The sequence below is a fragment of the Porticoccus sp. genome, assembly GCF_965660005.1.
Lineage (GTDB): Bacteria > Pseudomonadota > Gammaproteobacteria > Pseudomonadales > Porticoccaceae > Porticoccus.
Map to the genome: position 1 here is coordinate 1 of NZ_CBFHYF010000011.1, position 52,842 is coordinate 52,842.

Genomic DNA, 52,842 nt, shown 5'->3' on the forward strand with positions numbered 1-52,842 from the left:
GTGGCGATTCATAGCCTGTAGCTGAGACTTTTTCAGATCAAAGGAAAACCAGCTCAGTGTAAAAGTAATAATAACCTTTCTCCCTCAATTCAAGCCGGACAGCCAATGAGAATTACTCTCAGTTGTCACCGACCCCTTTTAGCTTTTCCTTTTAATACTGGTGTATTTCCATTGGTCATATAAACAGTGCTAGTCTCACATCAGGTTTTAAGGCGACTGTTGGATGTGTTTTGAAGTGGTGACAGTTTTTTGACCGGCCAATTGAATTGACAAAGGGGCTTTCCATGCTCGAATCCATCCAGCAACAAATTCTGGATACTTTAACCGCGGTGGTCGTGCATATCCCCAATCTGGTGGGGGGCTTATTGCTGTTGCTGGCCGGTTGGCTGCTAGCCCGGTTTTTACATCTGCTGGTTACCCGCTTTATCCGCACCCTCAATCATTTGCTGGACCGTCAGTTCCGCAATCTGAACCTTCACTTTGTCCGTATCCCGGCGGTCACAGAAAAGCTGATTGGCTTCGTGGTGTTCTGGGCCACTATTCTGGTATTTGCCATTGTCGCCATTCGGGTAGTGGGCGTGGCCGGTGCCACTGTCTGGCTCGACCGTTTAATGGTGTATCTGCCGTCCCTGATGGCGGGCGGCCTGATTATTCTCAGCGGTTATATTCTAGGTAGTGTGGTGCGCCATCTGGTCACCCATGCAGCGGCTTCAGCCGATATTGCTCAGGCGGTTCTGCTGGGCCAGATTGCACAGATTTCCTTCTTTATTGTCGGCGTGGTCATGGGGCTTGGCCAGGTAGGTGTCGATGTCAGTTTCCTGGTGATTCTGTTTGGTATTGCTTTTGCGGCCGTTTTAACAGGATTTTCCCTGGCCTTTGGTCTGGGTGCCAGATCGCTGGTGGAAAACCTGATTGCAGCGCGTCATCTCAAGGAGTTTGTCAGGCCGGGCCAGCTTGTCGAGACTGGAAATGACCGGGGCAGGGTGCTGGAATTCACTGCCACCGGGATGGTGGTGGAAACGGATGATGGCCGAAAACTGATTCCGGCCCGGCTTTGTATGGAGCAGTCTTTCAGTGTCGTCACCCGGGAACTGACAGATGACAAGCTCTAATCCCCTGAGCCTGGATTTTCTAACGAAGAAACCCGAGGCTGCCGCCCAGGTATTGCAGTCGCTGGAGGATCAACAGGCGGCATTTTACCTGCAAGATGTGCCGGTTCGAATTGTTGCACCCGTGCTTCGGGAAATGCAGATGTGGCCTGCATCGCGCATTCTCGATCGGTTATCGCTGGAGCAGAACGCCGCAATTTTTGCGCAGCTTGGGTATCAGACGGTGGCTGCATTGTTGCGCCTGCAGCAGCAGGCACGGCGCGCGGCGTTACTGGAGGTGTTGCCCGCCAGACTTGCCCGGTCGTTGAGTGTGTCACTGATTTATCAGGAAAATACGCTGGGTGCCTGGATGGATATGTCCACGCCAGGTTTTTATCCTGAGCTCACGGTGGGTGAGTGTCTGGCGTTACTGAAAAAGTCTGCAGATCCGTTTGGTACCAGTCTGGTGGTTATCAACCAGGCGCATCACGTCATTGGTATGGTCGGTCTGGACAGGTTTCTGGCCAGTGCCGATGAACAAATTCTGGGTCAGTTGATGGACTCGGAACAGCAACCGCTGGCCGCAGAAATGAGTCTCCATATGGCTGCCAATCTTCCTGATTGGCATCGCTATCCTTCGTTGCCGGTACGCAATGCGGGTGGTGTATACCTCGGGACAATAAGTCGAATTTATTGCGCTCGGTATTGGATAAGGCACCTTCGAATGCATCCCCGTTTGATGATTCACTGTTGTCTCATCTTGCCAGAGCCATGATTGTCACTGCGACCGGTATGATCCAGCTTGCCCCTGACAGTCAGGCGCGTGGCTGGTCTGAAAAAAGAGGGTCAAGTCATGACGACTAATGTCTCCCCGGATCCTCATCTGGTAGATATGGCGCTGACCCGAAAATTTTTACTGGACTACCCCAGAGAAGCCGTCCTGAAAATCGAGTCTATGGGGCCCCGGGATGTGGCCCCAGTGCTCGGCCAGCAACCCGTGCACGTGCTTTTGTCCCTGTGGCGGTATCTGATGCCCAATGTCGCTGCAGAACTGCTCGCTTTTCTGCCCGCTGAACAGGTTCGACAGCTGTTAACCGAGCTGCCCCCCCAGGATGCGGTGCGGACAGTCAGTCAGATGGAGGCTGAATCAAGGGATACTCTGCTGAGAACTCTGCATGAACCTGTTCGGAGAGAGCTGGCTACACTGATGAGCTACCCGGAGAACAGTGCCGGTCGTCTGATGGATACCCGTGCGCTGACATTCCGGGACAATATGACCATTTCAGAAACGCTGCATATTCTCCGCAAGCGACAGTTAAAGACGGCACGGAGTATTTTTCTGGTCGATGCCGAGGGTCGCCTCAGTGCCAAGGTTCATGTGCAGGATATCGCTATTTCAAACCCCGGTATGGCTCTGGGGGAGCTCGCCAAACCGGTTACGGCGGCGGTTACCGGCACCGCAGGTAAAGACGAGATTTCCGAGCTGTTCGAAAAATATCAATTGCTCGATTTGCCAGTGGTCGATGTCGATCAGCGCCTGTTGGGTATCATCAACCACAGCAGTCTGGTTCAGGTTTCCCAGGAGGATATGTCATCTGATGTGCTGGCGATGGTCGGTGCCAGCCGTGAAGAACGTGCCCTGTCAAAGCCATTGTTTGCGGTAAAAAAGCGTATGCCCTGGTTGCAGGTCAATTTGCTCACCGCTTTTCTGGCCGCCTCGATGGTGGGAATATTTGAAAGTACGATTGCCAGTTTTACTGCTCTCGCAGTGTTGCTGCCGGTGGTGGCTGGTCAATCGGGCAATGCCGGAGCCCAGGCCCTGGCGGTGACCATGCGCGGTCTGGCGCTGCGTGAAATCACGGTTCGTCACTGGTTCAGAGTGATGTTCAAGGAAGTGCGGGTGGGATTGATAAACGGTATCGGGATTGCCGTCACCTGTGGTATCGGTGTGTTTGTATGGAGTCAGTCGATCGGGCTGGTCATGGTGATCTGTTCGGCTATGGTGCTGGCGATGATCGCGGCGGGTTTTGCCGGGGCCGTGGTGCCGATTGTGCTGGTGCGGCTGGGCCAGGATCCTGCCCAGGCATCTTCGATTATCCTTACCACGGTCACTGATATTGTCGGCTTTTTTGCCTTTCTGGGCATTGCGGCACTATTGTCGGGATTTCTGTAGCATTTTTCGGCAAACCCGGTATGCAGGTGGGGAGGCTGTTGCAAGCCGAGGTAGATTTTGTGATCCCGACGCCTGTAAAGGCCGGGCTACTGCGGCATAATGGCTGACGTTTGACTCAATCCGGTGTTTCGCGAATGTGCGGCACTTTTAATGACCCAAAAAATGGATTTCCCCCGATATGACTTCAACTGTACGCAAAGCTGTTATTCCTGTGGCCGGGCTGGGGACCCGTATGTTGCCGGCCACCAAGGCTATTCCAAAAGAAATGTTGCCGGTGGTGGACAAACCGCTGATTCAATACGTTGTCAATGAGGCAATTGCGGCCGGGATTACCGAGATTGTACTGGTCACCCATGCCAGCAAGAATTCTATCGAGAACCACTTTGATACCAGTTTTGAACTGGAAGCGCAGCTTGAAAAACGGGTCAAGCGTCAGTTGCTCGATGATGTGCGCTCGATTGTGCCCCAGGAAGTGACCATCATTTCGGTAAGGCAACCCTATGCAAGGGGGTTGGGCCATGCGATCAGTTGTGCCAGGCCGGTGGTAGGCGATCAGCCATTTGCCATTCTGTTGCCGGATGTCCTCGTGGACAAATACCTTGCCGATTCGAAACAAGACAATTTGTCATCCATGGTGAAAAATTTTACCGCCACGGGGCGCAGCCAGATCATGGTAGAGGCAGTTCCCTGGGCAGAGGTAAACAAATACGGTGTCGTCGATTGTCAGGGTAGTGAGTTGATGGCCGGAGGGGTCGCCCGGATTCACAGCATGGTTGAAAAGCCGAACCCTGAAAATGCCCCATCCAACATGGCGGTAGTGGGGCGTTACGTGGTGTCCCCGACCATTTGGGAGTTGCTGGAAAAAACACCCTTTGGGGTTGGTGGTGAGATTCAGTTGACAGATGCGCTGGAAGAATTGCTTAAACAGGAAGCGGTTGAAGCCTACCGGATCGTAGGCTGCAGCCATGACTGTGGCAGTAAGCTTGGCTACATACAGGCCAATATTGCCTATGCCCTGCAGCATGATGAGATTGGTAAAGGCGTTAGAGACTATCTCAAAAATAGCGATATTGGATAAACCGCGCCAATAACCTGAACCCTTGTGGCGATCCCTGCCTGCCCAGATGGTGTGGGTGTCCATGTGATGTGAGTACTATGAAAATTACCTGTTTTAAAGCTTACGATATTCGGGGAAAGCTCGGTTCCGAGCTGTCTGTCGAGGTTGCCTACCGTATCGGACGGGCCTACGCCCAGTGGCTGAAACCTGAAACTGTGGTGGTAGGTGGGGATATCCGCACCTCGAGTCCGACGTTAAAAAGTGCCCTGGCCTCAGGGTTGCGCGATGAGGGTGTTGACGTACTGGATATCGGGCTGTGTGGCACCGAGGAAATCTACTTTGCGACGGCGCACCTGAACCTGTCCGGGGGCATCATCGTGACGGCCAGTCACAATCCCATTGATTATAATGGCATGAAAATGGTGCGCGAGGAGTCTAAGCCAATCAGTGCTGACACCGGGCTGAAGGCGATTCAGACATTAGCGGAGGAGACGGACTTTTCTCCGGTAAGTCACCGTCAACGTGGAACCTATCGTCGCATCAGTTGTTCTGACGCCTATATTGAGCATCTACTTTCTTATGTAGAACGAGGCAAACTTCGGCCACTGAAAATCGTTGTCAATGTCGGCAATGGTACAGCCGGTCCTGTGCTTGATGCGCTGGAAAGCTTTCTACCTTTTGAGCTGATCAAGGTGAACCACCACCCGGACGGTGAGTTTCCCAATGGTATTCCAAACCCGTTGTTGCCGGAGAGTCGCCATCATACCAGCGATCTGGTGAAGTCCTCTGGCGCTGATTTCGGTCTGGCCTGGGATGGGGATTTTGACCGTTGTTTCTTGTTTGATGAGCGGGGCGAATTTATTGAAGGCTACTATATTGTCGGGTTGCTGGCGAAAGCGTTTCTGCGCAAGCATCCCGGCGAAAAAATTGTCCACGACCCCCGTCTGATCTGGAATACTCAGGCGGTCTGCCAGGCATTTGGTGGCGAGGCAGTACAGAGTAAATGCGGCCATGCATTTATCAAGCAGGTCATGCGTGAGCAGGATGCTATTTATGGTGGCGAGATGAGTGCTCACCACTATTTTCGGGATTTCTTTTATTGCGACAGCGGCATGATTCCCTGGCTTTTGGTCGCCGAGCTGCTCAGTGTTACCGACCAGCCACTCTCAGAAATGATTCAGGCGATGGTGGAAAATTACCCCTGTTCCGGCGAGCTGAATCGCCGCATTGATGATCCTCGGCAGGTTATGACTATACTGCAAGAACACTATGCCGATGGCGCAGTGAGCATTGATCAGCTGGACGGGTTGAGCGTGGCCCATGCTGACTGGCGATTCAATCTGCGCAGCAGTAACACTGAGCCGGTCGTCAGGCTCAATGTGGAAGCCAATGACCGGGCTCTGATGGAGCAGAAAACCCGTGAACTGCTTAACCTGATGGGTGCTGATTGATCAGGCAGTGCTCTTCACTTTAGGGTGCGTGACACGATATTTCCCCTTCGGTATTCGGGAGTATGACATGCAGGAAAAAACCATCTTGGTGACCGGTGCCACTGGATTTATCGGCAGTCGGTTCTGTCGGGAGGCACTCGCCAGGGGTGCCAGAGTTATTGGCCTGAGCCGCAATTCACGACAAGCGCAGAAAAAACTTCCCGGTATTGAATTCATTGAGAACCTTGATGCGCTATCTCCGGAAGAATCCATCGATTATGTCGTCAATCTGGCCGGGGAACCGCTGGTAGCCGGTCGCTGGAATGACCGGCGCAAACAACTCTTCAGGGATAGCCGGATAGGAACCACCCAACGATTGTTCGAGCACTTTCAGAAAGCGTTGGTACCACCCTCGGTATTGGTCAGTGGCTCTGCCGTGGGCTATTACGGTCCGCATCAGGACGAACAGTTGGACGAGGAGAGTACTACGCGGGATTGTTTTGCCAGTCGTCTTTGTCTGGACTGGGAGCAGAGTGCTTCACAGTTTGCGACACTCGGTACCCGCATTTGCTATTTGCGCACCGGCATTGTGCTGGGACGTGATGGTGGGGCGCTGAGCCGTATGTTGCTGCCCTTTAAGTTGGGGCTCGGTGGTCGCCTGGGCACTGGCAAACAGTGGATGCCGTGGATTCATATTGACGATGAAGTGGCGATCATTTTTCATTGCCTTGAAGAGCCGGGTATTCAGGGTGGTGTTAACGCTACGGCCCCGAATCCGGTGACCAATCGTCAATTCACCACAGCACTGGGCTCTGCCGTCCAGCGTCCGGCGGTTTTCCCGATGCCGGAGGCCGTCGCCATACTGTTGTTTGGTGAAATGGCCAAGGAGCTATTGCTGACGGGGCAACGGGTGTACCCACGAAAATTGCTCGAGTCCGGCTATTCCTTTCGTTTTACCGAGCTGGATGAGGCGCTTGGCGACATAGTCGGACACTAGGGCAGAGACTCACTGTTTCAGTCAGTCGCCACAGTAGATACAGCCCGAGGTACAGGTCTCGCGAATCTCGATCTTGCTCAGCAGGGCGAGAGTGGGCTTTAGCTGTGCCCAGATCCACCGGGCGATATTTTCACTGGTGGGATTCTCCAGGCCGTCGATGTCGTTCAGGTAACGATGATCGAGCTGGTCGTAGACCGGTTTGAAGTAATCCTTGAGTTCGCCAAAATCCATCACCCAGCCGGTTTTTTCACCGACATCACCACTCAGGTAAAGCCTTACATGGTAAGAGTGCCCATGCAGTCGACCGCATTTGTGTCCCTTTTCGACATTGGGTAGAAGGTGTGCCGCTTCAAAGGTAAATTCCTTGAAAATTTCCATGGGTATACCGGTCATTTAAAAAGTTGGCCTATGGTAATTTGCAGATCTTCCCTTGTATACAAACCTGAAATTGAAATGTTTGACACCGACCGATATTTAGGTAGAATGCGCCTCTCTCTGAAGAGGGTGGTTAGCTCAGTTGGTAGAGCGACGGCCTTACAAGCCGTAGGTCACAGGTTCGACCCCTGTACCACCCACCAGTGTAAGAGCAGAGTTTTTCGGACCGGTAGTTCAGCTGGTTAGAATGCCGGCCTGTCACGCCGGAGGTCGCGGGTTCGAGTCCCGTCCGGTCCGCCATATTTAGAAACCACCCATCCGGGTGGTTTTTTTATGGGAAGAACTTTCAGGGACGAGAACCCGCGAAGCGGTTCGACCGATTGGCGCAGCCAATCAGGGCACCGGAGGAACGAGGGCAGGGTTTACCCTGAGCCTGCTTGGTGTGAGTCAGTCCGGTATGGTTCTTGTCCCTGTCCCTGTCCCTGTCCCTGTCCCTGTCCCTGTCCCTGTCCCTGTCCCTGTCCCTGTCCCTGTCCCTGTCCCTGTCCCTGTTGCTGTACCAGGTCTGGCCCGGGTAGCCAGAGTGACGGTAAGAACTGTGTGGTTTTTTATCCTGTTGCTGCTGAATCATCGTGGTACTCCTAATGCTTTTTTAAGCCCGTGTGGTTAAATGATCCCTTTCTTTTCAGCCTCTTTTGCTCTACCTTGAGGTCATTCTATCCCTTGATTTAACCTCGTTAATACGAAAAGGTATGTTCATGAAAGACCTTGATACAAAAATGGAAGAAACCACTGCGACCCCTTGGGATCAGTGGTTTGAAATGCTGTCGGCCTTTAAGGCGGAAAAGGGCCACTGTCTGGTACCCCATAATTACAAGACCCCGGAGGGTTACCCTCTTTGGTATTGGGTGCGGAAGATGTGCCGGGACAAAGCCAGGGGTGAACTTTCAGAAAATCAGATCGAACGACTGGACAGTTTGAAGTTCGTCTGGGATCTGCTTGATTGGCGCTGGGAGAAAGGGTTTGCTGCATTGCAGGCCTACAAGGCAGAGTACGGCGATTGCCTGGTTCCCGACGGTTATGTGACCAGGGATAATTACCCCCTTGGTGTATGGGCGCGGGATCAACGCTATTTTGAAGGCAATTATCCCAGAGAAAAATATTACCGGCTCGCCGACCTTGGCTTTGTCTGGGATTTGCGTGAATACGCATGGGACTGTATGTATGCCGCCCTTGCGGTCTATCAGAAAGAGCACGGTGATTGCCTTGTGCCGAAAGGTTACATGATCGAAGAGGGCGTTGATCTCAGCGTTTGGGTAACCAGGCAGCGTTCGGACTTGGCAAACAATTATCTCACACAGAAAAAGCTGTCAAAATTGAACGATCTCGGATTTTGCTGGGCGACAGGCGATGATTTACCCCATGTGCTGTTTGTGCCGGGTGAAAAAGGGACAAAAATCAATACGTCAGCCTTAATGCGTTTGATCTAATAGAATCTGGCAGGGGATGGCTGGTCTGCTGGCTGTGAGTACTATTGTTGGCCCTACACAACAATTTGCAGTCGCCAGGCTGTCCCTGGTCGGTGTTTTCCCGAAATAGTTACAGTGAATGCTGGTACGCCCGTTTATCTGCTGATTATCGTACATTTTCAGCCGTATTGTTTTTGTTGTCTCGAAGCCGGCATGCTTCCATTAGAAAGTAGTTTGACCTGAGTTTTGGCATCATGGATTTTTGTCGAGGTTCGCAGTAGGTAGCATGCTCGACAGATTGGACTGGCCCATTAACGGCTTGCTGGTTATTTCAGCAATGCAGCTTTATCACCCTTTTGGGCGAAACCGATAAGATTCCGGGTATATAATCCAACAAGATTCCTGGCAGGGCGCTTCCGGTTACTTCATGACAAACTTCAAACACATTGCACTGGTGGCCAATATCCAGTTGCCCGAGATTGTTGATTCGCTGAAACGGCTGATTACTTTTCTGACACAATCCGGCTATCAGGTGTTGCTTGAGAAAAACACAGCGAGACTGATTGGTGACAACCACCTGCCCGTATTCGACAGTGACAGGCTGGAAACCCCTGTCGATCTGATCATTGTGGTCGGGGGCGATGGCAGTATGCTGAGCGCCGTGCGCAGTCTGGTAAGATACGAGATACCGTTGCTGGGTGTAAACCGGGGGCGATTGGGCTTTCTTACGGATATTCTACCTGATCAAATGGAGTCCCAGATGAAACGGGTCCTGGCCGGTGAGTTTATTCTCTCCAGCCGCTTCCTGTTAGACGTGTCCATTGCCAGAAAAGGTGATTTAATCGGAACCGGTGCGGCACTCAATGATGTGGTTCTCCATCCGGGTAAATCCGTCCGGATGATGGAGTTTGAACTGTATATCGATGGACAGTTTGTCTACAGCCAGTGTTCCGATGGTTTGATTGTTTCCACCCCGACGGGGTCCACAGCCTATGCGCTATCGGGTGGTGGACCGATCATGCACCCCAATCTCGATGCGATTGTACTGGTGCCGATGAATCCTCATACATTGTCCAGTCGACCGATTGTAGTGGATGGCAAGAGCGATATTGAGATCCGGGTAGGATCGCGCAACGAGCTGCACCCGCTGGTCACTTGTGACGGTCAGAATGACCTCCAGTCCGAACCCGGTGATATTATCCAGATCCATAAAAAACCCCAGCAGGTAAGGTTGATTCATCCGATGGCACATAATTTTTATGAAACCTGCCGAACCAAGCTTGGCTGGGGTAGCAGGTTGGGTATTGATGAACGTACCAGTGAGCGCATCAGTCAGCCGGCCAAGTAACTGCCATGAATGAACTGGATTCAACCTGGACTCATGTGGCAGATATTCCGGCCCAGCTGGATATGACTGAACTCTATGCCCGATTGACGGGTATGGAGATTGCCTATCAACTCAGGCCCCGTGGTGAATGGGTTGAACTCTGGGTCGAGTACCCCGAGCAGTTGCCACAGGTAATGAGCCTGCTCGAAGAAGCGAAATCGGTACTCACTTCCACAGCATCCACATCTCCCACCTTCAGTTTCCAGCAACAATTAAAGAATGTACCGGTGGTCATCACTCTGCTGCTGCTCAGCATCATGGGTGCTGCACTGGTCAGCTATGCGTTTCCACTGGTGCATTGGTTCACCTTTCAGGATTACCTTCTGATCGGCGAAAATGTCCGCTACGAGTTTGCCGAGCTATCGCTGGCCCGTGGCGAATACTGGCGACTGGTTACCCCGGTATTTTTACACTTTGGTATTTTTCATGTGGCCTTTAATAGTCTTTGGCTTTGGGAGCTGGGTCGGCGGATCGAAATCCTTGCCGGCAGCCTGCACATGTTCATGATTGTGTTGTTGATGGCCATTGCCTCTAACGTGGGGCAATACCTGTGGAGCGGCCCGGCGCTATTTGGTGGAATGTCCGGTGTGGTGTATGGCCTGCTTGGCTATGTCTGGATAAGAAATCGGGTATCTCCCAGAGTAATACTTTCGCTTCCCGGAGGGCTGCTGGCCTTCATGCTGATCTGGTTGCTGGCAGGGATGAGCGGTTTTATGGAGCTGTTGATGGGGGTCAGTATTGCCAATGCCGCGCATGCGATTGGTTTGATTAGTGGCATGGTGCTGGGGGGCTGGGCGGGGTATATCGATGCCGGCGGCCGCCGCCGGTAACTGGTATAATTTTTCACAGATGTAAGTTCCGGCAGTAGTGGTCGAGAGGTATGCACTACTGTTTTTTTATTGAGGTAAACCATGGATTTTCAGCAACTGATTGACTCCATTACTCCCGACATCTACGAAAGTCTCAAGCAGTCTGTCGAACGGGGAAAATGGCCCGATGGCAGAAAGCTGACACCGGCTCAGCGTGAACACAGCATGCAGGCAATCATTGCCTATGATCTGCGCCACAAACCAGAAGATCAGCGCGTTGGTTATGTTCCTCCCAAGCAAAAGATTGCCGGGCCCTGTGATACCAGTCATCCTGATCAGAGTGATGACCAGCAGCCGCTGAAGTGGTTGCCGTAACTAATGCCGGATTATTCGGGACACCTCAAGAAAATGCAGGTACTGCTGGCGGATGGCCCGGTGCGGTACCGCTTGCCACTGGACGAGCATCAGTTGCCGTTGAACGACCTGCTTGGCCAGACTCTCCGTATTCAGTACACCGGTACAATTCACTGCACTCATTGTGGGCGGCGCAGTAACAAGAGTTTTAACCAGGGTTACTGCTACCCGTGTTTCACCAGACTGGCGCAGTGCGACAGTTGCATTGTCAGCCCGGAAAAATGCCATTATTTCGAAGGTACCTGCCGTGAGCCGGAATGGGGTGAAGAGCATTGTATGGTGGATCATATTGTCTACCTGGCCAATTCATCCGGGGTAAAAGTCGGAATTACCCGCGAGAGCCAACTGCCCACTCGCTGGATTGATCAGGGGGCTGTGCAGGCGCTGCCCATCATGCGGGTCAAGACCCGCCAGCAATCTGGTTTGGTGGAAGATGTTTTACGCCAGTACGTGGCGGACAAGACTAACTGGCGAACCATGCTGAAGGGCGAGATTGTCCCCGCCGACCTGCCGGCTATTCGGGATGCATTATTCGACCGAACTGAAAAACAGCTGACTGCCCTGGAAGACCGCTTTGGCCTTCAGGCCTTCCAGCGACTGGATGATTCGACTCCTTTGAATATTGATTATCCGGTGATGGAATACCCACTGAAAGTGGCGAGTTTCAACATGGATAAAGTGCCATTGCTAGAGGGAACCCTGCTGGGAATAAAAGGCCAGTACCTGATTTTTGACAGAGGGGTCATCAATATTCGCAAATACACCGCCTACCATGTGGAAGTGACCCATTGATTATGATGATGAGAGATGCCCAGCCGGGCAATATTTACCTTAAAGACTACACAGCCCCTCGCTACCTGATCGATAAAACCGCGTTGCGAGTGGAAATTCGCCGGGATGATACAGTTGTTATGGCCACCCTGGAAATGCGGCGCAACCCCGATGTCAGCAACCGGGAAACCAGTCTGGTGTTGGACGGCCAGGGTCTGTCGCTACAATCTCTAAGCATCGACGGAAAGCCGTTGACGTCCGAGCAGTTCAGCGCGACGGCCGATGAGCTGTTGATTCACGAGGTACCTGATCGGTTCATTCTGACATCGGAAGTAATTATTTATCCGAAGGAAAATTCGTCCCTGGAGGGGTTGTTCAAATCCCGCACCATCTACTGTACCCAGTGTGAGGCAGAGGGTTTCCGGGGTATCACCTACTATCTGGATCGTCCCGATGTGATGTCGGAATTTACCACCACGGTAGTGGCCGGCCAGGCCGAGTGTCCAGTGTTGCTGTCCAACGGTAATCTGATGGAAACCGGTGTATTGCCCGATGGTCGTCACTGGGCAACCTGGCACGACCCCTTTCTCAAGCCCGCCTACCTGTTTGCGCTGGTGGCCGGCGAATTGTCCGTGGTGGAAGACAGTTTCACCACTTGCAGTGGCCGTAATGTCGCATTGCAGCTCTATGTGGAAGCCAAGGATCTGGAGAAATGTGGCCACGCCATGACCTCGCTGAAAAATGCCATGCGCTGGGACGAAGAGGTCTACGGTCGTGAGTACGATCTCGATCTGTATATGATCGTGGCGGTGGATGACTTCAATATGGGGGCCATGGAAAACAAGGGGCTCAATATTTTCAACACCTCCTGTGTGCTGGCCCATCAGGCCACTACCACTGATGATGGTTTCAATCGGGTCGAGGCTGTGGTGGCCCACGAATACTTTCACAACTGGTCCGGCAACCGTGTTACCTGCCGGGACTGGTTTCAATTGAGCCTGAAAGAGGGCTTCACCGTATTCCGCGATTCGCAGTTTTCTGCAGACATGGGTTCCCCGGTGGTAAAACGGGTCGAAAATGTCACCATGCTCCGTACGGTGCAATTTGCCGAAGATGGCGGCCCCACAGCCCACCCGGTGCAGCCCGCTTCCTATATGGAAATCTCCAATTTCTACACGGCCACCATTTATGAGAAAGGGGCTGAGGTAGTACGGATGATCCATACACTGCTTGGGCCGGATCTGTTTCGCCGTGGTTCTGATCTCTACTTTGAGCGATACGATGGGCAGGCTGTCACCATCGAGGATTTTGTGGGTGCCATGGCTGAAGTCAGTGGCAGGGATTTCAGTCAATTCATGAACTGGTACCGTCAGGCCGGCACGCCCCGGCTAACCGTTACCAGTGATTACGATGAACAGGGCCGACAGCTAAGATTGCATTTTTCTCAGAGCTGTCCGCCTACGCCCGAGTGCCAGAACAAACAGCCTTTCCATATTCCGGTAACGGTGGGGCTGGTGACAGAAGCGGGAGATCTGCCACTGAATTCTGCGGGTGAAACCAGTCAGGTCATAGAAATTACCGAAGCCGAGCAGACGGTGGTTTTTGAGCATATCCATACTCGCCCGGTGCCATCGCTGCTGCGCAATTTCTCGGCTCCGGTGAAACTGAATTATCCCTATAGTTTTGATGACCTGGGTTTTCTGATGGCCCATGACAGTGATGGCTTCAACCGCTGGGATGCCGGTCAGCGGCTCTCCATCGCATTGATGCAGTCGCTGATGACAGATTTTCGTGCCGGTGAGCCGCTGCAGCTGGATAGCCGTTTGCCAGCGGCATTTGCCAAGGTGTTGGGCGAAACCGGGGCCGATCAGGCCATGCAGGCATTGGTGCTGACTCTACCCAGTGAGTTTCTGCTGGCAGAGTTGGCCGATGTCATTGATGTGGAAGCCATTCATCAGGTCCGTCGTTTTGTCTGCGGAGAGCTGGGAAAAACCCTGGCGTCCGCCTGGCGCAAGACCTATCTGGATAACGTGCAGCCACAATATGAGTTTTCCGGTATTGCCATGGCCCGACGGAGCCTGAAAAACCTTTCCCTGCGCTATCTGTTAAACAGCGGCGTCGAGGATTCCCTGCCACTGGCCCACGAACAGTTTATGACGGCGGACAATATGACCGACCGGTTGGCCGCATTGTCGGGCCTAGTGAATGACCCGCGGGACGCAGCAGTGACGCTGGCAGAGCAGGCGCTGGACAAGTTCTATCAGGATTGGCAACAGGAACCTCTGGTGTTGAATCAGTGGTTTCAGGTGCAGGCAGCCTGTATGCGCCCGGGTGGCCTGGAACGGGTAAAAAGCCTGATGGAGCATCCTGCGTTCGACTTTCATAATCCCAACAAGGTACGCGCGCTGGTGGGCGTATTCTGCAACAGCAACCCGGTTAACTTTCATCGGGAGGATGGTGCTGGTTACCAATTCCTGGCTGACAATGTTCTGGCTCTGGACAAGCTCAACCCACAGATCGCTTCCCGTCAACTGACGCCGCTGACCAAGTGGCGGCGCTATGGCCTGTCGGCGCAGTCACTGATGCGGGAGCAGCTTTCCCGAGTGCTGGCAGAGCCTGGTCTGTCCCGGGATACCTATGAAATCGCTTCGAAAAGTCTTTAGCTGCGGAGTCCGAAACCCATCCACTTGACACGGATCAATGACAGGGATGATGAATATGAAGGACACTGACAATGGTAGATGCGTTATAGATGTATCTCCAGTGACAGCTAACCCCTGATGGCGGGGTGTTTCATCGTTAACATTTAGGAGAGCCACTGGCTCTCCTTTTTTTGCACGCCACTCAAATGTCCCCTGAAGCTGGCTACTTGGCCGAAGATTTTTTTGTCCGCTTTTTCTCGTTGTTCAGATGTTCATGAAGTGCCAGAAATTGCCGGGTCAGTGGGTGACTGGGTGCAAAGTGAATCAACGGCTTTCCCGCCTGGTGTGATTCGCGCATTTTTACCGACTGGTTAAGATAAATGGGCAATACCGGATGTTTTTCCGCGATTAGCTCATTGATAATTTGCGTTGGTAAATTGGCTCTGGGCTGAAACTGATTGGCGATGATACCTTCTATCAGCAGATCTTCGTTGTGGTCATCCCGTATCTCGCCGATGACATGCAGAATGTTGTACAGCGCATGTCGTGAAAATGCATCGCAGTCAAACGGGATTAATACCCGATCAGCACTTACCAGTGCCGAGGTGGTGTAAAAGTTCATCGCCGGTGCCGTGTCAATAAACACTTGGTCAAACTGTGTTTCCAGTTTGTTGAGCAAGTCTTTCAGCTTGTAGATTTTATGGCGGGATTCCAGTTTTTGCTCGATTTCTTCCAACTCAGGATCTGAGGTGATGATGGACAGGTTGGCGAAAGGTGTTTCAGTGATAAATTCAGCCGGTTTCTTCGGTGAGAAATTAAAAGACAGGGTCTGGGAAAAATAATCGGCGATGGTGTTGGTCGTATCAGGGTTTTCCCCCAGTAAATACTGGGTGGAGTTGCCCTGTGGATCAAGGTCGAGCAACAGCGTTCGCTTGCCACTGTTGGCAGCGATAGCCGCCAGATTACAAGTGATGCTGGACTTGCCTACACCACCTTTTTGATTGAACACAACTCGACGCATAATCTGAATCCTTGCCTGGTATTGTAGTGGGTGGCTCTACTGCAGGGCATCCTGCATTAAAAATGCCAAATTGTCATTTTTGGTGTGCCGTGGGGATCGTGACATTGCCTTTCCGTGTCAGATAAGGATAAGCGTTGATCAGATGGTTGAAAACGACAATTTTAATTAGCGGTATATGCACAAAAAAACAGCACGTTGCAGGAGCTGATGCACTTTTTGCAGGCACCATGCATTGCGGTAGTAGCACATTGTCTGTAAATGGTTGCTGGCTACTTTCCGTACAGTGGCGCCAGTGGCGTACCTTTTTGTTGCTCGCCCACGCCTTTCTGGTTTTTTCTGAGCTGTTTTAATTGCTCATGGATGGTCGGCAGGCTGATCGCCTGCTGTGTAATGTTGCCATAAAGTGCACGGTCCAGTGCCTCCAGTGTTATAGCCAAATCACGATTATTAGCAGAGGCGGCTACATCCTGGAGAGTCAAAAATGGCCTGTTCCAGTACACTTTGGCCCAGTGCAGCAGTGCATGACAGAATGCCCGCGGGTCCTGGCCTTTTGATTGCCGCTGTAGCTCGGCAAATAACGTGGCTTCATTGGGTGTAGCCACTGTTTCCATGGGGGGGGTGGCCGGCGCCCTTTCACGACTGCTACGCCATAGTAGGAATAGCGCTGCGACGGTGACCAGTAACAGCAGATTCATACCGATCAATACCCATGTCAGCAGACTATATTCCTGTTTTAGAGCCGGCGTCATGATCGGTTCGGCTGTATCGGTTTCCTCGGTTTCTGTGATATCCGGTACCGGGCCTGCAGCAGCTTTTACTGTCAGCGTGCGTGCTTCGAGAACTGCCTGCTTCGGCTGTTGGCTGACGGTATCCCACCATTGGACTGTTAGCGGGGGCAGTGTGATGGTTCCCGCTCTGGAGGGCACAATGGCCATGGATTCTATCCGTGAACCGATCACGCCACTGCGATCCCCATTGTTATCCATCTGGGGTTGATCGGGATAGATTTTGTAACCATCACCGTCAGAGATTTGCAGTGGGGGCAGTTGGGTGGCCGTCAATTGCTGCGCGGTAAGTGTCACCGTACGGGTTATCGGTTCGCCTGCCACCAGTTCTTCGGGGGAGCGGCTCCAGCGCTCGGTAAGGCTGAGACCCTTGGCTGGAAGCCAGGCGCCATTTCCTGAATTGGCAGGGCGGGGCATAATGGTCACCTTTTGCTCCTCCGAATAGAGCAGGACACGCTTGCTCCGGTTTCCGAAAAGAGAGCCTGAGAAAGGGTCGCGGCGATCCGGAATAGCGGTATTCAGCCGAACCTGGGGAATGACCAGTTCGCCACTGGCCTCCGGGAATAACACGTATTTGATTTCATTGACCTGATACATCACACCATTTTCGCGGGTGTTGTACTGATTCTCCGCCAGCTGCAGGATCGAGGCATTGTCCACCGATAAGCCGTCACTGCTGAGACCCAACAGTGGCTCTGATGTGAAAACCCGCAAAGTCAGCAATAGCTGTTCCTGCACATAGGCAGTGGTTTTATCCAGCTCGGTTTCAACAAATATGGGCTCCTTGCCCTTTGCCGCAGGGCGACGATCTTCCACTTGCAGGGTGATGGCCTCGCTGTTAACCCCTTTAAAATCAAGTTCCGGGATAAGAATGTCACCTGTTTCCCTGGGTAGTAGCTCCAGTAGCCACTCTGTGTAGGAGACCGCTTTGCCATTGATCAGTGAAAATTGGTTTTGCTGGCGACGGGATAGGATTTCAAAATCCTCCTGCAGTACAGAAAAGTCGGGTTCGCCAGAGTCTTGGCTGTCAAATCGAACTCGCAATTCGACGGTTTCACCGCGACTGAGCTGGTTGCGATCCACCGTGGCTGTCAGTTCGTCAGCGCTGGCCCCTGTGCTGGCCAATGACAGCAGCAGTGGAACGAAAACGTAAAGTAACAGTGATCTACCCCAATCAGCGTTCATCAATTTTTACCACCTCTGTTGCTGGTCGCCGGGCGGCTTAATACCGCGGCGTTCCTGAAATTCACGCTTTCTTGACTCGTAGCGAAATTTTTCCCGCAGCAAGCCGCCGGGATCGTCCGGAATCTTTCTCAGCCACTGTTCCATGGCCTGCTTTTCTTCCTCACTCATTTCCGGTATCGGCCCCTGCTGTGGCTGCTCAGTTTCTTCCCCTTCGCCGGGGGATGGCTGTTCAGCCGGTGGTTGTTCAGGGGATTCGTCTGAGTTTTTCGATTGTGGTTGTTCATTTTTTTTCTGTTCGCCGGTATCAGGCTGCTCAGCATTATTCTGATCATTGCTCCCGGATGGATTGTCGGAGCTGTCGTTGCTGTCTCCAGTATTCTGTTCTCCGGGGGGTTGCTGCTGGTTTTGCTGATCTTCCGGATTTTTCTGGGAGTCATCCTTTGGTTGCTCCCGAGGCTTTTGCTGGTCTTTAGGTTGCTCCTGTTGCTTTTTCTGCAGCTGTTCCACCAGTTCACGATTGAACTGGGCGTCTGCCATTTCCGGCGCCAGCGCGAGCGCCTGGTTGTAACTGGCAATGGCTTCTTCAAGCTGGCCGTCTTTTGCCAGTGCATTACCTCTATTGTAGTGATCGAGGGCTGAATCTCCTTCATACAGCTTGGCGGCACTGTCGTATTGGCCATTGCGGTAAGCGGCTGTCGCTTTCCATTGTGAGTTATTGAATTTTTCCTGGGCGGTGGCTGTATCGCCTTTCTGCAAAGCCCTCGATGCCTGTTGGTCGGGGGTTAGCCATAGGTCATCCCAGCTCAGAGCCTGTGCGGGCAAGGGTAGACCAAACATTGGTATCATTGTCAGGCAGGCGAGGACGATGCCCCGGCGTGACGCCAGCACCAGTATCGGTAACAACAGCAGCGCCAGCCAATAGCCTGTGTCGTGCCAGCTATCGAAACTGCGCTCAAGCTGACGGGTAGACGAATCGGGTCCGATTTTGAAACCATTCAGCAGGTAGTTGATATCCGTATTATCTGCAGTGATGCTGCTATACCGGCCGTCGTGCCGGTTTGCCAGTTGTTTGAGACTCTTTTGATCTAGGCGGGGCACGACGATAGAGCCGCTGTTATCCTTGGCAAATCCGCCGCCGCCTATGGGTATGGGTGCCCCCTCCGCTGTTCCAATACCAAGTATGGAAAGGCGAAAGTCACCCATACCGCGAAAGATCATGCCCAGCTCATCCCTGGCTTGCCCGGCAACGCCATCGCTTATCAGCAATATATCCGCCCGGTTCGCCCCGGCATGCAGTGCCAGCTCCATGGCTTTTTGCACAGCAGATTCAACGTTACTGCCCGGCCCCGGCATAATATTGGGGTCCAGGGCGGGAACCAGTGCAACAAGGGTGTTGGCATCGTCCGTGAGCGGGCTCACCACAAATGCATCGTCAGCATAGGCGATCAATGCCGTTGTTCCTTCTTTTCGCTGCTGCAATAATTCAATCAGTTTCAGCCGTGCACGGGTCAGGCGGTTTGGTTTCTGATCCTGGGACAACATGGAGGGTGAGAGATCAAACAGTATGATCAGTGCACTTTCCTGCTTGTGGATTGGCATCGGAGTACGATCCCAGGTGGGGCCAGCCATGGCGAGTGTCGCGATGACCCAGCCAATTAGTGAAACCACTATCAGTGAGCGTCGCTTGTGAGACATTGATCCATCCATGAGCAGTGGCAGCAGTTCCGGTGCGATGACCCGGTGCCAGTTGCCTCGCCTGATCTGGGAGCGGTATAACCACCAGCTGATGAGCAACCCTGGCAGAATGGCCAGCAGCCAGGTCGGCCGGAGGAAATGAAATTCGGCGAGTGTTCCCAGCAGGCCCATCAATGGTTATCCCCGCGACTCATCAAGATTGCCATGATAAAACTGCAGATCAATGCGAGTCCCAATGGCCAGTAGAATAATGCTTTGGTGGGTCGCAGTGTTTCGGCGTCCTGGGCGATCGGTTCCATTTTGTCCAGCTGTCTGTAGATTGTTTCAAGCTCTCCCGGGTTGCGAGCGCGGAAATATTGGCCACCGGTTTTCTCGGCGATGCCAATCAGGGTCGCTTCATCGAGGTCGCTGGAAGGATTGATTCGTCGTGTGCCAAAAAAACTGCGTTCGAGCTTTACCTCCGCGCCGATGCCAATGGTATGGATTACAATGCCTTCCCTAGCTGCCATGTCGGCTGCTTCCAGAGGTTTGACCCGGCCGGCAGAGTTGGCACCATCTGTCAGCAAAATCAGCACGCGGTGATTTTTGGGGCGGGGTTGCAGGCGCTTTACCGCCAGACCGATGGCATCTCCTATAGCAGTGCGGTCGCCGGCAAAACCAATCTGGGCCTCACTGAGCAGCACATTCAGGGTTTTTCGGTCAAATGTCAGCGGGGTCTGCAGGTAGGGACGGGTGCCGAACAGAATCACTCCCATACGATCCCCCTGTCGGCGATCGACAAACTGTCCGACAACCAGCTTGACAGTACTGAGTCGATCGAGGGTATTGCCGTCTATCTGCATATCGGTCTCCTGCATACTGCCGGAGATATCCACGGCCATCAGCAGATCCCGGCCGGTGCTGGGTATCGCAATGGGGTCGCCAACCCAAGTGGGACGAGCAGTTGCCGTGAGCAGGCCAAGCCAGGTGATTGTCAGCAGAGCCAGCGCAAACCAGTGCCAGCCATCGCCGCCTCTTTGCACGGAGGGGGTTCTCGACAGCGCCGAGTAGACAGGCACCTTCAGGGCGGGTGTTGTTGCCTCGGCCCGACTGCGCAGCATTCGGTACAGTATCGGTACGGGCAACAGGATAAACAGCCAGGGCCAGTCAAAGGTCAGCATGACTTGCTCCGCGGGTGCTGTTCGAGCCATTGCCGAATAGCGGTATGTAGTGAAGCAGCCAGATAGTCAATATTTTGCGGATCAGCCTGGTAGGGCAATACATTCAATTGTTGCTGCAAGGTTTCGTCAAACAGTGTTCGCTGACAGAGGTGGTTAAGCCGCTGCAATAGTTGCGGTGTCAATTCCGATTCAAGCGCCTGTCGGGGGTAGGCTGTTTTGGCCGCGCGGCGCAAGAGTGCCAGCATGGCGTGGCAATGCTCGACAGGTTGTCCCGCCAGAGAATGCTGCATTTCGGCCAGGGAATGCAGTGCCTCCCGTCGATAACGGTTGTGCAGGTGTTGCTTTTTTAGTCGCCAGATTCCGTAAACTACAGCGCTCAAGACCAGTATTGCCAGAAGCCACCAGCCCGGGGCGGGCGGCCACCAGTCTACCGGATCGGGGAGATGAATATCACGCAACTGTGAGAGGGGATCCTGGGGATTCATGCGTGTCGACCGGATTTCTTTCTGCTGTATGCCTGTTGCAGTATCCGCATAACGGAGGCCCCTGTTTCGAAGACCATCAGTCCCATGCGCAATTGGCTGCAAAGTTGTCGGAGGTGTGCCTGGTGGCGGAGGAAATGCTGCTCAAACTCTTCGCGCAATTCCCGATTTCGGGTATTCAGGGAAAATCGCTGATTGCCGTCATTGACCTGATAGAGGGCAGGGGGCGGCAATTGTTTTTCCAGCGGATCATGGATTTGGCAAAGATTGACGTCACAATGTCTGGCCAATTCGAAAAGGTGTTGTTCGCAGTCTTTATTCAGGTCATGGAAGTCACTGATCAGAAACAGTGTTGAGCCGGGTAGGGCCACCCGTCGACAGTCCTGCATGATGTCCACCATGCGGTATTTGCCGGGCACTGAGCGGGTCAGCAGTTCACTGAAGTCCCTTAACTGATGGATCAGTTGTAAAACACTGTGAGTGCTGCGACGGGCCCGAATTTCGCGATGCTGTTCCGCACCGATAATCAGCCCCCCAACCCGGTCATTGGCGTTAAGTCCGGCCCAGCCGAGTGCTGCGGCCAGCTGGCAGGCGGTGATGGACTTGAGCATTTTTGAGCCAAAGAACATATTGGGGCGCAAATCGGTAATCACCAGAATGGGCCGCTCCCGTTCCTCCCGAAACAGCTTGGTGTGAGGTGTCAGGGTACGTGCCGTGACTCGCCAGTCGATGCTGCGGATGTCGTCGCCGGGCTGATATTGACGCACTTCCTCAAAATCCATACCCCGGCCTCGCGTTCGCGAGTGGTGTCCCCCCATCAGCGAGGTTTTAGCCATTCTTCGGGGAAAGAATTTCAGCTCGCGCGTGCCAAATCGCATGCCTACCAGCGTCGTGACATCGGCGATGGCCGGGTTGTTGAGATCGGGATCGTCCATTGATCAGGCAGAGGGTACGTTGCTGATCAGGTTGTCGATCGCCCGGTCCGGATTGATACCGCTGGCCTCAGCTTCAAAGCTCAGAATCAGGCGGTGTCGCAATACATCGTGAATCACACTGCGCACATCGTCCGGAGAGACGTAGTCGTGGCCCTTCAGCCAGGCGCAGGCTCTGGCACAGCGATCCAGCGATATGGTGGCCCTTGGGCTGGCACCAAAATCAAGCCAGCTGCCAAGTTTTTCACAATAATCGGTGGGGTTGCGGGTGGCCAGAATCAACTGGACGATATATTCCTCGACGGGTTCGGCCATATGAACGGACAGAACCTCCTTGCGGGCCTCCAGCAGTGTCTCCTCGGAGACTTCATCAATGGTGGCGATGGGTTCGTTCAGTGCTTCAAGGCGTGCCAGGCGCAAAATTTCCCGCTCGGCCTCCGCTTCGGGGTAGCCCACGTTGACATGCATCAAAAAACGGTCCATCTGGGCTTCCGGCAATGGATAGGTGCCCTCCTGCTCGATGGGGTTCTGGGTAGCCATCACCAGGAAAAGTTTGGGCAGGGGATAGGTGCTGCGGCCCACACTGATCTGCCGCTCTGCCATGGCTTCGAGTAGAGCTGACTGAACTTTGGCCGGTGCCCGGTTGATCTCGTCAGCCAATACCAGATTGTGGAAAATCGGGCCAGGTTGAAATTGAAAACTGCCATCTTCCGGGCGGTAGATATCGCTGCCGGTAATGTCAGAGGGCAGCAGATCGGGAGTGAACTGAATACGGTGAAAATCACCGCTGATGCCATCTGCCAGGGTTTTGATGGCTTTGGTTTTTGCCAGTCCGGGAGCCCCCTCCACCAACAGGTGGCCATCGGCCAGAATGGCAATAATCAGCCGGTCTATCAGGTGTGGCTGACCGACAATCTGGCTATTGAGATAATCGCGGAGCTGCAAAATTTTCTGCTGATGAGTCATGCTGATACTTACTTCTTGTTATAACGGTGGTCAGAGATTGTAATGCCTGATGGCCGCTAACCCAAACAGGGCAATCATATAAGGTTAATCTAGACTGTAGGTAGAAGGTGAAGTTCAGTAATGACTGTTTCTGTCGCGCCAACCATCGAAAATAATCAGGCGGGCACCAGTGAATAAAAAAGGAAAGGGGTAATCATGCAGCGAATTTCTGAAGGCGATTTTTTTGCCTGCCTTGAGGCGCAGTTAATCGAGAAATATCCAGCGGCTCTGGCAGAGCAGTTAGTGCCGTTTTCGAGAAAAATTTTCGACCTGTTTCCTCTACACGAGCTGGCCCACGAAAAGCTGGATGATATTCAGGGCTTTGTCTTCAGCCTGTTCAACTTTATCCGCAAGGTGATGCCAGATCAGCCGGCCGTTCGTGTGTTTAACCCGGTGCTGGAGGAAGATGGCTGGGTCAGTGATGCCACTGCGCTGTTCATCATGCAAAGGGATATGCCGTTTCTGGTAGATTCTGTGCGCATTCAACTTAACCGCGCAGGACTGAATATTCAGCTTATTAAAAGCACAGTATTTCAGGTCGTTCGCGATCAGAAAGGCGTTCTGCTCGATCTGTTTGCAAATCCGAAGACGCCCGGTTGCCGGGCTGAAGCCCTGATTTATATCGACGTGGATCTGCGCACCTCAAACGAAGAACACCAGTTGCTGGAGCGCGACATACTGGATGTATTACGTGATGTCGAGGTAGTGACCGATGATTTTCTCCCGATGGCGGAACGGCTCAACCAGGTCATCGCCGAGGTCAGGGAAAATCACGCAAACCTCCCGGCCTGTGATGCCGATGAACTGGCGGCCTTTCTCGAATGGCTGCGCGACGGTGCTTTTATCTTTCAGGGGTGTTCGGAGTTTCGGCTCATGAAGGGTCGTGGTGCCCCGGCCCTGAAGCACCTGCCTGATAAACAACTTGGTATTTTTCGCCGCCATCAGATCCGTCCTGAAAAAACGGCACTGAGTGAACTCAGTGCCGGTATCCAGGCGTTTTATGCGTGTGATGCGCCGATGGCGTTCACCAAGTCTTCCCTGCGATCACGAGTTCACCGTCAGGCCTACTCGGATTTTATTGTACTGAAACGCTATGACAAAAAGGGTGCTGTCATCGGCGAATACCTTTTTATGGGGCTTTATACCTCAGCGGTTTATAACGTCAGCCCACTAAAGATTCCTTTGATTCGCCAGCGGATTGAACAGGTACTGAAACGCACTGGTTTCAGCCCCGGTAGCCACGACTTCAAAGCCATTTCCCAGCTGATTGAGGTGCATCCAAGAGACGAGCTGTTCCATTCCTCTGCTGATGAATTGTACGACACACTGGTGGGTATCTGGCAGATCAGCGAACGGCGCATGGTGCGGCTCTTTATACGGGTTGACCCGTTCGAAAAATTCGTCAACTGTCTGGTATACATGCCTCGGGATATTTATCGCACCTCAATTCGCACGGAAATTGAACACATGCTCAAATGCGAATTTGATGCCACCGAGTGTGAATTCAATACCAGTTTCTCCGAGTCACTGCTGGCTAGAACCCAGTTTGTGCTGAGAGTCAATTCCAACCGTTACCGGGAAGTCGATCGGGATGAGCTGACCGCTCGGATAATTGAGCTGACTCTTGACTGGAATGATGAACTGGAACAGGAGGCGCTGGATCAGTGGGGTGAATCCCTCGGCAGAGATATGGCCCGTATTTATCGGGATGCTTTCTCCGCCAGCTATATGGATCACTTTGATCACCGCTCTGCGATTCATGATATTCAGTTGTTTCATGAGCTCGGCAGTGACGCGGAAATTGCCACCGGCTTTTATCAGCAGGCGGGCGCAGATCAGAATGTCATGCGCTTCAAATTATTCCATCGCCACGAGCAATTGGAGCTCTCCAGTCTGGTGCCGATGCTGGAAAATCTTGGTTTCAGGGTGCTGGGCGAACATCCCTACCAGATTACGCCGCGGCAGGGCGGTGAGATCTGGTTGCATGATTTCACGCTGCGGTTCGGGTTGGACGTGGATGTGGATGTATCACAGGTCAGGAATACCTTCCAGGACGCATTCAAGGCGGTCTGGTCCCAGCAAACGGAAAATGATCGCTTCAATCATCTTGTGGTGGGTGCCAGGCTGGACTGGCGTATGGTTTCTCTGTTCCGGCTATATGCCCGCTACATGAAGCAGCTGGGCAGCAATTTCAGTCAGGATTTCATTGCCGATACTCTGGCGGCCAACCTGGAAATCACCCGAAATCTGGTGGCATTGTTCCGCTGTCTGTTTGATCCCAAGGTTGTGACGCCGCAAAGTGAGGAATACGGTCGTGCCGAACGCCTCAATCAAAAAATTCTCGACGCGCTGGACCAGGTCAGCAATCTCAATGAAGATAAAGTACTGCGCAGTTACCAGCAACTGATCAATGCCACCAAACGCACCAATTACTTTCAGCTCACTGCCGAGGGAGAACAAAAGCCCTATATTGCCGTGAAGCTGGCACCCAGAGAAATCGTCGATGTGCCTGAGCCCCGGCCGCTCTACGAAATTTTTGTTTATTGCCCCCGCATGGAAGGTGTTCACCTGCGTACTGGCAAGGTTGCGAGAGGGGGATTGCGTTGGTCTGATCGCCTGGAAGACTATCGCACGGAGATACTGGGTCTGGTGAAAGCCCAGCAGGTGAAAAACGCGGTGATTGTGCCGACTGGCGCCAAGGGTGGTTTTGTGGCGAAGCAGGTACCCCGCAATGCGGGTCGCGATGAGCTGTTGCAGGAGGGTATTGCCTGTTATCGCTTGTTTGTTTCAGGACTTCTCGATCTTACCGATAACGTGGTGGGTGATGAAATTGTTCCGCCGCCATGTGTGGTCAGAAGGGACGATGATGATCCCTATCTGGTGGTCGCAGCAGACAAGGGAACCACCACTTTTTCCGATTATGCCAATGAGCTATCGCTGGCCTATGACCACTGGCTGGGGGATGCTTTTGCCTCCGGTGGCAGCCACGGTTATGACCATAAAAAAATGGGTATTACTGCCAGAGGCGCCTGGGTTTCGGTACAGCGCCATTTTCGTGAATTGGGTCTCAACACCCAGACAGAGGATTTTTCTGTTATTGGTATCGGTGATATGGCCGGTGACGTGTTTGGCAATGGTCTGCTGATGTCGAGACATATCAAACTGATGGCGGCATTCAACCATCAGCATATTTTTATCGATCCTGACCCCGATCCCGACACAGGTTTTTCCGAGCGGGAGCGGTTATTTCACCTCCCGCGTTCCAGTTGGGACGATTATGACAAAACCCTGATATCGCCCGGTGGAGGTGTTTTTTCCCGCAGTGCAAAAATACTGAAATTAACCCCGGAAATTCAGGCGGCGCTGGCTATCAACGAAACTGCCTTGAAGCCGAGCGAGCTGATCAACGCCCTGTTGAAAGCGCCGGTTGATTTGATCTGGAACGGTGGTATTGGCAGCTATGTCAAGGGCTCGAGCGAGAGTCACCAGGAGGTTGGCGATCGTGCCAATGATGCGGTTCGCGTCGATGGCCGGGAGTTGCGCTGCCGCGTGTTTGGCGAGGGCGGCAATCTCGGTATGACCCAGCGGGGCCGTATTGAATATGCCCTCAATGGCGGGGCCTGCAATACTGACTTTATCGACAATTCGGCTGGTGTGGATTGCTCTGATCATGAGGTCAATATCAAAATTCTGCTGAACGGGCTGGTGCAAAGTCAGGATCTCACCGTTAAACAGCGCAACCAGTTGTTGGTAGAAATGACAGAGGAGGTGTCCGAGCTGGTGTTGGCCAACAACTATCGTCAGACATTGGCCATCAGCCTTGCTCATTTTCGCTGTAAAAACAATTTTTCAGAGTACTGGCGGGCGATTACGGACTGGGAGGCCAATGGTCTGATCAACCGTCCACTGGAGTATTTGCCAGATGATGAGACACTCAAGGAGCGCGAGAAGCGACAACTCGGTCTGACGCATCCCGAACTGGCCGTTCTGGTGTCGTATGCCAAGATCCTGATCAAGGATCAGGTGCTGAAATCCAATGCGCTGGAAGATCCCTATATCGCCAAGATGATTGCCGGTGCGTTCCCCAGGAGCCTCTCGGAGAACTATCGAGACAGGCTGCTGCAACATAGTCTGAAGCGGGAAATTATTGCCAATCAACTGGTTAACGAAATGGTTAATCTGATGGGTGTACCCTATTTTCAGCGGCAGGTTGCCTCCACTGGAGCCAGTGTCGATGATGTGATGCGCGCGTTTGCTGTTGTCAGAGATTTGTTGCGTATTGATCATTTCTGGAAGCGGGTTGAGTCGCTGGATTATCTGGTGCCGGCAGAGGTGCAGTTCGAACTGTTTTATGCCCTGATGCGCATGGGGCGTAGAGCCTCCCGCTGGGTATTGCGGAATCGGCGTTCCTGCATCAACCCACAGCAGGAAGTGCAAGCGCTCAGGCCGAGACTGGTTGAGTTGCAACTCCTGCTGCCGACGCTGTTTCTCCGGGAAGAAGCCAACGAATGGCAGGAGGAAGTACAGCGTCTGGTAGAGCTGGGTGTGCAGGAAGATGTGGCGATGCTGGTATCCAGCGCCAATTTTCTGTTTTTCGGCTTTGGCATTGCCGATCTGGCTGCTGCCAGCAGGAAACCTGTCGGATTGGTATTGGAGCTTTATTTCAGATTGGGTACAGAGCTGGATATCGATTGGTTTGGCGAACAGATTATTCATCTGGAGCCAGCCAACCGCTGGCAGGATTTTGCCCGTGAATCCTATATGGATGATCTTGAGGGCCAGCGTCGTGTATTGTCCGGGGCGCTCCTGGCCGAGGTGGAAAGTCTGGCAGATATCGACGCGGCGATTCAGGCCTGGAAGGTCTCACACGCACATTTGATCGCCCGCTGGATGGATATGATGGATGAGCTCCATCGCGCACCCGGTCGGGATTTTGCGATGTTTTCCGTGGCCCTTCGGGAGTTGCTTGATCTTGTCCAGGCGACCGTAAACCATCGTGAGACAGCACCTTTCTGCCCGATTTGAACAGTATCAGGGGTGAATGCGGGGTGCGGTGAATTGGTCGGAAGCGGCGGGAGGCTGTACGCCTCCACTTGCCGCTTCCAGAGTCCGGTGAGGACTTTTCAGGGGAACAGTGCCCCTTTGATAGAAAAAGGGATTAAAATTTACAGATTGCTGACTTTTTGCTGAATGGCCTGTTCCTTGTAACCATTCCAGTTATCTTCACGACCTTCCCGCCAACCGTTGCACCAGACCTGAGCTAGTGAGGTTTCTTCTGAGTGAGGACATAGTGTCTTGTTTCGGCCATGGTAGCCTGCTTGGTAACCTTTGATAAAAGCGCGGTGGGAGGAATCTCGTTTTTGTCTTTTCATATGACATGAACTCCTGATTCTAGAGCCACTTTTTTGGTTCAAAGTGGTTTTGTGGTTTTTTATCGTACAGCCTGTCTATCTCATCAAAAGTTGTCTTCGCTGTCGAAGATTTTATTTGTCTATAAGTAGCGCTTTTTAATTCCCTTATGTAATCAATCGATTTTGTGTTTCCATTGCGTTCCTGATATGACGGCTTGACGTGCGGGTTGGAACATTTTTTATGGGTATGTGGTTTGCCAGTTGTCCGAAGGGGCTTGAATCCCTGCTAGCGAATGAACTGACTTCTCTGGGTGCGGCAAAGACCCGGGAGACGGTGGCGGGTGTGTATGCGGAGGGAACCCTGGCCTTGGCGTATCGGGCCTGTTTGTGGTCGCGCCTGGCGAATCGGGTTCTCCTGCCTCTGGAGAAGTTTGAGGTCCGCAGTGCCGATGATCTGTATCGCGGTGTCAGATCGATTCCCTGGGAAACCCACCTGACTCCCCGGCAGTCCATTGCGGTCGATTTTATTGGTGCCAACGATGCCATCAGACACACCAAATTTGGTGCGCAGCAGGTCAAGGATGCGATAGTCGACCAGCTCCAGGCGCAGTTTGGTGAACGACCGGATGTGGACCTGAAAAACCCGGATCTGAGAATCAATGTACGATTGGCGAAGGATGCTGTCACCGTCAGCCTCGACATGTCCGGTGGCAGTCTGCACAAGCGCGGCTACCGTGTGGCGATGGTACCTGCACCCCTGAAGGAAAATCTGGCAGCGGCCCTGTTGCTGCGGGCTGGCTGGCCCGAGATCGCTTCACAGGGCGGTGCGTTGATTGATCCCCTTTGCGGCAGCGGCACATTTTTGATTGAAGGGGCCATGATGGCGAGTGACATGGCTCCCGGCCTGATCCGGGACCGTTTTGGTTTCCACGGTTGGGCGCAGCATGACACCGCATTGTGGCAGGAAATCAGACAGGAGGCGTTGGTTCGCTGTGAGACAGGACTATCCCGCGAGATGCCTGAAATCCGTGGCTATGACAAGGATACCCGGGCCGTGAGTGCGGCCCAGGAGAATATTGCCTGTGCCGGGTTGGAAAAGTGGGTGCGGGTCATGGCGAAGCCCATTGATGCATTCAAAAAGCCCACACACCGTGAAACCGGGCACGGACTGATTATCTGCAATCCCCCCTACGGTGAGCGCTGGGGGGAGATGGAGGAATTGAGGCCGCTCTATCAGACACTGGGTGAGGTGGCCAAAAGGGAGTGCCCCGGCTGGCGGCTGGCAGTGATTACCGGCAATGCCGAGCTTGCCGGTGAACTCCGTTTGCGCGCCGAAAAGAAATACCAGTTTTTTAACGGCACGATCCCCAGTCAGCTACTGCTCTTTCAGCTTCGTGAGGCTAGCGAACAGAATCCGCAGCCACGCTCTGGCACATCTGAATCCACGCTGGGTGAGGGTGCACAGATGTTTGCCAATCGGCTGAAGAAAAATGCCCGAAAACTGGCGGGCTGGCTGAAGGCTTCAGGGGTGAGCTGTTATCGTCTGTACGATGCGGATATGCCGGAGTATGCCGTGGCTATCGATGTCTATCAGGACGCCATCCATGTGCAGGAGTACGCCCCGCCCATCACTATCGACGAGGCAAGCGCCAACCGCCACCTCACTGATGTCCGCCAGGCATTGCAATATTTGTATCCGGAAAGCCGCGGTAAATTATTATTTAAGGAGCGCCGCCGCCAGAAGGGTGATAGCCAGTATCAGCGCCAGCACAGTGGATCCAGCCATAACGCGGTGCAAGTAGTCGCAGAGAGTGCTGCCCGCTTCGAGGTGAATCTGGCAGATTACCTCGATACCGGCCTGTTTCTCGACCATCGACCGGTGCGCCGGATGATCGGCGCTATGGCCGGGAGTAAGCGAGTGCTCAACCTTTTTTGCTATACCGCAGCCGCCACGGTTCATGCGGCACTCGGTGGGGCGGCAAGCAGCCTCAGCATCGATATGTCAAACAGTTATCTGGAATGGGCCGGACGCAATTTCGCTTTGAACGGAATGGACCCGAATCAACATCAGTTGCTGCGGGCCGATTGCCTGGAGTGGCTGGAGAGAGAGCAGGGTGTCTTTGATCTTGTTTTTCTCGATCCACCGACCTTTTCCAACTCCAATAAAATGGAACAGGTACTGGATATTCAGCGAGACCATGGGGCATTGATCGGGCATGCCATGGCCGTGCTGGCGCCGGGCGGTACCCTGGTGTTTTCCAATAACTTCCGTAAATTTTCCATGGATCAGGCGGTGCTGCAGAACTGGCAGGTGGAGGCGATCACTGAACAAACCTTCGATCCGGATTTTCAGCGCGATCAGAAGCTTCACAATTGCTGGTTGATCAGGCATCCACAATGAGCGACATCCTGACGCTATACATCGGTACTCACTGTCCTCTCTGTGATCAGGCCAAGGCGCTGGTCTATCCGGTTCTCCAGGAGAAGGGTTGGCGTCTGCATGAGGTCAATATCAATGAGGATGAGGTGCTGACGGCGAAATATGGCATTCACATTCCGGTGATTGTCACTCCGGATGGGCGTGAGAAAGGGTGGCCCTTTACTGCCGGTCAGGTACGGCGCCTGATTTCAGGCCCCTAGCCTGGGCGACAAACCCCGGCCACTGCTGTCAGTGGTGGCATCTCTGGAGTATGTTGTCATTTCAGACACCGGTTAGAGGCTGTCATGCGCGGGATTACGTTTTTCAATTCTCTTTCCACTCGTCACTTACCGAGGGATTTTGCCGGTGGGCTAACCACTGCTGTGGTTGCCTTGCCGCTAGCGTTGGCTTTTGGGGTGGCATCGGGCGCGGGCCCCGCTGCAGGTGTTTACGGCGCTATTTTTGTCGGTTTTTTTGCCGCCCTGTTTGGCGGTACGCCCGCCCAGGTATCCGGTCCTACCGGCCCCATGACGGTGGTGATGGCCGGTGTGTTTACCTCAATTCAGGCGAAACACCCGGAAGCCGGCTTGTTGATGGGCTTCAGCGCCGTGATTCTTGCCGGCATTCTCCAGATCGGCTTTGGTTTGTTGAAGCTGGGCAAGTATTTCATTCTGGTCCCCTATTCGGTTGTTTCAGGCTTCATGACCGGGATAGGGGTCATCATCATTGTGCTGCAATTGGGCCCCATACTTGGGCACAGTGGCACCCCTTCATTGTTGACAACGCTGGACTATTTTCCCGAATGGTTAGCAGTAATCAGTTGGCATGACCTGACATTGGGCTTGCTGGCGATTGCGGGTGTTTGTTTCTGGCCTCATCGCTGGAATGTCTGGCTGCCATCACCTCTGCTGGTGCTGTTACTCGGAACGCTTTGTGTGCTTTGGCTCCCCGAGGGGGCCGTGGCGACAATCGGTGCAATTCCCTCGGCATTTCCGTCGCTGCAATGGCCAATGTTCTCGTTGGACATGTTGGGTGATCTCTTGTATGCCGCAGTATTACTGGCTGTACTGGGTTCTATCGATTCTTTACTCACGTCACTGGTGGCCGACAACCTCACCAAACAGCAGCACGATTCCGATCGTGAATTGATCGGGCAGGGTATTGGCAATACGGTGGCCGGTTTTTTCGGCGGGTTGCCCGGTGCCGGTGCCACCATGCGCACAGTGGTCAATATACGAACGGGCGGCAAGACCGGCTACTCCGGTATTATTCACTCACTGGTGTTGCTGGCGGTGATGCTTGGCGCGGGTCAGTACGCGGGCCATATACCCCTGGCTGTGCTGGCGGGTATCCTGATCAAGGTGGGTATCGATATCATCGATTGGCCCTATCTGCGACGCGTTGGCCAGCTGCCTCTGGATACTGCGGCACTGATGGTGCTGGTGTTATTTCTGACGGTTTTTGTCGATTTGATTACCGCCGTGTTGGTGGGAGTATTTTTATCCAACATGATCACCGTCGAGCGTTTGACGACGATTCAGTTGGATAATGTCCATTTTAAAAGCGGTGAGGTGACAGGGCCTGATCCGGATCCTGTCGACGAATGGCTGGCGGCTCAACAGGGCCGGGTTGCTCTGCTCAGTCTTGCAGGTCCCCTCAGCTTTGGGGTGGGCCGGGGGCTGCGCCGCCGTCTCGCCGGTCATGTTTCTCACGAAATTATTATTGTGGATCTGACTGGTGCCCAGCTGGTGGGCACTTCGACCCCAATGATTCTAGACGAGCTGATTCGCAACGAAAAGCATCACCAGCGCTATGTGTTGCTGGTAGGTATTTCCGAACAAACCAGTGCCGACCTGAAAAGACTGGGTGCGCTGCAGTTTCTTGATGATAGACACAGATTTGCTTCGTTGCGCGACGCGATGGACTATATCGACCGAGACGGGCTACATTGACCGGAGACTATTGTCCTGTGGCCAGATAAAACACATCGAGGATGGTGTTCGTTGCATCCATGACCCTGAAAATACGATCATCAATTTGTCGCAGCGACGTGCCATCCAGTGATCTCGGGAGCCGTCCCAGTAGATCCTCTGGCAGGTCCCGGCTCATCAAATAAAGTTCGCGATCGAGGACTTCGCCCCGTGCAATCTTCTTCTGCCAACCCGGTGGCAGTTCACCACCGGGTTCCAGTTTTTTGCGCAAACCGGGGGGGCTCTTCTGCTTCCCGCCGCCCCTTTAGTCGTCGCCAGAATAATCGCGGCGCAGGTAGTCGCCGAACACCCGTTTTTCGGTTTCATTGAACAGCGCATTGGCCATTATCCCGGCAGCCAGACCGACTGACTCTGAGGGGTCGCTGTGACTGACCACGGGCATCGCTAACAGTCCGCTGAGAATAATAAGTGGCAATTTGTGGATTTTCATAAGCTTTATTTCCTTTGAGAGGTGTTCTGGTCGATCATTCGATGCCAGGCTCAGTAATGTGAGTGTCTTCACAGCGCTGCACCTCAATGGTCAGGTGTGACAGCCAGTTAAAGTCGGCCAGTAGTGATTTGTAATAATCCGCGGGTCTGGGGTGGTGGGTGACAATGGAAATAATCGCCGCGTAGTCATGCTCACTGATCTTCCAGATATGCAGATCCGTGATTTGATTGTCGGCATCCTCTTCAATGGCCCGGGTGATCCGCTCCTGATAGTAATCGCTCATGCCGCCGTCTAATAAAATCGGACTCGATTGCCGGATCAGACCGATTGCCCAGTAGGTGATAATCGCTGCACCGACAATTCCCATCACGGGATCCAGTGCATACCAGCCGAAATACTTGGCCGACAATAACGCGAAAATGGCCAGTAACGAGGTGAGAGCGTCCGCCAGTACATGCACATAGGCGGCATAAAGGTTTTGGTCATGGTGACCTTCGCCAGTCTGCTGATGCGTATCGCCTCCGTCCTGGTGCTGGTGAGAATGGTGATCTTTTAACAACAGGGCGCTAATGATATTGACCACCAGTCCCAGCACAGCCACCGCGATAGCGGCATCGAGTTGAATCAGCTGGGGGGACGCCAGTCGCTGTAGCGACTCGACCAGCATCATCAGGGCGACAACTGCCAGTGCCACTGCACTGGCAAAGCCCCCCAGTACACCCACTTTGCCGGTACCGAAACTGAAGGCCGGATTATCGGCATGTTTCCGGGCATAGCGGTACGCAAAAATCGTGATCATAAAGGCGGCCACATGGGTGCCCATGTGCCAGCCATCTGCAAGCAGGGCCATTGAGCCAAATACCGTACCGGCAATGATCTCCGCTACCATCGTGACGGCAGTCAGTATCAATACATATTTGGTGCGGCGCTCGCCGTGAGCATTTGCCGTGGAAAAGTCGTGCTGGTGTTGCCAGCGATGTAAGTGTTCCTGGTGCATAGGAGAAATCAATTCGGTAGATTGGCTGGATTACTGCGGAGCGGACAGGCTGAATGCCCCCCGGATTTCGCCCAGTTGATAGCCTGTCGCGGCGTCGTCCGGGTAATGGTTTTGCAGTGCTTGTACAACGTCTGGATCGAGCGCACTGCCATGGCAGTTGAGGCAGAGTGGCTGAACAATCTGAGCCTTCATGTAACGGAATTGCCCATCGACCTGTTCGGCCCGGGTCAGTTGTGCCTGCATCTCTCCTGCGGCGAGGCGAGATTCAAAGTGCAAAAGGGTATTCCGTTCCCAATGGTCGGGTTCAGCGGATTTGTTGCGGGCCTTGAGACTGACCCGCTTGACAGACCAACCGGTTTCCCGGCTCAGTCGGTTGGCTATTTTCGGTGCCGCCGTGGCGCAGACGCTGATGGCCTCCACCGGACCACCGGTCTGGATTGCCTCCAGCAGGCGTGGCTGTAACGAGCCGGCAAATTGCTTGACGATACTTTCTGCTTGCCGTTCGAGTGTTGATGCAGGGTCTCCGCCCGCATTTATCAGCGCGGGCATCGTGATAACGGCACAAAAAAATACACTCCGATATATTGCCTTGCAAGCCATGGGTGTGCTCCATTCAAAGATACAGTTATCCGTCCCAGTTTAGCTTAACTGATCTGGTCGTCCAGAGGCGCGGGTAAATGCGTCGACCGCTATTGAAAAAAGGTGGGCGGGCCCTAGCTTAATCTGAAAAAACGCTTGGCTGTCACCGTGGTTTGTTCGGCGATAATGGCAGCCGATTGCTGTCGGCATCTGGCAACTTCCTCTAGTACCCAGGGTAGAAAAGCCGGTTCGTTGCGACGTTTTTTTGGTCGCGGTTGCAGGGTTCTGGGCACTAGAAATGGGGCGTCAGTTTCCAGCATCAGCCGGTTGAGAGGGATGCTGCTCACCAGTGCCTGAAGTTGCTCACCGCGCCGCTCGTCACAGATCCACCCCGTGATGCCGATATGCAGGTCCAGGTCAAGATAGTTAAACAGCGCCTGCCGATCGCCGGTAAAGCAGTGGATCACGCCGTCCGGCAGCTCATCGCGGTAGTTCTTGAGGATCTCAAATTGTCGCTGGTGGGCATCCCGCTCGTGCATGAACACCGGCAGCTGTAATTCGATAGCCAGTTCCAGTTGTGCTTCAAAGGCCCTTTCCTGGTCGCTGGGTGGGGAATAGTTGCGATTGAAATCGAGTCCGGTTTCACCAATCGCCACGACCTGGGGTGCCTCTGCCAGCGAGCGCAATTGAGAGCCTGTTTCGGCGGAGTACTGCTTTGCCTCATGGGGATGGACACCACAGGTGCTGTAAAGCATGTCGGGGAAGTCATCGCTGAATTGCTGGCAAAGCCTGAGCACCTGCTCACTTTCCGCCAGATTTGTGCCGGTCAGAACGAGCTGGGCAACATGGGCGTCCAGTGCTCGCTGCAGCACACTCTGCCAGTCATCCTGAAAGCAGGGGTTGCTCAGGTTTACCCCGATATCGACCAATGGCGTGCGGTTTGGTTCGTCATTCATAGCCGATGCTGTTTTTCTTTTTCCGAGAGGATGCGTGCTTCACTTTCCAGGTGGTGGGCATAGATCATGGAAAACGCCAGGACGTTCTGTACATAGTTGCGTGTTTCCAGGAAGGGAATTGTTTCAATCCACGCATCAAAGGGCAGTGATCCCTGGCTTTTGTTCAACCAGGTGCTGACCCGGTGGGGGCCGGCATTGTAGGCAGCTGTGGCAAGAATTCGGTTGTTGTCGAAGCGTTGCAACATTTCCCGGTAATAGCGACTGCCCAGCGTGATATTGATTTCCGGCTCAAGCAGTTGATGGCTGCCACGGTAGCTGATGCCATGCTTGCGAGCTGTTTCGGTGGCGGTTGCCGGCATCAATTGCATCAATCCCCTTGCCCCGGCGTGTGACTGGACGTCCTGCGCGAGCGCACTTTCCTGGCGTGCCACGGCAAACAGTAGATGCACGGGGACGCCGGTCTTTTTCGCATGACTGTAAAATGCTTCCTTGAACGCCAAGGGGAATCTCAGGTCGATGTCGTCCCAGAAGCCAGCGCTGATCATGCTGGTGATGGCTCCGTTGTGCCACTGCCAGCTGCTGGCGATATGGGCGGCGGTAATCCACTGCTGTTCGGTGAAATTGCGCGTGGTGTGGTACCAGTCCCGACGGGCAGCCAGATAATCTTCATGGAAGACAAACTCCCAGGTTCTCAGGATTCCGGGTTGTTTTTCAAGTTGAGTGATATCTGCCGGAGAAACGCTGGTTTTTTTGAAGGCCATTGAATAGCCATTGGCGGTCCATTCACTGGCCAGAAAACCATAAAAACTGCGACTGCGGGACAGCACATGGTAGGCGCTGTTGTCCTCTGGGGACTGTTTCGCGGTGTTGTTGAGGTCTGCTGCCCTGGCCCCCCAGTACAGCCAGCGATCAGTTTCCCGAAGTTGCAGCGGCATGCGCTCTATCCAGGTGAGAACATTTTGCCAGTCTGTCTGACCGATAAATTCACGAGCCCGCCATTCCAGCAGGGTCGGGTCAACGATGTCGAGATAATCAATCAGGTAATTGTCAGCGATCTCCGTGTGTTCCTGGTTATAAAGCCCCTTGACCAGATCTGTGATAACCCGTTTTCTTTGCTCACTGGTGAAGGGGTGAATCTGTTGGTAATAACTCCAGTGTTTAAGCGCAGTGGTTGCATCGGATCTGGCCAGATGAGTCAGTCCATGCACAATGATGGCATGCACTTCGTCACCGCTAAGTGCGTCGTTGAAATCACTGAACAACGAGTAGTTGCCAATCAGCTGATGTTCGAGGTCTACCTGCAGGAAATTTCTGGCCAGTTGTTGGTAGCGATCCGAGGTAAAAAAACGCTGGAGGTAGCGTGCCAGTTGGTACTGATGATTCAGAACAGCTGCCGAGTAACGATTCCAGGCTGTTTCCTGGCTTATATATCCGTTGGCAATCAGGTAGTCAAAAAGTGCATCACAGCCCCTCGGCTGGGATTTGCCCACGCTCCAGAGTTTTATCGCATCGCTTAGAAAAGGTTCCCTTTTTCCGTTGCGCAGATTTATATGGTGAAAATAACACTGCTGTTCTGTGCTGGCACTGGTGGATCGGTAGTAAGTCAGAAAGTCCTGTTCTCGTCCCTGGCTGCGCAAGGTGTCGAGCCAGCGAAAACGCAGCCGATTGGCCAGAGAACTGTCCTCATAGGTCTTGAGAAAAGTGGCGATATCATCAGTTTTTGCGTGTCTCAACCGGTCACTTAACCATAAAAATTCGATGTGCGGTTTGAGTAGGTAGTCTCCAAGGACATTGATAAGTCGGCGGACATTGGCCTCACTGCCTCTTGCCACGGCGATTTTGGCCTCTCGATAGAGCGCACGCTGCTCGTCCAGACTTGGGTTTCCGGCAAAAGAGGTTTCAGTTAATAGCAGACATGCTGCCAGAAAGAGTGTGCCAATGACGCTGCCATGACATTTTTTCATAAAAATTTGGTGGGTGTTCCTTGAAAGGGATTTGGGTTGACGTATGGCTATGTTAGATAGGTCTTGTTCAATTAGATACCAGGATATATAAAAGTCTGAAAGTTCGCTTAAACCCGAACTGCCAGCACATCACAGTGAGAACCATGCAACACACCCGTAGCGGTTGAACCCAGAATCAGACTGATACCATGACGACCGTGACTGCCGACCACGATCAAATCCACGCTATTGTCATTGGCAAACCGGTGCATTTCCTGGGCAGGTTGGCCAATCAGTACATGCTGGTTGAGGATATCGACGTTCAATGTCTTGCCGATAACAGATAAACGCTGTTTCGCCTGTTCCTCCAACTGGTATTGCACTTCTGTAAGATCCATCGGGATATCGCCGCCGTAGGCAAATGACAGTGGTTCCTGCACATGGATAAGACTCAGCTGGCTCTCACCATTGGTAAACAGGGACTTGACTCTCTCAACCACTTGCTGTGATTCTGGAGATAGGTCCAGACCGATCAGAATGTGTTTATAGGCGGACATGAAGTATCTCCCGTAACTGGTTTATCAACGCTTTCTCAAGTATATAAGGTTGTATCAGATAATGACCTATTTGTTAATTCTACTGATACTGGCGATCATCATTTCGCCACTGCTCTGGTATCGACAGTCACCTCGTCAGAAAATGATCACGGAGATGCGGCGGCTGGCATCCTCCCGGGGGCTTCGTGTGCGTCTCGTTCACGCCCCGGATGCCAGAGAGGGCGAAGGCCGCCTTGAATACGCAGGTTATACTCTGCTCTGGGCGCCGGATTCCAGCCCATCGTCATTTTCCAGGATGGAAAAGTGGCTGTTGGTCCGGGGAACCCGGCGTGGCGACCACTCTCCCTGGGATGGCTGGCAGTGGTTGGGACATGAAGCCAATGACCGGTTGCTTCCGGTTATCGGAGAAGTGCTGGCAGCTTTACCCGTCAACGTGACTGCCCTTGAGGTCAACCGTGAAGGCGTTGCGATTGTCTGGCAGGAGCGCGGGGAGCTGGCAGATATTGATCGGATAGATGCCCGTTTAAAAGACCTCCGGCGTGTGATCCGACCAGAAGAACCACTCGACAGATTGGCCATTGGGTGAAAAATTACCTTGACCAAACCACCGGCGGCACATGTATATTCGCTCCCTTTCAGGCTTGGGTGGTGCCAACAGGGATTGCTTTTAGTCATTAATTCACAGGATAAACGGCTGTTTCATGGGTAAATCACTGGTTATCGTCGAGTCGCCAGCCAAGGCGAAAACGATCAACAAGTATCTCGGCAACGATTTTATCGTGAAGTCGAGTATCGGGCATATTCGCGATCTACCCACCGGTGGTGGGAAAACGGTCGATCCAAAAGAACGAGCCAAGGTTGCTGCCGCCACCCGTAAGCTGTCGGATGAAGAAAAGGCGGCACAGCGCTCACGAAAAGCCAAGGAGCAGCTGGTCAGCCGCATGGGTATTGACCCCGAACACGGTTGGAAAGCGCGTTATGAAATTCTTCCCGGCAAGGAGAAAGTGGTCGCCGAGTTGAAGAAACTGGCCAAGGATGCAGAGCATATCTATCTTGCCACGGATCTTGACAGGGAAGGCGAGGCGATTGCCTGGCACCTTATGGAAACCATTGGCGGTGATCCTGAGCTGTACCAGCGCGTTGTCTTCAATGAAATCACCAAAAAAGCCATCAAGGCGGCATTCGAAAAACCGGGCAAACTCGATACGGATCGGGTGAGTGCCCAGCAGGCCCGTCGTTTCCTCGATAGAGTGGTTGGTTTCATGGTTTCACCGCTGCTCTGGAGCAAGGTGGCCAGGGGGCTTTCTGCGGGGCGTGTGCAGTCGGTAGCCGTTAAACTTGTTGTTGAACGCGAGCGCGAAATTCGTGCCTTTGAACCGGAAGAGTACTGGACAGTCCACGCTGACCTGGAGACGGCGGCAGAGGATTTGGTTCGTTTTGAAGTAAAGAAACAGGGTTCGGGCCCGTTCAGGCCGGTCAGCCGGCACCAGACTGATGCGGCGCTGGCTGGGTTGAAAGAGGCCTCCTACGAGGTGGTTGCCCGCGAGGACAAACCCACCTCCAGCAAGCCGTCGGCACCGTTCATCACGTCAACCCTGCAACAGGCCTCCAGTACCAGCCTTGGCTATGGGGTGAAAAAAACCATGATGCTTGCCCAGCGCCTCTACGAGGCTGGTTATATCACCTACATGCGAACAGACTCGACCAATCTCAGTGCTGATGCGGTGGCGGTCTGTCGTGATTTTATCCAGACTCGCCATGGTGCCGAGTATCTGCCGTCTGCCCCCATCGTTTATGGCAGCAAATCTGGCGCCCAGGAGGCGCATGAAGCGATACGACCCTCCAATATTGATATCAAGCCAGGTGATCTGGATGGTATGGAGGAAGATGCCAAAAAACTGTATCGGTTAATCTGGCGGCAATTTGTCGCCTGCCAGATGGTGCCGGCACAATTTACCAGTACCACGGTGACAGTTAGGGCTCAGGATTTTGAGCTTCGCGCAAAAGGCCGGGTGACTGTTTTTGACGGATACCTGAAAGTCCTGCCTGCGCTGGCTAAAAAAGGCGATGACATTGAACTGCCTGAAATGTTGGTTGGCAGCCAATTGCAGCTCAACAAGCTGATTCCGATGCAGCATTTCACCAAACCGCCCGCCCGCTACTCAGAGGCTTCTCTGGTCAAGGAACTGGAAAAGCGGGGTATTGGCCGTCCGTCAACCTACGCGTCCATTATCTCCACGATTCAGGATCGAGGCTATGTCCGGGTGGAAAATCGCCGTTTCTATGCGGAAAAGATTGGTGACGTTGTCACAGACCGGTTGAATGAAAACTTTGCCGATTTGATGGACTACGGATTTACGGCCACCATGGAAGCCTACCTCGATGAGATTGCACAGGGAAAGCTGGAATGGAAGCAGGTGCTTGATCAATTCTATTCGGATTTCTCTGCCAAGCTGACCAGAGCCGAAGCCGATGGTGGTATGCGCCCTAATGAGCCATCTCTAACGGATATTGCCTGCCCCCAGTGTGGTCGGCCGATGATGATTCGCACAGGTACTACCGGGGTTTTTCTCGGCTGCTCCGGTTACAACCTGCCGCCCAAGGAGCGTTGCAAGGGAACCTTGAGTCTTATTCCGGGTGATGAGGCCGTTAATGTCGATGAAGATGGCGAGGCAGAATCGAGGCAGTTGATGCATCGCCATCGTTGCCCGCGTTGTCACACCGCCATGGATGCCTACCTGATTGATGAGGGGCGAAAACTGCATGTGTGTGGCAACAACCCCGACTGTGATGGTTTTGAAGTGGAAACCGGCGCATTCAAGCTCAAGGGTTATGAAGGCCCACTGATTGAATGTGATAAATGTGGCAGTGACATGCAGTTGAAATCGGGCCGTTTTGGCAAATATTTTGGCTGTACCAATGAGGCCTGTAAAAACACCCGCAAGCTGCTTCGCAATGGCCAACCGGCACCGCCCAAGATGGATCCTGTGCCCATGCCAGAGCTGGCCTGTGAAAAAGTAACGGATCACTACATCCTCAGAGATGGGGCCTCCGGGCTGTTTCTGGCTGCCAGCCAGTTTCCCCGGCATCGTGAAACCCGGGCGCCATTGGTTGCAGAACTCCTGCCCCATGCGAAAGAAATTGATTCCAAGTACCAGTTTCTCTTTGATTCTCCCGTAGCCGACCCCGATGGTATACCCACGGTGATTCGTTTCAGCCGCAAAACTGGCGAGCAATATGTTCAGTCTGAGGTAGATGGCAAGCCCACTGGATGGAAGGCATTTTATGATCGCGGTGCCTGGCGGGAAAAGGATGACCGGAAAGGTAAAAAGTAGGAGGGACGACCAGTGAATCCCTTTCTGCCGGCGGTCAATCAGAAGCTTTACTTCTGTAGTTTGTTATTGCGACAGATTGATCCGAAGCTGCCCCCTGCTGTTGGGGCAGCGGCAAACCTCCAGCTGGCGCTCTGTCAATCGGCACTCTTTCAACTTGAGGCTGCGTATCGTCTTTATCTCCGTGAGGTGGCAAGCACCTACCGACACAGAGCAGCCGAGACCATTGTATCTGTCGAGGCACTGATTGCGGCTATGGAGTCTATTGGTAAATCGCCGTCTGAGGCCTGGGAGTTGGCCAATCTGGAAGCGAAAAAAGAGAGCTGGCTTGCCAAAATGCTGTGCGCGCATGATCGACTTTTTCAGGTTCTTTCGCAGGAGGCGGCCAGTGTCGCTTCACCCATTGCTGTGGTGCAAATTAATCAGGTTGAGGACAAGTTGGAGTTGAGTGCTGAGCTGCTTGTCGGATGGTTGGACGACTTCCGGGCGTTGATTGAGCGTCAGCGCGAGCAAATGGTCGAATGCTGACAGGGTTGTTTGATCTCCCGGCTAATTTTTTTGTCGGGTTAATAATGAGTAGCCCCTCTGATACAATACCCGCTCCTTGTTTGTGAAAACCCGACGGAATATTCAATGGCTATCTCTCTGTTTGAAATCGTGATTTTACCTGATGGAGATGTTGCCTTGCAGCACACGGATGAAGAGGACGCGCCGCTGATCAGAATCAGTTTTTCCGGGGAGGCGAAGGCGTTCCTTCAGGAAGCCAAGGTTGATGTTGCCAAAGCCATGATCGATGCAGGGATCGAGGTTTTTGAGGAATTGGGTGCAGACAATTTTCAGATGGAGGAGGGCACCATGATCAAAAATCGGGTGCTCCATTAAAATCAACTTGTCGAGATGCGCCTGAATTGCTGTCGGCTCAGCATACGCCCGTGATCTGTAATGGGGTAAAAACTATGGTGTATGTCTCCTGATAACCCCGACCCCCAAACCTTCAATCACAAAACTTTGCTCCCGCAGGTCGACCACAATAGGGGCCATTTCCTCATTTTCCGGTTCGAGCAGTATTTCATGGCGTTTCAGGCTTTTGCCCAGGCGCTTGACGGTCACGTCATCCTCAATGCGTGCGACGACAATTTGTCCTTTTTGAGCCTGTGCTGTTTTATGGACAGCCAGTAAATCGCCGTCCATGATGCCGGCGTTCTTCATGCTCCTGCCATGGACACGTAACAGAAAATCTGCTCTTGGATTAAACAGGCTTGCACTGATGTCCAGATAGTCCTCAATATTTTCTGTCGCAAGGACGGGATCCCCGGCGGCCACACGGCCGATCAATGGAAGGCCTGCGGGCTGGTCATCCAGTAGTCGGATACCACGGGATGCACCTGAAATCATTTCGATCATCCCTTTGCGTGCCAGCGCCCTGAGATGTTCTTCAGCAGCATTCGGTGATCTGAACCCCAATGCGGTGGCAATTTCTGCCCGGGTAGGGGGGTACCCGGTTTCATCGATATGCTGTTTGATCAGGGTCAGAATTTCCTGTTGACGGGCAGTCAGAGATGTACTTGCCATTTTATACCTCGAGATTCGTCGGCATGCGTTGCTGCAAGACCGTTGCTCATAATGCTGTAAATAAATATAGCCTGTAATTATTTACAGTATAGAGTCAAATGACTGCTGAGAAAAAGGTTTTTCAACTGCGGATTGATTGAGATGCCAGTATGATCTGGGTGAACGTGAATAGTAAAAACACATGGGCAGTGAAGGGTCTTTGGAGGAATAACCAATGGAAGAGATTAAGATCCCTGAAGCGTGGCGTGTGCTGCGCATTCAGTCCGAACTCGTGGATGGCATTGAATGTCTGTCAGGTCTGGGTGGTGCTGTATCTGTATTCGGTAGTGCGCGTTTGCAGGCTGACTCCCCTTACTATCAAGAGGCTGTTCAGCTCGGAGCCATTCTGGGTAAAGAAGGTGTGCCGGTTATTACAGGCGGCGGACCCGGTATTATGGAGGCGGCAAACAAGGGTTGTTACGCTACGGGTGCTGCATCTGTGGGTTTGAATATTTCCCTGCCAATGGAACAGAGTCACAATGCATTTCAGGATGTATCACTGGCGTTTCGCTATTTTTTCGTGCGCAAATTCATGTTCGTCAAGCATGCCATTGGCTTTGTCATATTTCCGGGGGGCTATGGCACGATAGATGAGTTGTTTGAAGCATTGACGCTGGTGCAAACCAATAAAGTGCGACCCTTTCCAGTGGTTCTATTGGGCAGCAGTTATTGGTAGGGCTTGTTGGATTGGTTGAGGGGGACCATGTTGGAGCACGGTTGTGTTTCAGAGAGAGATTTGCACTTATTCAGTGTGGTTGATGATGCCGAGAGTGCGGCAAAGATAATCCTGCAGCATGCTCGCATGCTGCAGGCACAGGAAATTGCCGAATAATACAGGAAGACAGGAGCAATGACCGGACGCTCTAAAAATCATCGAGTCCGTAAATGGTATCAGCATCAATATCCATCAGAGGATCAATCCAGTTGTCAGGGATATAAATGTCATCTGGAAATTGGCTGTCTTCGCTGCTCAGTTCATAGGATGCCCGCCAATCTTCGGGTTGTTCCGCTGGTAACAGAATGAATTGTTGCCAGGTCTCGAAGTCTATTTCACTGACCTCTCCACCCACGTGTTGAATCTCTATGGAACCACTGTGCTCATCCACTGCAACAATTTCGAAAATGTCATCCTGAGTGGCGTCTTCATACCAGGCGCCGATAACGGGAACTTGTGAAGCCATGATCCGCTCCTCTTTGCTTCATTGTTAGTTCAACGTATCACCAACGGGGGTAAAGTGCACATGCTCCCCGATGTATTTCGGACGAGTGGAATGGTCCCTTGGGAGAGCAAACATTCGCAGTGAGTGAGTTTCTATTTAAAAAACCGGTGTAACTACCCCTGTCAGAAAGGCATAATTATCCTCATTGAGAAGCAATGAAAAAAGCTTAAGCGTTTAATGTCATAACAAGTTGTTTTTAAAATGAAAAATTCGTCTAATCTGTCAAAAGGTTGACAACACATGACAGCCTTCTTATGTTGCGCCCCCTATCAATAAAGGTGTTCAGTTATGACGATTGGCCCATTGATGCTCGATCTGGAAGGAATGGTGTTGACTGCCGATGAGCGGGAATTGGTTCTCCATCCGTCAGTGGGCGGTATCATCCTTTTCTCCCGGAATTTTGCCAGCCGACGCCAGCTAACTGAACTGGTGGCAGATATTCGGTCGATAAGAGCTGAGTTGCTGCTCTGTGTCGATCAGGAAGGGGGTCGGGTACAACGCTTTCGCGATGGCTTTACCCGCCTGCCACCAATGCAGTTGCTGGGTGATTTATTATTGAGCGGGGCGGGTAACGAGGCATTGCTTCAGGACGTCGGCTGGTTGATGGCTTCTGAGCTGCTTGCCTGTGGCCTGGATTTCAGCTTTGCCCCTGTGCTGGATCTGGACCGGAATAACTGCGCGGTGATTGGTGACCGATCGTTTGCTGATAATCCGGAGCATGCCATTCGGGCGGCCCGTCTTTTCATTGATGGCATGCACCAGGCAGGCATGGCGGCAACAGGGAAACACTTTCCGGGTCATGGGGGTGTCTCTGCGGATAGCCATCTTGAAACGCCTTATGACAACCGCTCACTCCAGCAATTGCGCCAGCTTGATTTGCAACCGTTTGTCAGGCTTGCCAGCGAGCTGGATGCTGTCATGCCAGCCCATATCGTTTATCCGGATGTTGACTCTGCACCGGTAGGTTTTTCCCGAATCTGGTTGCAGAAGATATTGCGTGAGGAATTACAGTTTCAGGGTGTTATTTTCAGTGACGATCTGTCCATGAAGGGCGCTGATCTGATGGGTGGATATTCGGACAAAGCGCGCCGCGCCCTAGACGCAGGCTGCGATATGGTGCTGGTTTGCAATAACCGCGAGGGTGCGCTCGAGGTCATGAATTTTCTCAGTGAAAGCGATTTTGAGCCCGCCAGCAGGCTGAATAAAATGACTGCTGGAAAGTGTCCGGACTGGGATGAATTGCGGTCCTCTGAACGCTGGCAGAGCACTTCACGGAACCTCGCAGAAATCCTAGAGAATTAGCGAACAGGGCCCATATCATGCAGCAGTTTGAAGAATGGTTAATTGGTATTACCGGTGAATCCTATCTGTTAATTGCCGAAATCTTTCTGATTGTGCTGGCAGCGTTGGTGATGGGGTATCTGGCTGGAAGATTGCTTGATTTTCTGCAAAAGCACGCAGAAATGACGGCCAACTTCTGGGACGACGCCCTGGTCGAGGCCTGTCGTCGTCCGGTGGTTTGGGCAATCTGGACACTGGGGGTCAATTCTGCTGCAGCCCTTGCCGCAAGAGAGGCGAATTCCGAATGGTATGAACTGCTTGCACCTGTTAACCGGGTGATCATTATTTTTCTGGCGGCGCTATTTCTGCTCAATCTGATCAAGAGGGTTGAACGAAATCTGGTACATCCCGACTACACCAGTGATCCCGTGGATGAGACTACGGTCAAAGCCATTGGCAAATTGCTGCGTGCATCGGTGATTATCACCGCTACGCTCATTGCCATGCAGGCTTTTGGCTACAGTATTTCCGGTTTGCTGGCCTTTGGCGGAATTGGTGGCCTCGCAATGGGGTTTGCCGCCAAGGACCTACTGGCGAATTTCTTTGGCGGTTTGATGATTTACCTGGATCAACCTTTCAAGGTGGGGGACTGGGTGCGTTCCCCGGATAAGGAGATCGAGGGCACGGTGGAGGATATTGGTTGGCGACTGACACGTATACGTACTTTTGACAAGCGCCCGCTCTATGTGCCGAACTCGGTATTTAACAGTATTGCCCTGGAAAATCCCTCACGTATGTTTAATCGGCGGATATATGAAACGGTGGGCATTCGCTATCAGGACATTGATAAAATGGCGGGTATCGTCGCCGATGTGAAACAGATGCTGTGTGATCATCTGGAAATCGACCAGACGCAGACTCTGATCGTCAATTTTGTCTCGTTTGGTGCTTCCTCGATCAATTTCTTTGTGTACACGTTTACCAGGACGACCAAGTGGGTGGCCTTTCACGAGGTTAAACAGGATGTGCTGTTTAAGGTCAGCGATATTGTAGCCCGTCACGGTGCGGAGATTGCCTTTCCAACGTCTACAGTTCACATTCCCGACCAGCTCCGATTGTTACAGGCCGCGGAGGTCGAATGAGTATCGGTATTATTGGTGGCAGTGGGTTGAACAGTTTTGCCGGCCTGCGTATCCGGGAGCAGCTTGAGGTGATGACGGACTGGGGTAGACCATCTGCTCCCCTTTATTGTGGCGCTCTGGGTAATACAGAGGTTGTGTTTCTGGCGCGACATGGCGTGAATCATCAGTTGCCGCCCCACCTGATTAACTATAGGGCCAATATCGCTGCGCTGTGCTCGCAGGGTGTGAAAGCCATATATGCTGTCAACGTGGTGGGTGGCATCCATGGTGAAATGGGACCGGGCGATCTGGTTATTCCCGATCAGCTTGTCGATTATACCTGGGGGCGGGATCACACGTACTCGGATAACGCGGATCGGCCTTTGCAGCATATTGATTTCACTTTTCCCTATGACGATAGTCTGCGAGACAGGCTTTTGCAGGCGGCGATTGCCTGTGGGGCAAGGGTTCATGCGGAGGCCGTTTATGGTGCCACGCAGGGCCCAAGACTGGAAACCGCTGCCGAAATTGGGCGAATGGCCAATGACGGCTGTGATATTGTTGGCATGACAGGTATGCCGGAAGCGGCTCTGGCCCGTGAGTTACAAATTCCCTATGCCTGTTTGGCCCTGGTGGTAAACATGGCGGCGGGTTTGAGTGATCAATTGATTTCACAAACGCAGATAGAGAGCATGATGACGGGCAGTATGCCGTTGGTATGCAAGGTCCTGACCCGGGCGCTGGCCAATCCACAGCACTGAAACGGCTGACACTTTTTTCAAGCTCAAATTCTTTGTGCCGAGGTCAGTCGGCCACGGTCGACGTGTGACGTGTTACCAGTACCAGCACACCCATTTCAGGGTGGTCCAGATAGGTCAGTTCATTCAGGTCCACTTGTTTTGATTGTTTCAGGACACTGATTTTTTTAACCGGTGGATGGCGGTTTTCGATACGATTCACTGTAGCCGCGGCCGTACCAGGCAGACTTTGGCTGAGAGTCCGGTCTTCGATCAGCCAGGGTTGGATCGGCAATTGTGGCCAGATGTCCGGTTGATTTGCGTTGTTGGGCGAAGTGCTGACAGTCCCTGAAATACTGGCGAAACTGGTTTTCCAGAGATCTGCCTGAACGTGGAGATGGCGGTTCAGTACCAGTCGGAGGCTGCCCTCCAACTCATGATGGCTGCCGTGACGGTGGCCACCGGAAACAATGATCCAGGGGGTTTTTGCCTGCTCCATGCCTGGCTGACGCCATGCCATGTGAGCCAGTACCCGATAGCCGGCGGTGCGGTTCAGGGTGTACTCCTCTGGCCCCAGTTTGAGATCTTCCTGCACGCGATGGATAGAAGGTTGTTCCTCTACTGTATCATCACCAAGTCGATGCCAGTTTTGGGGATATTGCAGCGTGATATTGGTGGGGGATTGTTCGTCTTGGTAGAGATCCTGCTGGCTGAAAATAATCACTTCAATCTGATACCAGTTGGCGTTTTGATCCGCTCTGATCTGGCCAGAGAGACCTGTGCCGAAAGTGATGGCCAATAGCAGAAGGCAGTTGATAGGTGTGCCGGCGGTTTTGATTCGTCTCATTTAATATCCATTGTTTGGGGGGTTAGTCGAGTCAATAATGCCTGAAGCTGCTCAAGTCGCTGTTCTTTTGTTGCCATCGGCAGAGTATATTTTAAGGTTGATGCCCCTTGAAGTCGAAAAACTGCAGGTTCTTTTTGCACCATCTGTACGATCACCAACGGGTCCGTCAGCGCATTACTACCAAATTCAATCCGACCACCCGTTGGTCCGGCCTCAACTTTACAAATACCGAGTTGTCTGGCCTGAAGCTTCAGTGACGTGACCTGAAAGAGATTCTTCAGGTAATCGGGAAGCAGCCCGAAACGGTCAATCATTTCCACCTGCAGCTCCCATAATTCATCGTCTGTAGCGGCATTGGCAATGCGCTTGTACATCATCAGACGCATGTGAACATCCGGCAGGTAATCCTCGGGTATCAGCGCAGGCAGATTCAGATTGATGTCGATATCTTCGGCCAAAGACACATTCAGCTCTACCGCCTTGCCTTTGCGCAGAGCGTCGACCGCCCGGTCGAGCAGTTCCATGTAAAGAGTAAAACCAATGGATTGAATATGACCGCTCTGATTCTCGCCGAGTAGCTCGCCGGCGCCACGAATTTCCAGATCATGGGTGGCCAGCGTGAAACCGGACCCCAAATGGTCGGCATGGGTAATGGCTTCGAGACGCTTCAACGCCTCGGCTGTCATGGTTTTTGGCTCGGGCGTCAGCAGATAGGCGTAGGCCTGGTGGTGAGATCGTCCCACCCGTCCCCGCAATTGGTGCAGTTGAGCCAGGCCCAGTTTGTCGGCGCGATCAATGATGATAGTGTTGGCGCTGGGAATATCGATGCCGGTTTCGATAATGGTAGAACATACCAGTACATTGAAACGCTGGTGATAAAAGTCCGACATGACTTTTTCCAGTTCACGTTCGCGCATCTGACCGTGTGCAATATTAACCCGTGCCTCTGGCACGAGCTCTTCAATCGCCCGCGCCGTTTTGCCAATGCTCTTGACTTCATTATGTAAGTAGTAGACCTGTCCGCCGCGCAGTATTTCCCGCAGGATCGCTTCACGGGTAACTCTGGGGTCGCTCTGTCGGACAAAGGATTTTACCGAGAGTCTCCGCGCCGGGGGCGTGGCAATAATCGACAGGTCCCGAATGCCTGACATCGACAGGTTCAGCGTGCGTGGAATGGGTGTGGCCGTCAGGGTCAGAATATCCACTTCCGCACGCAGTGCCTTGATCTGTTCTTTCTGGCGGACGCCGAAACGATGCTCTTCATCAATGATCAGCAACCCCAGGTTTTTGTAGTTCACCTTGGCGTGGAGCAGTTTGTGAGTGCCGATCAGAATATCGACTTTTCCCAGGCCCGCACGGTGAAGAACTTCCTGTTGTTCCTTGTCTGAACGGAATCGCGACAGTTCCTCGATAGTGACCGGCCAGTTGGCAAAGCGATCGCGAAAGTTTTCCAGGTGTTGATGGGCCAGAAGGGTGGTGGGCACCAGCATCACCACCTGTTTACCGCTCGCTACTGCGATAAAGGCGGCGCGCATGGCGACTTCCGTTTTTCCGAAGCCAACATCCCCACAAACCAGCCGGTCCATGGGTTGCTCAGCCAGCATGTCCTGCCTGACAGCTTCGATGGTGTCCAGCTGATCGGGCGTTTCCTCGAAAGGGAAGTCAGCACAGAAAGCGCGGTAGTCCGCTTCTGTGTCACGGCAGGCAAACCCCTTGCGAGCGGCGCGTGTGGCATAGATGTCCAGCAATTCGGTGGCTGTATCGCGGATTTGCCGCAGGGCTTTATCTCTGGCTTTTTGCCATTGGTCAGTGCCTAGTCGGTGCAAGGGTGCCAAGGAGTCTTCCGCGCCGCTGTAGCGGCTGATTAAATGCAGTGAGGCTACTGGCACATAAAGCTTTGCCTGGTCGGCATAGGACAGCATCAGGAATTCCTGTGGTTCACCTCCGGCGCTGATGGTCTGTAATCCCAGGTAGCGACCGACGCCGTGATCGATATGAACCACGGGTGCTCCGACACTCAGTTCGGTCAGGTTTCTGATGACCTGGTCAGCTTCGGTGCGTTCTTTATTGCGCCGCCGCCGTTGCATGACCTGCTGGCCGAACAGCTCTGTTTCCGTGATCAAACTGATCTTTGCCGGCTTTACAACAAAGCCGCGGGTCAGTGGGTAGGCCGTTATGGCCAGGGTTTGTGTTCCACTGGCAAAAGACTGCCAGTCGGAGACATCCTCCGGGCGGATAGATTGACGGTTCAGCAGTTCCAGCAGGGTTTCTCGGCGGCCCGCAGATTCCGCACAGATCAGCACCCGCTGTTTGGTGTCCGCCAGGTGTACCTGGAGTTTTTGTAGGGGGTTGTCTGCCTTAGCATCTATGTCTACAGGTGGCGGTGCCGATATGTGGAGAGAAAAACAATTTTTCTGCTGATCCGATTCACCATTGATTCGTGTGCAGGGGTATTTTTTCAGATGGCCGAAGAGTTCCTCAGTCGGGATAAATAATGCCGTCGGAGGGAGCAGGGGGCGTGTCGGATCAATGCCGTATTCCCGGTAACGCTGGCTGGCGTCTTGCCAGAATTTTTCGGCGGCCTGTTCTACGGTTCCATCGGTAAAAATCAGGCATTGATCGGGCAGGTAGTCAAAAAGGGTGGCTGTTTTTTCAAAAAACAGTGGCAGGAAATACTCTATACCCTGGGGTGGTATGCCTTCACTGACATCTCTGAATACCGGGCAGCGTCGCTCGTCGACATCAAAGCAGGACAACCAGTTATCCTGAAAACGTCGGATAGCCGGTTTGTCCAACGGGACTTCCCTTGCGGGCAGAAGGTGTATGTGCTCGGTTTGCTGAAGTGTTCGCTGGGTCTCCGGGTCGAAGGTGCGGAGGGTTTCAATTTCATCGTCGAACAGGTCGATACGAAAGGGCAGCGTGGCCCCCATCGGGAAGATATCGACCAGTGCTCCCCGGACAGCGTATTCACCGTGTTCGACAACGGTATCAACAAAGCGATAGCCCGCAGATTCCAGTTGGGTGCGCAACGTGCTCAGGTCGAGTCGATCACCGCGTCGATAATCGAAGGCCCGCTGATTAACAAACTCGGCAGGTGGCAGGCGGTGCATGAGGGTGCTGACAGGCACGATCACGACACCGTTACGAGTCTGCGGTAACCGGAACAGGGTTCGCAATCGTTCGGAGACAATATCCTGATGTGGCGAGAAAATATCGTAGGGAAGCGTTTCCCAATCAGGGAAATGGAGAACAGCGGCTTCATTTCCGAGGAAAAAACACAGTTCGGACTCAAGCTCAGCTGTGGTCCTTGCCGAGTCTGTAATGACCAGGATCAGCCCCGCCTGTTGACTTGCTTCGGCGATGACCAGGGCGCTGCCACCCCGTACATCCTGCCAAACACGCTTGTCGCCAGCTTTGTTGGCTGGCGGTAGTGACAAAATCGACATACTGGAATGGCACTTCTGTGGGTTGACCTCGAAGGTATGCTATTTTAGCGGCGCAATAGAGAGATTGATATGTTGTATCCGCGTTTTCCATTCAGAGGTAGATTGCTGGTAGGGGTTTGTTCGCTGTTCCTGCTGGTAATGACCGGTTGCAGCGGCTCCTCGTTTCGGGTTCAGAATCTGGCCAAAACGGACATCGACATGGTGGCTGACCTGCATTATCAGCAGGTCGAACAGTTGCTCAAAAAACTGACAGTGAAGCTTTATAAAAGAAACCCGCGGGAATTACAGAAAGTCCCCGGCGAGACGATAGAGCTTCGTGTCACGCAAATTTTTACCCACCCGGGAAAGCCGCAGTTTGCTGAGCTTGGAGGTGGCGGGATCGAGGCCATCCAGCTGTCTTTGGATCCGGCATTCAAGGGTGATCGGGTGTTTGCCCTGATGGTGGGAATGACGGGTATGATCAGGGAGGCCTACGGCCTGAAAACGGAATTTTTCATGCTTAGCAAGCTCGACCACCAAAAGCTTTATCACAGTGCCCGCAACATTGAAATTGCCATGTGGCGAATTAGGACGCACCTTGACGAACAGGGTAACGCGTTGATTCTAACCAATAGTCGTAAGGGCGAAGGCTACAATCTCAGTTACGAGCGCCTGTTCGGTAAATTGATTGCCCATCAGGATATGCTTGCCCTGATCATTGCCCAGAAAAACCAGCGGGTGATCAAAACCGTTGCCCTGAATGTGGCAAGTATGGCGTTCATTCCTCTCTGACAATACCATTTGCCTATCCTGTTGCTTTAATGGTGGCGGAGTGATGCCGCGCTGATTCAGATCAACCATTGTCAAGTCACAGTACCGGTTATTCACCGTGCTTTGTTGCCCTTAAAAGGTTGAATACCGATAATAGCGACCCATTCGTGATGGTATTGCCGTCCATCGAGCCAGATCAACAAAATGAGAGGTTTACCCGTGACAGAACAACATCGCCCCATTCCTGCCGATTTTTTTGCTGACTGGAAAGAGCGCGAGTCGCTGGCTGAAGCCATGATCCCACTGATCGGAAAGCTTTATAGGGAGAATAATGTTTCTCTCTATATGTACGGCAAGAACATGGTCAACCGTTCAGTGATTGACCTGATGAAAGTCC

Annotated in this window: 46 protein-coding genes and 2 tRNA genes; 28 read left to right on the forward strand and 20 right to left on the reverse strand. The window is 53.0% G+C overall.

Annotation, left to right across the window (positions count from 1 at the left end):
* Nucleotides 1–284: 284 nt before the first annotated feature.
* From ACTF5G_RS04225 to ACTF5G_RS04250, 6 genes are all read left to right on the forward strand, one after another.
* Nucleotides 285–1,112, forward strand: coding sequence for a mechanosensitive ion channel family protein (locus ACTF5G_RS04225; protein WP_438951573.1), 828 nt, complete (start codon nt 285–287; stop codon nt 1,110–1,112).
* Nucleotides 1,099–1,863, forward strand: coding sequence for a magnesium transporter MgtE N-terminal domain-containing protein (locus tag ACTF5G_RS04230; RefSeq protein ID WP_438951574.1), 765 nt, complete (start codon nt 1,099–1,101; stop codon nt 1,861–1,863). The genes ACTF5G_RS04225 and ACTF5G_RS04230 overlap by 14 nt, the downstream gene beginning before the upstream one ends.
* A 78-nt stretch (nt 1,864–1,941) precedes the next feature.
* On the forward strand, nt 1,942–3,261 hold the full coding sequence (locus ACTF5G_RS04235; protein ID WP_438951575.1) for a magnesium transporter: 1,320 nt from the start codon (nt 1,942–1,944) through the stop codon (nt 3,259–3,261).
* 178 nt (nt 3,262–3,439) lie between these two features.
* A complete protein-coding gene (gene galU, locus ACTF5G_RS04240) occupies nt 3,440–4,339 on the forward strand; it encodes a UTP--glucose-1-phosphate uridylyltransferase GalU (RefSeq protein ID WP_438951576.1) in 900 nt (299 codons plus the stop codon).
* Between the two features lie 77 nt (nt 4,340–4,416).
* Nucleotides 4,417–5,769: a phosphomannomutase CpsG gene (locus ACTF5G_RS04245; protein WP_438951577.1), complete on the forward strand. Its 1,353-nt coding sequence runs from the start codon at nt 4,417–4,419 to the stop codon at nt 5,767–5,769.
* A gap of 67 nt (nt 5,770–5,836) precedes the next feature.
* On the forward strand, nt 5,837–6,745 hold the full coding sequence (locus ACTF5G_RS04250) for a TIGR01777 family oxidoreductase (RefSeq protein ID WP_438951578.1): 909 nt from the start codon (nt 5,837–5,839) through the stop codon (nt 6,743–6,745).
* 21 nt (nt 6,746–6,766) lie between these two features.
* Here the strand turns inward: ACTF5G_RS04250 and queD are convergent, their stop codons facing one another.
* Nucleotides 6,767–7,123 carry a 6-carboxytetrahydropterin synthase QueD gene (queD, locus tag ACTF5G_RS04255; RefSeq protein ID WP_438951615.1) on the reverse strand — a complete coding sequence of 119 codons (357 nt, stop codon included), beginning with the start codon at nt 7,121–7,123 and terminating at the stop codon, nt 6,767–6,769.
* A 124-nt stretch (nt 7,124–7,247) separates the two neighbouring features.
* On the opposite strand from queD, the gene ACTF5G_RS04260 reads away from it, so the two are divergent.
* The 8 genes from ACTF5G_RS04260 to pepN all read left to right on the forward strand — a co-directional run bounded on the left by ACTF5G_RS04260 (nt 7,248) and on the right by pepN (nt 14,633).
* A tRNA-Val gene (locus ACTF5G_RS04260) sits at nt 7,248–7,323 on the forward strand.
* A 20-nt stretch (nt 7,324–7,343) separates the two neighbouring features.
* Nucleotides 7,344–7,420 (forward strand) — tRNA-Asp (locus ACTF5G_RS04265).
* A 458-nt stretch (nt 7,421–7,878) separates the two neighbouring features.
* Nucleotides 7,879–8,610, forward strand: coding sequence for a helicase associated domain-containing protein (locus tag ACTF5G_RS04270; protein WP_438951579.1), 732 nt, complete (start codon nt 7,879–7,881; stop codon nt 8,608–8,610).
* A gap of 406 nt (nt 8,611–9,016) precedes the next feature.
* Entirely contained in the window at nt 9,017–9,937 is a 921-nt protein-coding gene (locus ACTF5G_RS04275; protein WP_438951580.1) for an NAD(+) kinase, read from the forward strand.
* Nucleotides 9,938–9,942: 5 nt separating this feature from the next.
* Nucleotides 9,943–10,806, forward strand: coding sequence for a rhomboid family intramembrane serine protease (locus ACTF5G_RS04280; RefSeq protein ID WP_438951581.1), 864 nt, complete (start codon nt 9,943–9,945; stop codon nt 10,804–10,806).
* A gap of 81 nt (nt 10,807–10,887) precedes the next feature.
* Complete coding sequence (locus ACTF5G_RS04285) at nt 10,888–11,160, forward strand: YeaC family protein (RefSeq protein ID WP_438951582.1); 273 nt, start codon at nt 10,888–10,890, stop codon at nt 11,158–11,160.
* 3 nt (nt 11,161–11,163) lie between these two features.
* Nucleotides 11,164–11,991: a DUF2797 domain-containing protein gene (locus tag ACTF5G_RS04290; RefSeq protein WP_438951583.1), complete on the forward strand. Its 828-nt coding sequence runs from the start codon at nt 11,164–11,166 to the stop codon at nt 11,989–11,991.
* Between the two features lie 8 nt (nt 11,992–11,999).
* Nucleotides 12,000–14,633, forward strand: coding sequence for an aminopeptidase N (gene pepN, locus ACTF5G_RS04295; RefSeq protein WP_438951616.1), 2,634 nt, complete (start codon nt 12,000–12,002; stop codon nt 14,631–14,633).
* 202 nt (nt 14,634–14,835) lie between these two features.
* Here the strand turns inward: pepN and ACTF5G_RS04300 are convergent, their stop codons facing one another.
* From ACTF5G_RS04300 to ACTF5G_RS04330, 7 genes are all read right to left on the reverse strand, one after another.
* A complete protein-coding gene (locus ACTF5G_RS04300; RefSeq protein WP_438951584.1) occupies nt 14,836–15,633 on the reverse strand; it encodes a ParA family protein in 798 nt (265 codons plus the stop codon).
* A gap of 269 nt (nt 15,634–15,902) precedes the next feature.
* Nucleotides 15,903–17,603 (reverse strand): BatD family protein, encoded by a 1,701-nt coding sequence (locus ACTF5G_RS04305; protein WP_438951585.1) that lies wholly within the window; start codon nt 17,601–17,603, stop codon nt 15,903–15,905.
* A 6-nt stretch (nt 17,604–17,609) separates the two neighbouring features.
* The gene (locus tag ACTF5G_RS04310) at nt 17,610–19,469 is read right to left on the reverse strand and encodes a VWA domain-containing protein (RefSeq protein ID WP_438951586.1); all 1,860 of its coding nucleotides are present in this window, start codon (nt 19,467–19,469) and stop codon (nt 17,610–17,612) included.
* On the reverse strand, nt 19,469–20,458 hold the full coding sequence (locus tag ACTF5G_RS04315; protein WP_438951587.1) for a VWA domain-containing protein: 990 nt from the start codon (nt 20,456–20,458) through the stop codon (nt 19,469–19,471). Before ACTF5G_RS04315 ends, ACTF5G_RS04310 begins: the two co-directional genes overlap by 1 nt.
* The gene (locus tag ACTF5G_RS04320; protein WP_438951588.1) at nt 20,452–20,943 is read right to left on the reverse strand and encodes a DUF4381 domain-containing protein; all 492 of its coding nucleotides are present in this window, start codon (nt 20,941–20,943) and stop codon (nt 20,452–20,454) included. The genes ACTF5G_RS04315 and ACTF5G_RS04320 overlap by 7 nt, the downstream gene beginning before the upstream one ends.
* Complete coding sequence (locus ACTF5G_RS04325; RefSeq protein ID WP_438951589.1) at nt 20,940–21,875, reverse strand: DUF58 domain-containing protein; 936 nt, start codon at nt 21,873–21,875, stop codon at nt 20,940–20,942. Before ACTF5G_RS04325 ends, ACTF5G_RS04320 begins: the two co-directional genes overlap by 4 nt.
* A gap of 3 nt (nt 21,876–21,878) precedes the next feature.
* Entirely contained in the window at nt 21,879–22,838 is a 960-nt protein-coding gene (locus ACTF5G_RS04330) for an AAA family ATPase (protein ID WP_438951590.1), read from the reverse strand.
* A 195-nt stretch (nt 22,839–23,033) separates the two neighbouring features.
* Between ACTF5G_RS04330 and ACTF5G_RS04335 the strand changes: the two genes are divergently transcribed.
* Nucleotides 23,034–27,902, forward strand: a complete 4,869-nt coding sequence (locus ACTF5G_RS04335) for an NAD-glutamate dehydrogenase (RefSeq protein WP_438951591.1) — start codon at nt 23,034–23,036, stop codon at nt 27,900–27,902.
* A gap of 140 nt (nt 27,903–28,042) precedes the next feature.
* Here the strand turns inward: ACTF5G_RS04335 and rmf are convergent, their stop codons facing one another.
* The gene (gene rmf / locus ACTF5G_RS04340) at nt 28,043–28,249 is read right to left on the reverse strand and encodes a ribosome modulation factor (protein ID WP_438951592.1); all 207 of its coding nucleotides are present in this window, start codon (nt 28,247–28,249) and stop codon (nt 28,043–28,045) included.
* A gap of 220 nt (nt 28,250–28,469) precedes the next feature.
* On the opposite strand from rmf, the gene rlmKL reads away from it, so the two are divergent.
* The 3 genes from rlmKL (at nt 28,470) to ACTF5G_RS04355 (ending at nt 32,599) form a co-directional block, all read left to right on the forward strand.
* The gene (gene rlmKL, locus ACTF5G_RS04345; RefSeq protein WP_438951593.1) at nt 28,470–30,629 is read left to right on the forward strand and encodes a bifunctional 23S rRNA (guanine(2069)-N(7))-methyltransferase RlmK/23S rRNA (guanine(2445)-N(2))-methyltransferase RlmL; all 2,160 of its coding nucleotides are present in this window, start codon (nt 28,470–28,472) and stop codon (nt 30,627–30,629) included.
* Nucleotides 30,626–30,868, forward strand: a complete 243-nt coding sequence (locus ACTF5G_RS04350; RefSeq protein WP_348430837.1) for a glutaredoxin family protein — start codon at nt 30,626–30,628, stop codon at nt 30,866–30,868. Before rlmKL ends, ACTF5G_RS04350 begins: the two co-directional genes overlap by 4 nt.
* Before the next feature lie 84 nt (nt 30,869–30,952).
* Nucleotides 30,953–32,599, forward strand: a complete 1,647-nt coding sequence (locus ACTF5G_RS04355) for a SulP family inorganic anion transporter (RefSeq protein WP_438951594.1) — start codon at nt 30,953–30,955, stop codon at nt 32,597–32,599.
* A gap of 7 nt (nt 32,600–32,606) precedes the next feature.
* On the opposite strand, the gene ACTF5G_RS04360 is transcribed toward ACTF5G_RS04355, so the two are convergent.
* From ACTF5G_RS04360 to ACTF5G_RS04390, 7 genes are all read right to left on the reverse strand, one after another.
* Nucleotides 32,607–32,849, reverse strand: coding sequence for a hypothetical protein (locus ACTF5G_RS04360; RefSeq protein WP_438951595.1), 243 nt, complete (start codon nt 32,847–32,849; stop codon nt 32,607–32,609).
* A gap of 33 nt (nt 32,850–32,882) precedes the next feature.
* Nucleotides 32,883–33,068, reverse strand: a complete 186-nt coding sequence (locus ACTF5G_RS04365) for a hypothetical protein (protein WP_438951596.1) — start codon at nt 33,066–33,068, stop codon at nt 32,883–32,885.
* Between the two features lie 34 nt (nt 33,069–33,102).
* Nucleotides 33,103–34,065, reverse strand: coding sequence for a CDF family Co(II)/Ni(II) efflux transporter DmeF (dmeF, locus tag ACTF5G_RS04370; RefSeq protein WP_348430840.1), 963 nt, complete (start codon nt 34,063–34,065; stop codon nt 33,103–33,105).
* A gap of 30 nt (nt 34,066–34,095) precedes the next feature.
* Nucleotides 34,096–34,614: a Tll0287-like domain-containing protein gene (locus ACTF5G_RS04375; protein WP_438951597.1), complete on the reverse strand. Its 519-nt coding sequence runs from the start codon at nt 34,612–34,614 to the stop codon at nt 34,096–34,098.
* 164 nt (nt 34,615–34,778) lie between these two features.
* Nucleotides 34,779–35,600, reverse strand: a complete 822-nt coding sequence (locus ACTF5G_RS04380; protein ID WP_438951598.1) for a TatD family hydrolase — start codon at nt 35,598–35,600, stop codon at nt 34,779–34,781.
* Nucleotides 35,597–37,564: a transglycosylase SLT domain-containing protein gene (locus ACTF5G_RS04385; protein ID WP_438951599.1), complete on the reverse strand. Its 1,968-nt coding sequence runs from the start codon at nt 37,562–37,564 to the stop codon at nt 35,597–35,599. The genes ACTF5G_RS04380 and ACTF5G_RS04385 overlap by 4 nt, the downstream gene beginning before the upstream one ends.
* 107 nt (nt 37,565–37,671) lie before the next feature.
* Complete coding sequence (locus ACTF5G_RS04390) at nt 37,672–38,100, reverse strand: universal stress protein (protein WP_438951600.1); 429 nt, start codon at nt 38,098–38,100, stop codon at nt 37,672–37,674.
* A gap of 61 nt (nt 38,101–38,161) precedes the next feature.
* On the opposite strand from ACTF5G_RS04390, the gene ACTF5G_RS04395 reads away from it, so the two are divergent.
* The 4 genes from ACTF5G_RS04395 (at nt 38,162) to ACTF5G_RS04410 (ending at nt 42,314) form a co-directional block, all read left to right on the forward strand.
* Nucleotides 38,162–38,686: a hypothetical protein gene (locus ACTF5G_RS04395; protein ID WP_438951601.1), complete on the forward strand. Its 525-nt coding sequence runs from the start codon at nt 38,162–38,164 to the stop codon at nt 38,684–38,686.
* A gap of 115 nt (nt 38,687–38,801) precedes the next feature.
* Nucleotides 38,802–41,435, forward strand: a complete 2,634-nt coding sequence (gene topA, locus ACTF5G_RS04400) for a type I DNA topoisomerase (RefSeq protein WP_438951602.1) — start codon at nt 38,802–38,804, stop codon at nt 41,433–41,435.
* A gap of 12 nt (nt 41,436–41,447) precedes the next feature.
* Complete coding sequence (locus ACTF5G_RS04405) at nt 41,448–41,960, forward strand: DUF6586 family protein (RefSeq protein WP_438951603.1); 513 nt, start codon at nt 41,448–41,450, stop codon at nt 41,958–41,960.
* A 105-nt stretch (nt 41,961–42,065) separates the two neighbouring features.
* Nucleotides 42,066–42,314, forward strand: a complete 249-nt coding sequence (locus tag ACTF5G_RS04410; RefSeq protein WP_438951604.1) for a hypothetical protein — start codon at nt 42,066–42,068, stop codon at nt 42,312–42,314.
* A gap of 72 nt (nt 42,315–42,386) precedes the next feature.
* Here the strand turns inward: ACTF5G_RS04410 and lexA are convergent, their stop codons facing one another.
* On the reverse strand, nt 42,387–43,004 hold the full coding sequence (gene lexA, locus ACTF5G_RS04415; RefSeq protein ID WP_438951605.1) for a transcriptional repressor LexA: 618 nt from the start codon (nt 43,002–43,004) through the stop codon (nt 42,387–42,389).
* 214 nt (nt 43,005–43,218) lie between these two features.
* Here lexA and ACTF5G_RS04420 point away from each other — a divergent pair, with 214 nt between their 5' ends.
* Together ACTF5G_RS04420 and ACTF5G_RS04425 are read left to right on the forward strand one after the other, a co-directional pair.
* Nucleotides 43,219–43,719 (forward strand): TIGR00730 family Rossman fold protein, encoded by a 501-nt coding sequence (locus ACTF5G_RS04420; RefSeq protein WP_438951606.1) that lies wholly within the window; start codon nt 43,219–43,221, stop codon nt 43,717–43,719.
* 27 nt (nt 43,720–43,746) lie between these two features.
* Nucleotides 43,747–43,875 (forward strand): hypothetical protein, encoded by a 129-nt coding sequence (locus ACTF5G_RS04425; RefSeq protein ID WP_438951607.1) that lies wholly within the window; start codon nt 43,747–43,749, stop codon nt 43,873–43,875.
* 31 nt (nt 43,876–43,906) lie between these two features.
* Here the strand turns inward: ACTF5G_RS04425 and ACTF5G_RS04430 are convergent, their stop codons facing one another.
* On the reverse strand, nt 43,907–44,224 hold the full coding sequence (locus tag ACTF5G_RS04430) for a DUF6763 family protein (protein WP_438951608.1): 318 nt from the start codon (nt 44,222–44,224) through the stop codon (nt 43,907–43,909).
* Between the two features lie 327 nt (nt 44,225–44,551).
* On the opposite strand from ACTF5G_RS04430, the gene nagZ reads away from it, so the two are divergent.
* Genes nagZ through ACTF5G_RS04445 form a run of 3 tightly spaced genes read left to right on the forward strand, consistent with a single transcriptional unit; the run spans nt 44,552 to nt 47,426 of the window.
* Nucleotides 44,552–45,565 carry a beta-N-acetylhexosaminidase gene (gene nagZ, locus ACTF5G_RS04435; protein WP_438951609.1) on the forward strand — a complete coding sequence of 338 codons (1,014 nt, stop codon included), beginning with the start codon at nt 44,552–44,554 and terminating at the stop codon, nt 45,563–45,565.
* Between the two features lie 17 nt (nt 45,566–45,582).
* Complete coding sequence (locus ACTF5G_RS04440; RefSeq protein WP_438951610.1) at nt 45,583–46,686, forward strand: mechanosensitive ion channel family protein; 1,104 nt, start codon at nt 45,583–45,585, stop codon at nt 46,684–46,686.
* Nucleotides 46,683–47,426 carry an S-methyl-5'-thioinosine phosphorylase gene (locus tag ACTF5G_RS04445; RefSeq protein ID WP_438951611.1) on the forward strand — a complete coding sequence of 248 codons (744 nt, stop codon included), beginning with the start codon at nt 46,683–46,685 and terminating at the stop codon, nt 47,424–47,426. The genes ACTF5G_RS04440 and ACTF5G_RS04445 overlap by 4 nt, the downstream gene beginning before the upstream one ends.
* A gap of 43 nt (nt 47,427–47,469) precedes the next feature.
* Here ACTF5G_RS04445 and ACTF5G_RS04450 read toward each other — a convergent pair whose 3' ends face one another.
* Entirely contained in the window at nt 47,470–48,249 is a 780-nt protein-coding gene (locus ACTF5G_RS04450) for a CsiV family protein (protein ID WP_438951612.1), read from the reverse strand.
* Nucleotides 48,246–51,695, reverse strand: coding sequence for a transcription-repair coupling factor (gene mfd, locus ACTF5G_RS04455; protein ID WP_438951613.1), 3,450 nt, complete (start codon nt 51,693–51,695; stop codon nt 48,246–48,248). Before mfd ends, ACTF5G_RS04450 begins: the two co-directional genes overlap by 4 nt.
* Before the next feature lie 69 nt (nt 51,696–51,764).
* Here mfd and ACTF5G_RS04460 point away from each other — a divergent pair, with 69 nt between their 5' ends.
* Entirely contained in the window at nt 51,765–52,466 is a 702-nt protein-coding gene (locus tag ACTF5G_RS04460; protein ID WP_438951614.1) for a hypothetical protein, read from the forward strand.
* Nucleotides 52,467–52,842: the final 376 nt, after the last annotated feature.

Bases quoted from the DNA above. Each gene is read 5' to 3' on its own strand.
- ACTF5G_RS04325 (WP_438951589.1), bottom strand. From the start codon at position 21,875: ATGGACGATCCCGATCTCAACAACCCGGCCATCGCCGATGTCACGACG.
- ACTF5G_RS04335 (WP_438951591.1), top strand. From the start codon at position 23,034: ATGCAGCGAATTTCTGAAGGCGATTTTTTTGCCTGCCTTGAGGCGCAG.
- ACTF5G_RS04460 (WP_438951614.1), top strand. From the start codon at position 51,765: ATGTTGTATCCGCGTTTTCCATTCAGAGGTAGATTGCTGGTAGGGGTT.
- dmeF (WP_348430840.1), bottom strand. From the start codon at position 34,065: ATGCACCAGGAACACTTACATCGCTGGCAACACCAGCACGACTTTTCC.
- ACTF5G_RS04225 (WP_438951573.1), top strand. From the start codon at position 285: ATGCTCGAATCCATCCAGCAACAAATTCTGGATACTTTAACCGCGGTG.
- rmf (WP_438951592.1), bottom strand. From the start codon at position 28,249: ATGAAAAGACAAAAACGAGATTCCTCCCACCGCGCTTTTATCAAAGGT.
- ACTF5G_RS04310 (WP_438951586.1), bottom strand. From the start codon at position 19,469: ATGGGCCTGCTGGGAACACTCGCCGAATTTCATTTCCTCCGGCCGACC.
- ACTF5G_RS04350 (WP_348430837.1), top strand. From the start codon at position 30,626: ATGAGCGACATCCTGACGCTATACATCGGTACTCACTGTCCTCTCTGT.
- ACTF5G_RS04365 (WP_438951596.1), bottom strand. From the start codon at position 33,068: ATGAAAATCCACAAATTGCCACTTATTATTCTCAGCGGACTGTTAGCG.
- mfd (WP_438951613.1), bottom strand. From the start codon at position 51,695: ATGTCGATTTTGTCACTACCGCCAGCCAACAAAGCTGGCGACAAGCGT.
- rlmKL (WP_438951593.1), top strand. From the start codon at position 28,470: ATGGGTATGTGGTTTGCCAGTTGTCCGAAGGGGCTTGAATCCCTGCTA.
- ACTF5G_RS04440 (WP_438951610.1), top strand. From the start codon at position 45,583: ATGCAGCAGTTTGAAGAATGGTTAATTGGTATTACCGGTGAATCCTAT.
- ACTF5G_RS04420 (WP_438951606.1), top strand. From the start codon at position 43,219: ATGGAAGAGATTAAGATCCCTGAAGCGTGGCGTGTGCTGCGCATTCAG.
- ACTF5G_RS04250 (WP_438951578.1), top strand. From the start codon at position 5,837: ATGCAGGAAAAAACCATCTTGGTGACCGGTGCCACTGGATTTATCGGC.
- ACTF5G_RS04450 (WP_438951612.1), bottom strand. From the start codon at position 48,249: ATGAGACGAATCAAAACCGCCGGCACACCTATCAACTGCCTTCTGCTA.
- ACTF5G_RS04410 (WP_438951604.1), top strand. From the start codon at position 42,066: ATGGCTATCTCTCTGTTTGAAATCGTGATTTTACCTGATGGAGATGTT.
- ACTF5G_RS04285 (WP_438951582.1), top strand. From the start codon at position 10,888: ATGGATTTTCAGCAACTGATTGACTCCATTACTCCCGACATCTACGAA.
- ACTF5G_RS04315 (WP_438951587.1), bottom strand. From the start codon at position 20,458: ATGCTGACCTTTGACTGGCCCTGGCTGTTTATCCTGTTGCCCGTACCG.
- ACTF5G_RS04270 (WP_438951579.1), top strand. From the start codon at position 7,879: ATGAAAGACCTTGATACAAAAATGGAAGAAACCACTGCGACCCCTTGG.
- galU (WP_438951576.1), top strand. From the start codon at position 3,440: ATGACTTCAACTGTACGCAAAGCTGTTATTCCTGTGGCCGGGCTGGGG.
- nagZ (WP_438951609.1), top strand. From the start codon at position 44,552: ATGACGATTGGCCCATTGATGCTCGATCTGGAAGGAATGGTGTTGACT.
- ACTF5G_RS04425 (WP_438951607.1), top strand. From the start codon at position 43,747: ATGTTGGAGCACGGTTGTGTTTCAGAGAGAGATTTGCACTTATTCAGT.
- ACTF5G_RS04430 (WP_438951608.1), bottom strand. From the start codon at position 44,224: ATGGCTTCACAAGTTCCCGTTATCGGCGCCTGGTATGAAGACGCCACT.
- ACTF5G_RS04275 (WP_438951580.1), top strand. From the start codon at position 9,017: ATGACAAACTTCAAACACATTGCACTGGTGGCCAATATCCAGTTGCCC.
- ACTF5G_RS04300 (WP_438951584.1), bottom strand. From the start codon at position 15,633: ATGCGTCGAGTTGTGTTCAATCAAAAAGGTGGTGTAGGCAAGTCCAGC.
- ACTF5G_RS04330 (WP_438951590.1), bottom strand. From the start codon at position 22,838: ATGACTCATCAGCAGAAAATTTTGCAGCTCCGCGATTATCTCAATAGC.
- queD (WP_438951615.1), bottom strand. From the start codon at position 7,123: ATGGAAATTTTCAAGGAATTTACCTTTGAAGCGGCACACCTTCTACCC.
- ACTF5G_RS04230 (WP_438951574.1), top strand. From the start codon at position 1,099: ATGACAAGCTCTAATCCCCTGAGCCTGGATTTTCTAACGAAGAAACCC.
- ACTF5G_RS04280 (WP_438951581.1), top strand. From the start codon at position 9,943: ATGAATGAACTGGATTCAACCTGGACTCATGTGGCAGATATTCCGGCC.
- ACTF5G_RS04290 (WP_438951583.1), top strand. From the start codon at position 11,164: ATGCCGGATTATTCGGGACACCTCAAGAAAATGCAGGTACTGCTGGCG.
- ACTF5G_RS04390 (WP_438951600.1), bottom strand. From the start codon at position 38,100: ATGTCCGCCTATAAACACATTCTGATCGGTCTGGACCTATCTCCAGAA.
- ACTF5G_RS04445 (WP_438951611.1), top strand. From the start codon at position 46,683: ATGAGTATCGGTATTATTGGTGGCAGTGGGTTGAACAGTTTTGCCGGC.
- ACTF5G_RS04385 (WP_438951599.1), bottom strand. From the start codon at position 37,564: ATGAAAAAATGTCATGGCAGCGTCATTGGCACACTCTTTCTGGCAGCA.
- ACTF5G_RS04245 (WP_438951577.1), top strand. From the start codon at position 4,417: ATGAAAATTACCTGTTTTAAAGCTTACGATATTCGGGGAAAGCTCGGT.
- topA (WP_438951602.1), top strand. From the start codon at position 38,802: ATGGGTAAATCACTGGTTATCGTCGAGTCGCCAGCCAAGGCGAAAACG.
- ACTF5G_RS04355 (WP_438951594.1), top strand. From the start codon at position 30,953: ATGCGCGGGATTACGTTTTTCAATTCTCTTTCCACTCGTCACTTACCG.
- pepN (WP_438951616.1), top strand. From the start codon at position 12,000: ATGAGAGATGCCCAGCCGGGCAATATTTACCTTAAAGACTACACAGCC.
- ACTF5G_RS04320 (WP_438951588.1), bottom strand. From the start codon at position 20,943: ATGAATCCCCAGGATCCCCTCTCACAGTTGCGTGATATTCATCTCCCC.
- ACTF5G_RS04375 (WP_438951597.1), bottom strand. From the start codon at position 34,614: ATGCCCGCGCTGATAAATGCGGGCGGAGACCCTGCATCAACACTCGAA.
- ACTF5G_RS04380 (WP_438951598.1), bottom strand. From the start codon at position 35,600: ATGAATGACGAACCAAACCGCACGCCATTGGTCGATATCGGGGTAAAC.
- ACTF5G_RS04305 (WP_438951585.1), bottom strand. From the start codon at position 17,603: ATGAACGCTGATTGGGGTAGATCACTGTTACTTTACGTTTTCGTTCCA.
- ACTF5G_RS04395 (WP_438951601.1), top strand. From the start codon at position 38,162: ATGACCTATTTGTTAATTCTACTGATACTGGCGATCATCATTTCGCCA.
- lexA (WP_438951605.1), bottom strand. From the start codon at position 43,004: ATGGCAAGTACATCTCTGACTGCCCGTCAACAGGAAATTCTGACCCTG.
- ACTF5G_RS04235 (WP_438951575.1), top strand. From the start codon at position 1,942: ATGACGACTAATGTCTCCCCGGATCCTCATCTGGTAGATATGGCGCTG.